Origin of the sequence: Pseudoalteromonas sp. SWYJZ12, from assembly GCF_015864395.1 — a bacterium.
Lineage (GTDB): Bacteria > Pseudomonadota > Gammaproteobacteria > Enterobacterales > Alteromonadaceae > Pseudoalteromonas > Pseudoalteromonas arctica.
Map to the genome: position 1 here is coordinate 1 of NZ_JADYXH010000024.1, position 47,842 is coordinate 47,842.

38 protein-coding genes and 4 tRNA genes are annotated in these 47,842 nt (G+C 39.5%); 20 read left to right on the forward strand and 22 right to left on the reverse strand.

What is annotated here, in order from left to right:
* Window positions 1–574: 574 nt before the first annotated feature.
* The 4 genes from I6F42_RS17905 to I6F42_RS17920 all read left to right on the forward strand — a co-directional run bounded on the left by I6F42_RS17905 (window position 575) and on the right by I6F42_RS17920 (window position 9,534).
* On the forward strand, window positions 575–3,397 hold the full coding sequence (locus I6F42_RS17905; protein WP_010553693.1) for a TonB-dependent receptor domain-containing protein: 2,823 nt from the start codon (window positions 575–577) through the stop codon (window positions 3,395–3,397).
* Between the two features lie 474 nt (window positions 3,398–3,871).
* Window positions 3,872–4,174 carry an H-NS family nucleoid-associated regulatory protein gene (locus tag I6F42_RS17910; protein WP_007586043.1) on the forward strand — a complete coding sequence of 101 codons (303 nt, stop codon included), beginning with the start codon at window positions 3,872–3,874 and terminating at the stop codon, window positions 4,172–4,174.
* A gap of 534 nt (window positions 4,175–4,708) precedes the next feature.
* Complete coding sequence (locus tag I6F42_RS17915; protein ID WP_010553692.1) at window positions 4,709–7,630, forward strand: TonB-dependent receptor domain-containing protein; 2,922 nt, start codon at window positions 4,709–4,711, stop codon at window positions 7,628–7,630.
* Window positions 7,631–7,782: 152 nt separating this feature from the next.
* Window positions 7,783–9,534 carry a DEAD/DEAH box helicase gene (locus I6F42_RS17920; RefSeq protein WP_197152962.1) on the forward strand — a complete coding sequence of 584 codons (1,752 nt, stop codon included), beginning with the start codon at window positions 7,783–7,785 and terminating at the stop codon, window positions 9,532–9,534.
* A gap of 44 nt (window positions 9,535–9,578) precedes the next feature.
* Here the strand turns inward: I6F42_RS17920 and I6F42_RS17925 are convergent, their stop codons facing one another.
* Window positions 9,579–9,914 carry a ribonuclease E inhibitor RraB gene (locus tag I6F42_RS17925; protein ID WP_007378192.1) on the reverse strand — a complete coding sequence of 112 codons (336 nt, stop codon included), beginning with the start codon at window positions 9,912–9,914 and terminating at the stop codon, window positions 9,579–9,581.
* Window positions 9,915–10,128: 214 nt separating this feature from the next.
* On the opposite strand from I6F42_RS17925, the gene I6F42_RS17930 reads away from it, so the two are divergent.
* The 3 genes from I6F42_RS17930 to I6F42_RS17940 are packed head-to-tail and all read left to right on the forward strand — an operon-like array spanning window position 10,129 to window position 16,483.
* Window positions 10,129–11,856, forward strand: coding sequence for an autotransporter assembly complex family protein (locus I6F42_RS17930; RefSeq protein ID WP_007378193.1), 1,728 nt, complete (start codon window positions 10,129–10,131; stop codon window positions 11,854–11,856).
* Complete coding sequence (locus I6F42_RS17935) at window positions 11,856–15,545, forward strand: translocation/assembly module TamB domain-containing protein (protein WP_197152964.1); 3,690 nt, start codon at window positions 11,856–11,858, stop codon at window positions 15,543–15,545. The genes I6F42_RS17930 and I6F42_RS17935 overlap by 1 nt, the downstream gene beginning before the upstream one ends.
* A 32-nt stretch (window positions 15,546–15,577) precedes the next feature.
* Window positions 15,578–16,483 (forward strand): peptidylprolyl isomerase, encoded by a 906-nt coding sequence (locus I6F42_RS17940; protein WP_197152966.1) that lies wholly within the window; start codon window positions 15,578–15,580, stop codon window positions 16,481–16,483.
* 471 nt (window positions 16,484–16,954) lie between these two features.
* Here the strand turns inward: I6F42_RS17940 and queF are convergent, their stop codons facing one another.
* Window positions 16,955–17,800 (reverse strand): NADPH-dependent 7-cyano-7-deazaguanine reductase QueF, encoded by an 846-nt coding sequence (gene queF, locus I6F42_RS17945; protein WP_197152968.1) that lies wholly within the window; start codon window positions 17,798–17,800, stop codon window positions 16,955–16,957.
* Between the two features lie 59 nt (window positions 17,801–17,859).
* Here queF and syd point away from each other — a divergent pair, with 59 nt between their 5' ends.
* Entirely contained in the window at window positions 17,860–18,399 is a 540-nt protein-coding gene (gene syd, locus I6F42_RS17950; protein WP_197152970.1) for a SecY-interacting protein, read from the forward strand.
* Window positions 18,400–18,727: 328 nt separating this feature from the next.
* Here the strand turns inward: syd and I6F42_RS17955 are convergent, their stop codons facing one another.
* The 3 genes from I6F42_RS17955 to I6F42_RS17965 form a co-directional block, all read right to left on the reverse strand.
* Entirely contained in the window at window positions 18,728–19,501 is a 774-nt protein-coding gene (locus I6F42_RS17955; protein WP_010553685.1) for a Zn-ribbon-containing protein, read from the reverse strand.
* Window positions 19,502–19,514: 13 nt separating this feature from the next.
* Window positions 19,515–19,781, reverse strand: coding sequence for a hypothetical protein (locus tag I6F42_RS17960; protein WP_007378199.1), 267 nt, complete (start codon window positions 19,779–19,781; stop codon window positions 19,515–19,517).
* A 96-nt stretch (window positions 19,782–19,877) separates the two neighbouring features.
* Complete coding sequence (locus I6F42_RS17965; RefSeq protein ID WP_002958240.1) at window positions 19,878–20,114, reverse strand: DUF2789 domain-containing protein; 237 nt, start codon at window positions 20,112–20,114, stop codon at window positions 19,878–19,880.
* 153 nt (window positions 20,115–20,267) lie between these two features.
* Between I6F42_RS17965 and I6F42_RS17970 the strand changes: the two genes are divergently transcribed.
* Entirely contained in the window at window positions 20,268–20,921 is a 654-nt protein-coding gene (locus I6F42_RS17970; protein WP_008169301.1) for a GNAT family N-acetyltransferase, read from the forward strand.
* Window positions 20,922–21,662: 741 nt separating this feature from the next.
* Here I6F42_RS17970 and I6F42_RS17975 read toward each other — a convergent pair.
* Together I6F42_RS17975 and I6F42_RS17980 are read right to left on the reverse strand one after the other, a co-directional pair.
* Window positions 21,663–21,962 carry a DUF3301 domain-containing protein gene (locus I6F42_RS17975; protein ID WP_002963032.1) on the reverse strand — a complete coding sequence of 100 codons (300 nt, stop codon included), beginning with the start codon at window positions 21,960–21,962 and terminating at the stop codon, window positions 21,663–21,665.
* Entirely contained in the window at window positions 21,963–22,991 is a 1,029-nt protein-coding gene (locus I6F42_RS17980; RefSeq protein WP_007586015.1) for a DUF3549 family protein, read from the reverse strand.
* A gap of 104 nt (window positions 22,992–23,095) precedes the next feature.
* Between I6F42_RS17980 and I6F42_RS17985 the strand changes: the two genes are divergently transcribed.
* Genes I6F42_RS17985 through I6F42_RS17995 form a run of 3 tightly spaced genes read left to right on the forward strand, consistent with a single transcriptional unit; the run spans window position 23,096 to window position 24,622 of the window.
* A complete protein-coding gene (locus I6F42_RS17985) occupies window positions 23,096–23,416 on the forward strand; it encodes a YqcC family protein (protein ID WP_197152972.1) in 321 nt (106 codons plus the stop codon).
* On the forward strand, window positions 23,409–24,173 hold the full coding sequence (gene truC / locus I6F42_RS17990) for a tRNA pseudouridine(65) synthase TruC (RefSeq protein WP_165721649.1): 765 nt from the start codon (window positions 23,409–23,411) through the stop codon (window positions 24,171–24,173). Before I6F42_RS17985 ends, truC begins: the two co-directional genes overlap by 8 nt.
* Window positions 24,173–24,622 carry a flavodoxin gene (locus tag I6F42_RS17995; RefSeq protein WP_197152974.1) on the forward strand — a complete coding sequence of 150 codons (450 nt, stop codon included), beginning with the start codon at window positions 24,173–24,175 and terminating at the stop codon, window positions 24,620–24,622. The genes truC and I6F42_RS17995 overlap by 1 nt, the downstream gene beginning before the upstream one ends.
* A gap of 537 nt (window positions 24,623–25,159) precedes the next feature.
* Here I6F42_RS17995 and I6F42_RS18000 read toward each other — a convergent pair.
* The 13 genes from I6F42_RS18000 to I6F42_RS18060 all read right to left on the reverse strand — a co-directional run bounded on the left by I6F42_RS18000 (window position 25,160) and on the right by I6F42_RS18060 (window position 37,111).
* A complete protein-coding gene (locus tag I6F42_RS18000) occupies window positions 25,160–27,070 on the reverse strand; it encodes an aminotransferase class V-fold PLP-dependent enzyme (RefSeq protein WP_010553679.1) in 1,911 nt (636 codons plus the stop codon).
* 696 nt (window positions 27,071–27,766) lie between these two features.
* A complete protein-coding gene (gene nth / locus I6F42_RS18005) occupies window positions 27,767–28,399 on the reverse strand; it encodes an endonuclease III (protein WP_165721424.1) in 633 nt (210 codons plus the stop codon).
* A gap of 49 nt (window positions 28,400–28,448) precedes the next feature.
* Complete coding sequence (locus I6F42_RS18010; protein ID WP_197152976.1) at window positions 28,449–29,147, reverse strand: electron transport complex subunit E; 699 nt, start codon at window positions 29,145–29,147, stop codon at window positions 28,449–28,451.
* Window positions 29,144–29,785 carry an electron transport complex subunit RsxG gene (rsxG, locus tag I6F42_RS18015; protein WP_002962266.1) on the reverse strand — a complete coding sequence of 214 codons (642 nt, stop codon included), beginning with the start codon at window positions 29,783–29,785 and terminating at the stop codon, window positions 29,144–29,146. The genes I6F42_RS18010 and rsxG overlap by 4 nt, the downstream gene beginning before the upstream one ends.
* Window positions 29,782–30,840, reverse strand: coding sequence for an electron transport complex subunit RsxD (gene rsxD / locus I6F42_RS18020; RefSeq protein WP_002962268.1), 1,059 nt, complete (start codon window positions 30,838–30,840; stop codon window positions 29,782–29,784). The genes rsxG and rsxD overlap by 4 nt, the downstream gene beginning before the upstream one ends.
* Window positions 30,837–33,299, reverse strand: a complete 2,463-nt coding sequence (rsxC, locus tag I6F42_RS18025) for an electron transport complex subunit RsxC (protein ID WP_197152978.1) — start codon at window positions 33,297–33,299, stop codon at window positions 30,837–30,839. The genes rsxD and rsxC overlap by 4 nt, the downstream gene beginning before the upstream one ends.
* Window positions 33,300–33,307: 8 nt before the next feature.
* A complete protein-coding gene (rsxB, locus tag I6F42_RS18030) occupies window positions 33,308–33,862 on the reverse strand; it encodes an electron transport complex subunit RsxB (RefSeq protein WP_007585357.1) in 555 nt (184 codons plus the stop codon).
* Between the two features lies 1 nt (window position 33,863).
* Window positions 33,864–34,445, reverse strand: coding sequence for an electron transport complex subunit RsxA (gene rsxA / locus I6F42_RS18035; RefSeq protein WP_008172491.1), 582 nt, complete (start codon window positions 34,443–34,445; stop codon window positions 33,864–33,866).
* Window positions 34,446–34,656: 211 nt separating this feature from the next.
* A complete protein-coding gene (locus I6F42_RS18040) occupies window positions 34,657–36,600 on the reverse strand; it encodes an EAL domain-containing protein (RefSeq protein ID WP_007585367.1) in 1,944 nt (647 codons plus the stop codon).
* 148 nt (window positions 36,601–36,748) lie between these two features.
* A tRNA-Asn gene (locus I6F42_RS18045) sits at window positions 36,749–36,825 on the reverse strand.
* A 21-nt stretch (window positions 36,826–36,846) separates the two neighbouring features.
* A tRNA-Asn gene (locus I6F42_RS18050) sits at window positions 36,847–36,923 on the reverse strand.
* A 21-nt stretch (window positions 36,924–36,944) separates the two neighbouring features.
* Window positions 36,945–37,021 (reverse strand) — tRNA-Asn (locus tag I6F42_RS18055).
* 13 nt (window positions 37,022–37,034) lie between these two features.
* A tRNA-Asn gene (locus I6F42_RS18060) sits at window positions 37,035–37,111 on the reverse strand.
* A 1,051-nt stretch (window positions 37,112–38,162) separates the two neighbouring features.
* Between I6F42_RS18060 and I6F42_RS18065 the strand changes: the two genes are divergently transcribed.
* The 5 genes from I6F42_RS18065 (at window position 38,163) to I6F42_RS18085 (ending at window position 44,279) form a co-directional block, all read left to right on the forward strand.
* Entirely contained in the window at window positions 38,163–39,542 is a 1,380-nt protein-coding gene (locus I6F42_RS18065) for an MATE family efflux transporter (RefSeq protein WP_024591018.1), read from the forward strand.
* A complete protein-coding gene (gene uvrB, locus I6F42_RS18070) occupies window positions 39,539–41,533 on the forward strand; it encodes an excinuclease ABC subunit UvrB (protein WP_007583893.1) in 1,995 nt (664 codons plus the stop codon). The genes I6F42_RS18065 and uvrB overlap by 4 nt, the downstream gene beginning before the upstream one ends.
* A gap of 2 nt (window positions 41,534–41,535) precedes the next feature.
* A complete protein-coding gene (locus I6F42_RS18075) occupies window positions 41,536–42,474 on the forward strand; it encodes a class I SAM-dependent methyltransferase (RefSeq protein ID WP_024592356.1) in 939 nt (312 codons plus the stop codon).
* Window positions 42,475–43,155: a tRNA (adenine(22)-N(1))-methyltransferase TrmK gene (locus I6F42_RS18080; protein WP_197152980.1), complete on the forward strand. Its 681-nt coding sequence runs from the start codon at window positions 42,475–42,477 to the stop codon at window positions 43,153–43,155.
* Between the two features lie 101 nt (window positions 43,156–43,256).
* Complete coding sequence (locus I6F42_RS18085; protein WP_101217392.1) at window positions 43,257–44,279, forward strand: hypothetical protein; 1,023 nt, start codon at window positions 43,257–43,259, stop codon at window positions 44,277–44,279.
* A gap of 4 nt (window positions 44,280–44,283) precedes the next feature.
* Here the strand turns inward: I6F42_RS18085 and I6F42_RS18090 are convergent, their stop codons facing one another.
* Window positions 44,284–44,526, reverse strand: coding sequence for a hypothetical protein (locus I6F42_RS18090; RefSeq protein ID WP_007583900.1), 243 nt, complete (start codon window positions 44,524–44,526; stop codon window positions 44,284–44,286).
* Window positions 44,527–44,734: 208 nt separating this feature from the next.
* Between I6F42_RS18090 and I6F42_RS18095 the strand changes: the two genes are divergently transcribed.
* Window positions 44,735–45,184 carry an isoprenylcysteine carboxylmethyltransferase family protein gene (locus tag I6F42_RS18095; RefSeq protein ID WP_197152981.1) on the forward strand — a complete coding sequence of 150 codons (450 nt, stop codon included), beginning with the start codon at window positions 44,735–44,737 and terminating at the stop codon, window positions 45,182–45,184.
* 88 nt (window positions 45,185–45,272) lie between these two features.
* On the opposite strand, the gene queC is transcribed toward I6F42_RS18095, so the two are convergent.
* On the reverse strand, window positions 45,273–45,929 hold the full coding sequence (gene queC, locus I6F42_RS18100) for a 7-cyano-7-deazaguanine synthase QueC (protein WP_007583902.1): 657 nt from the start codon (window positions 45,927–45,929) through the stop codon (window positions 45,273–45,275).
* Between the two features lie 145 nt (window positions 45,930–46,074).
* Between queC and queE the strand changes: the two genes are divergently transcribed.
* Window positions 46,075–46,740, forward strand: coding sequence for a 7-carboxy-7-deazaguanine synthase QueE (gene queE / locus I6F42_RS18105; protein ID WP_002960417.1), 666 nt, complete (start codon window positions 46,075–46,077; stop codon window positions 46,738–46,740).
* A gap of 272 nt (window positions 46,741–47,012) precedes the next feature.
* Window positions 47,013–47,756, forward strand: coding sequence for a class I SAM-dependent methyltransferase (locus tag I6F42_RS18110; RefSeq protein ID WP_197152982.1), 744 nt, complete (start codon window positions 47,013–47,015; stop codon window positions 47,754–47,756).
* The last annotated feature ends 86 nt before the right edge of the window (window positions 47,757–47,842 follow it).

Here is a 47,842-nt window from a genome sequence, read left to right on the forward strand (position 1 = left end):
AATCAATATTAATATACAATGAAATGAGGCCGCATTTGAGTTTAGGAATGAAAACACCAAACCAAGTGCACAAAAAAAGCCAGGAGCAAAAGCTACTGGCCTCCAATCAAAACCGTCAACGTATTTTAGGGCGGGACATAACGCATTGCTTTAATAGGTGTTTTTAAATCTGACACTAATATGAATTTTTATACTTCTAGTTATCGTGAATTTTAAGTGTGATGTTTACTTTTTTAAATTTAACCTCCCCCGATTCAAACTTCACCCCACTCTAAAAGATACACATTTACCTTTGTAACTCTTTTGCTGTAAGAAAATTGCAAAACTATTTTTCCAAATGTTTATTCTAAAAGCTAATAATTTACAAATTTGCATTAATGTATTGATGCGATTTTTGCATTGTGTTTATTTTTTGTTACTTTAACTTATTGTAACTAAAGGCATTTTTTTAGTTAGCCAAGTGTTGACCTTTTGGTTGGGTTGGGACTACTATTCAAATCGAAACAGGTACTGTGATTAATTACAGGCCGTTTTGAAAACAAAATAATTAAAATAGTATTCTAGGGAGAATCCAATGTTAAATAATCAAGTTTCAAAAGCTGTTCGCTTAGCGATTGCTTTTGGTGCAGCATCTACAGCTGTATTTTCTGCAAACTCGATAGCTGCTGACGAAGGCGTTGAAAAAGTAGAGCGTATTCAAGTTACCGGTTCACGAATTCGTTCAACCGACCTTGAGACTGCACAACCGATTCAGACAATTAGCCGTGAAGATATCGCAAATCAAGGTTTCACTTCAGTTATTGACCTTCTTGAAAATATGTCAGCGGCAGGTTCGCCGCCAATAAGTCGCTCAGAACCTCTTTCTTCTGGTGAGAATGTTGGTGGTAACTATGTGAATCTACGTAATTTAGGTACGGGTCGAACATTAGTACTTATCAATGGTAAGCGCCTAGGTATTACTACCTCTGGTTATCAAGATTTATCAGCTATTCCTATGGGAATGGTTGAGCGTATTGACGTATTAAAAGACGGTGCATCAGCTATGTATGGCTCTGATGCTATGGCCGGTGTTGTAAATATAATCACTCGAAAAAATTTCGAAGGGCTTGAGTTTACCGTTTACGGTGGTGAGTACGACGAAGGCGATGGTGAAAAGAAAAATATTAGTATGGTTACCGGCATAACAGGTGCTCGTGGCTCTATAACTTTAGGCGCTGAGTGGCGTGATGAGGGTGATGTTTGGGCTAAAGATCGCCCATTCTCTGAGGTTTCATACCCAGGCTACGATATCACAAATAACCGTACTTTAGTTGGTCAATATGGCCGTTTTAACTATGATGATCAATGGTTTGTTGCCAAGCGTCCTGGTGATGCTTCTTCTATTGATGATTTCGAGCCTCAGACATATGAAAACGGTTCAAGTGTTGCACAACAACAGATGCATTTAGAAACTCCTATTAGCGCGCGCTCTATTTACATTAGTTCAAACTACGCACTAACCGATGATATTAACTTTAGTAGTGATATTGGTTACAGTGAACGTGAAGCCACTAGACAAATTGCAGGTTACCCATACCAGTCAGCTGCTGATGGTATTGTACTTAGTGGAGATAGCCATTTTAACCCTGTTGGTGAAGATGTTTCATTTACTCGCCGTGGTTGGGAGGTCCCTCGTGTAACAGATAGTAACCAAGATACTTTACGTTTTACCGCTGCTCTTGAAGGTTCATTTGAAATAGCTGATCGTTATTTCGATTGGGATATAGGCGGAGTTTATAGTAAAAGTTCATCGCTTCAAGTTAGTAATGGTGATTTTTATAAGCCAGCAATTGAAGCCGCGACAGGTCCATCGTTTTTAAATTCATCAGGTCAAGTACAATGTGGCACTGAAGCGAACCCTATCTCAACTGCAGAATGTACAGCTTGGAACCCATTAGCAGGCTTTGGTGCTGGGTCGGTAGAAAATTCATTAGCGGATCCTAATGTACAAGCCTTTTTGTACCCAACACTTCACTATCGCGGTGAAACTAAAACAACAATGTATTTTGCTAACATCAGTGGTTTGATTGCTGAGTTACCTGCAGGTGGTTTAACTTTCGCTTTAGGTGCTGAGCACCGTGAAGAAACGGGGCAGTATACCCCTGATGCTCTTGCTCAATTAGGCGAAAGTACAACGCTTGCTTCAGGTCCAACAGGCGGTGAATATGATGTAACAGAAGCGTATGGTGAATTAAATATACCAATTCTATCAGATGTGGCAGGCGCAAAGTCGTTAAGCATCAATTTAGCAACTCGTTATTCTGACTACAGTACTTTTGGTGATACAACCAATAGTAAGGTGGGTATCGAGTGGCGACCAATTGATGACTTATTAGTTCGTAGTACTTGGTCAGAAGGCTTTCGTGCTCCTACAATAAATGATTTATATGGTGGTAGTTCTCAAACGTTTACCACAGGGTTTATAGATCCGTGTGATTCTGTTTATGGTACTGCTGCAGGTTCTGCACGCTGTTTACAAGATGTCCCAGCAAATTACCGTCAATTAGAACAAGGGTTTGTACCAACAACAGGTCCGGCTGCGCAAACACCTGTTCCGTTTAATAGTGGTTCAAATGAGTTCTTACAACCAGAAGAATCAGTTAGTAAAACAATTGGTTTTGTATACAACCCAAGCTACATTGAAAACTTAGATATCATTCTTGATTGGTGGAGTATTAAGATAACTGACACTGTTGTGTCTGACACTCCTAATGATATTTTAAAAGATTGTTACATTGGTGGAGACGAGTCACGTTGTGCTATGTTCTCCCGTGATGCAAACAACTCTATTGTAAATGATTTAACTTATGGTACCCGTAATGCAGGTTTTACTGAAACATCAGGTATTGACCTTGCTTTAGCTTATGCATTTGAAACTGAATTTGGTGATTTTAGAACTACAATGGATAGTACTTATTTACTTAAGTATGATTCAAAATCATCAAATGAGGCAAGTGCGAAAGTAGAGTCAGCTGTTGGGCATGAAGATGTCTTCAGAATTCGTTCTAGTGTAGGACTGAATTGGTCATATGGTGACTTTAGTGCTAACTGGGGTATACGTTACTTCTCATCAATGCGTGAAGATTGTTACTTTGACGACAGATGTAGTAATCCAGATTTCCAACGTGAGTGGACTAATGGCGCTGTTACACCGAAGAACAAGGTTGGTTCAACTACGTTTAATGACCTACAAGTGAGTTATAATACACCGTGGGAATCAACATTATCAGTTGGTGCAAACAATGTATTTGATAAGCAGGGTCCTATAATGTATTCAGGCCCTAGTTCGGCTTATTCTTATTATGGTGGTTTTGATATTGGCCGCTTATTGTACTTCCGTTATACTCAGAGTTTTTAACTCTAAGTACTAAATTTGAGGCTTAAAAAGCCCGTTAGTACTTTAATAATGCCACTTGTATAAAATCAAGTGGCATTTTTTATGTCTGTTACTGAATCATATTCTTTAGGCCGTATTGTGCTATACCTAGGACTCTTTAGGATCTCTTCTAAAGCCGTTAGTGGTATTTTAACTTAGAAGCCTACACTTCAATGATACAGCTAATTATAGCCTGTAAAGGAAATTACTTTTCGGAAATAAAGCTGGGGAAATAAATTTACAGTACTTACTTGGATGAAGCATGTTGTAATTAAATGAAGCTAGATAGAAGCTATTTCATTTATGGGCTTATAAAAAGTTTAATTAGCTAGATTTTATACAAAGATAGGTTTCTTTTACTCTTTATTTTTAGGTGAATAGTTTTCTTCGTAAAATACCCTTATACTTAAAATGAATATTTAAATAAATCCAATCATATAATTTAGCGAGATATAGATGAAAGAAGTCCGATCTTTTATTAAAACAGCATCATTAACGGATCTTGAAAAAGCTCAACAGCTTATCAATGATGCAATTTCAAAATATACCCAGCAGCAAAAAGCGAAACAGGAAGTTTTGGATCTTTTAAAAGAAAAAGGACTTACGCTAGAAGATTTACAAGATGGAGCATCTGACAAACGTACTAAAGTTAAGCCTAAGTACCGTATGGAACTTAATGGTGAGACTATTGAGTGGACTGGCCGTGGCCGTCGTCCTAAAGCATTTGAAGGTGTTGAGCTTGAAAAGTTTTTAGCTTAAAGCTAAATATAAGAGAAGCCTCGGCTTCTCTTTTTTATTTACCCCTCAATAAAATATAATTAAGTCTAAATGTCATAGCAGTAATTTGCTCAAATCCCTTTATTAAAATCTATTTTTCCCCATTAGCTATAAACTTAGACCTTACCAGCAAAAAGCCGTAGAACGCATTGCTTTACAATTCAGAACGACAAGTAAAACGGCTGTTAGAATCACCTCCCTCCTGGCGCAAATAAAAGTACTGTAATGAGTGGCCAACTAAATTTGGCTAGACTTTTATAGTCTGTGTATAGCTCTAACTCAAAATAAATTTAAGGCAATGAATGAAATGCTTATTATTTACTTTTTGAGTATTAAAAACATAGAAAACAAACGGAATGTAAACATTTGTAAATAGAAGTTGTTTTATATGTTTAAGATTTGTTGACCTAATGGTCGAAATAGGATTATTATTCAAAAAGAAGCGGGTGCTACATAGAAAAAGTAGCTCTCGTTGTAAAAAACAAAACAATAAAATAGTGTTCTAGGGAGAATCAAATGTTAAACAATAAAATCTCAAAGGCGGTTCGCTTAGCGATTGCTTTTGGTGCAGCATCAACAGCTGTTTTTTCTGTAAACGCAATGGCTGCTGATGAAGAAGCTGAAAAAGTAGAACGTATTCAAGTAACTGGTTCACGCATAAGTAAAGCCAGTCTTTCTCAACCTGCTCCGATTGTTACTATTTCAGCAGAAGATATTGCAAAAGCAGGTACTCCTGATTTAGGAAGCATCTTAGCGGAATTACCTGCAATTGGTTCTACCGACACATTAGTTGGAAATAATGATAGTAACGAAGCTGCTGGCGTAAGCTCTGCAGATTTAAGGCGTTTAGGAGCAGCAAGAACATTGGTTCTTGTTAATGGTAAACGCCATGTAGCTGGAGCACCTGGTTCGTCACAAGTAGATTTAAATGCAATTCCTACAGCCTTGATTGAGAGAATTGAAATCATTACAGGTGGTGCTTCTGCTATCTATGGTTCAGACGCTGTTTCAGGTGTTGTGAATGTTATTTTAAAAGAGAGTTTTGATGGTCTTCAATTCAATGCATCTATTGGTAATTCAACAGAAGGTGTAGGAACGCAAAACCATAGCTTTAGTATTGTTGCCGGTACTGAAATTGCTGGTGGGAAAGGTAATATTACATTCTTTGCTGGTAAAGATAGAGTTAGACAGGTTCTAGGTACTGATTTACGTCAAGCTAATGCCTATGGCACAGTTGATAATCCATTAGATACAGGTGAAAATGACGGTATTCCAGACCGTATAACAGTTCCAAATGTATTGTCAGAGAGAATTAGTGATAATGGTGTTATCAATCCATTTGGAGCGGATGGAAGTATCTATACATTTAATGATATGGGTATTGCTGAGCTTATGCCTGCTAGAGAGGCTAGTGGTAGTTTTGCTTTTGGTAATTTTCCTGATGGTTGTGAATTCTGTGCGAATACCCAAGAATATGAGAATTTATTACCTGAACTAGAAAAAATTACAATTGGTTCTACCCTAAACTTTAATATTACAGATGATCACGCATTTTATAGCGATTTTAAGTTTATTCGTTCTGACATTGAACAGCAATTTCAACCTTCTTTCCGATTTGGCAACATTAATATAAATGTTGAAGATAATCCTTATTTAGACAGAGACCTACGCCAGCAATTACTAGATGAAGGCACTAGCAATATCTCTATGGCTAAATTCTTTGGCGAGCTTGGAAATCGAAGCGCAGATAACAAACGTGAATTATTCCGAATTGTTACAGGGTTTAAAGGGTTGTTTACTTTAAGCGAAACTGATTTTGACTATGATTTTTATTATGTTTATGGTCAAACCGATAACCGCCGTAAAACACTTAACGATCTTATTCCTAGTAACTTAACAGCTGCACTTGACGCTGTAATAGACCCTGCTACCGGTGAAGTTGCATGTAGAAGTCAGGTTGAAAGTTTGCAAGGAGAGGGCTATACAGACCCTGCAGGTGTAAACCCTAGTGCTTGTACGCCATACAATGCATTTGGTTTCGGTCAAGCATCCGATGCGGCAAAAGATTATGTCTCAGCGGACGTTACTCGTACAGATAAAATCACACAAGAATTTATTGGTGGTAGTGTAACTTTTGATACAGGTGAATTTTTTGAGCTACAAGGTGGTGCAGTTGGTTTTGCAGCAGGTTTTGAGTACAGAGAAGAAACTTCTGAAAGTATAACAGATGAGTTTACTAAGGCAGGCTTTTTAACAAGTGCCGCCACTCCGGATGCATATGGTGAGTTTGATGTAACAGAAGGGTTTATTGAAGTAAACTTACCTTTGTTAACCGATGTCGACTTTGCAAAAGAGCTTAGTCTTGACGCTGCTTATAGAACAGCCGATTACTCTCATGCCGGCAATGCTGATGCTTGGAAAGTAGGTCTTTTATATCGCCCTATCGATGACGTTCGTATACGTGGTACATATGGTCAAGCAGTGAGAGCACCAAATATTACAGAAGCCTTTGATCCACAATCACCTGGCTTTGGTCGTGTTGCTGATCCTTGTGATGCAGACAATATTGATGATAACCCAAATCGTGCTTCTAACTGTGCTGCACTAGGTATTCCAGCTGATTTCCAAGCAAATGATAACGTTAGCGTAGACGTTATTAGTGGTGGTAATCCAGACTTAGAGTCAGAAACATCAACTTCACTTACGGCGGGTGTTGTATGGACTCCTAGTTTCTTTGAAAATTTCTCTGTTACAGTTGATTATTATGATATTGAAATAGAAGATGCGATTTCATTCATTGCAACACAAAGTATTGCAGATAACTGTGTTGATGCTGCAGGTGGACCAGACCAGTCATTTTGTTCTCAGATAGACCGTGATCCTACAACAAACGATGTCACTTTGGTTCGCTCTGGTTACTTAAACGCCGCAGCGACAACTACTCGTGGTATTGAAGCTGATTTTGATTACAACATGAATTTGGCTGATTATTCTTTAGAGGGTGACTTAAAACTTAATCTTTTCGTAAATCATCTTATTGAGCTTGAAGATTTCGAATTTCAAAATCGCCCAGATAAAGTTAATGTAGAAAATGGTGAAGTGGGTGATCCAGAGTGGCAAGCTAGGTTCTCTGCAGTTTACAAGTACAATGATTTAGTTGTTAACTGGACTTCACGTTATATAGACCGTTCTGCTAGGTTTGATTTATCACCAGAAGGCGATATTGAAGAAGATCTTAAACCAGGTTATGTAGGTTCAATCATAACGCATGATATTTCTGCAAATTATCATATATTTGATAACACACGTGTAGGTTTTGGTATTCGTAACCTTATGGATAAATTACCGCCAGCTTATATTTCAGCTAGCGGTGGAGATGAAGCGATTTATGATGCTGTAGGTAGACGCTTCTTCGCTAACCTAAGCGTTGAATTTTAATTAATGAGTTAACTTAATTCTTAAAAAATAAACCCTATAAATAATTTTTATAGGGTTTTTTTCCATCAAACGCCTATTTAAATAAAATTAAAGTTTAAAACTTCTATCCATTGTTTGCTAAAATCCCCTTATTAAAATCTATTTGTTTTCCCATGAGCTATAAACTAAGACCTTACCAGCAAGAAGCCGTAGAACGCACTGTTTTACACTTTAGAAAGAGTAATGATCCTGCCGTTATTGTACTACCAACCGGCGCAGGTAAAAGCCTTGTTATTGCTGAACTTGCCCGTATTGCTAAGCAAAAAATATTAGTACTTGCTCATGTCAAAGAGTTGGTAGAGCAAAATTCGCAAAAATATAAAAGTTTTGGTTTAGAGGCGAGTATATTTTCAGCAGGTTTAAAAGAAAAGTCATTAAACCATCAAGTAACCTTTGCCAGTGTGCAATCACTTTCTCGTAATTTAAATAAATTAAATGAGCATTATTCGTTACTTATTATTGATGAATGCCACAGGGTAAATGGGGATAAAAAAAGTCAGTACGGTAAAGTAATAAACAGTTTAAAAGAGTATAACCCTCAGTTAAAAGTATTGGGTTTAACAGCAACACCTTATCGGTTAGGAATGGGGTGGATATACCACCACCATTATCATGGTTTTGTTAAGGGTACTCAAGAAAGCCCGTTTAAAAGTTGTATTTTTGAATTACCACTCAGGTATATGATCAAACATAATTATTTAACGCCGCCAAACGAAGTTGATGCAGCGATTAGCCATTATGATTTTTCGTCTTTAGATAGCAATGCATTTGGGCAATATACGACTGATGATATGAATGCGCTTTTAAAAAACAGTGAGCGCGCAACGAAAGCGATATTACAGCAAGTAATTCAATACAGTGAAGAGCGTGAAGGTGTTATGGTTTTTGCAGCCACGGTAATGCATGCTCAGGAAATATTAAGCTACCTACCAGCTCATCAAAGTGCACTTATAACAGGTGATACGCCAAACACTGAGCGCGATAAAATCATTAAGCAATTTAAAGCTAAGCAATTAAAGTATCTAGTTAATATATCGGTACTAACAACCGGCTTTGATGCGCCACACGTCGACTTTATAGCTATTTTAAGACCTACAGAATCAGTTAGTTTATATCAACAAATTGTGGGGCGAGGTCTCAGGTTATCTGAATCAAAAACGGATTGCTTAGTAATAGATTATGCTGGCAATGGTTTTAATTTATTTCACCCAGAAGTAGGCGATAAAAAAGGCGATAGTGATAATGAACCTGTGCAGGTACTTTGTCCTGGCTGTGGTTTTGCGAATATATTTTGGGGTAAAACTGATTCTGCAGGAAAAGTAATAGAGCACTTTGGCAGGCGCTGTAAAGGGCTGTTAGAAGACGATGATGGGCATAAAGAGCAGTGCGATTATCGTTTTAGGTTTAAAGAGTGTGAGCAGTGCGGTGCCCAAAATGATATTGCTGCACGTAAATGCCATGATTGCGGCGCGGTAATGGCCGACCCTGATGATAAGTTACGTAATGCATTAAACTTGAAAGACGCACTTGTGCTTCGATGTAGTGGGTTATCGGTAACTCAAATTAAAGATGAACTTATTAAAATAACGTATTTTGATGAAGATGGTGCAAGTTGCGATGAAGTATATAACCTCGCAAATAAAGGCGGGCAATTTATATTTAATAAGCAATTTGGTCAACGTGTGGGGCTTGGGCAAACACCTATTAATTTTAAAACTGCAGAGCAAGTAGTAAAAGCACAATTTGAATTAGTACCACCGGATTTTGTTATTGCACGAAAAAGCAAAAAATATGGTTGGAAAGTAGCTGATAAGCTATTTGATTATAAAGGCAATTTTAGGAAGGCAAATCAGTTAAGCCGCTAAGCTTAACTGATAGAGTACATTGAACTAATACAATTAAAAGGCGATTAAGCCTCGTCACCGTCCATTAATCCCCAGCCGTCACCGTATCCATTAAAGCTATTAGCAATGCTTTCAATGTATTGCTCTGCTTGTCCTAGAAGGGTGTGCTCTGGCACCATTTGTACTTGAGTGATAACTTCCCAAACGCCAGTGTCTTTACATTTTTCAAGCTCAGCATTTTGAACTAATGCATCAGAGACTATTTCTTTAGCAAATTTTTCAGCATCGGCTTCTTGTTCAAATAAAATAAAAAAATCGACTTGGTGCATTTTATTTAAATCAATGCCAGCAGCGGCTATTTCGGCTAAAAGTTGGCCGTTATCATCATCAGGGAATTGCATTAAAAACTCATTTAAAATTAATTTTTTATTCGTAGGCACTATTGTAACTAAAATATTGTCTTAACGCGTACTAATTTTAATTATGCTGATATTTATTCAAAGTTAAATTTACGCGTTAGATTGTTATTAAGTTAATGTGTTGCTCATTATGGCTATGCTAATATGCGGGTAATTAACCAGTTTTTTGTAAGATATTAAAAGTAAGGATATTTACTTGTTTATTAAGTTTTTACGTTGCATGTGTGTTGTGAGCGCTTTAATTGCGACAAATAGCTATGCGGCAGAAAAAGTCATAGAAGATTACGAAATTGAAGGGTTAAGTGGCGATTTAGAAAATAACGTAGCTCTTTACCTCAAGCAGTTAATTGGCGAGAAGCCAACCCGTACACTTCGCCGTTATGCTCAAAAACAAGTACAAAATAGCATCAAAGCACTTGGCTATTATAGCCCGACCGTCGAGGTTATTTATGATAAAGACGACAGCGAGCTAATTGTTAAAGTTGAACGGGGGCCTGCAACTCGCATAGAAGCAATTAATATTACGCTAAACGGTGATGGTCAAAGTGATACTCAATTACAGGCATTGATTAAAAGCAATCACTTAAAGCAAGGTGATGTTTTAAATCATGGTAAATATGACTCTGCTCATAAAAAAATAGAATCTATGCTACTAGAGCTAGGTTATTTTGATGCTAAGTGGCCAGCGCGCAAATTAGAAGTATCGCTTAAAAAAAATAGTGCTGTTATTACTTTCATAATTGATACCGGAGTTAGGTATCAGTTTGGCGATATACAAATTGCCAGTAGTACACCCGCTGAAAAATACATACGCTCTATAGCGCCTTTCTCGCAGGGCCAACCTTATAAATCAACGCATATTGCTGACTATAACTTGGATTTATCAAGTACCCCTTATTTTGCCAGTGTACGTGTTTATGCTGACATTGCAGCGCGCAAAAACAGCCAAGTACCGATTAAAGTTGAAGTATTACCCAAGCCAGCTAACAGCTATGAAATTGGCGGTGGTTTTAGTACTGACTTAGGGCCCAAGGTGCGTTTTAAATGGAGTAAACCGTGGATCACAGAAGACGGCCATTACCTCGAAACTAATTTAAATGTGGCACAAAAGCAGCAAGATATTTCCATGGCTTATACAATTCCGGTTGATGATCCTAATGATGATTTATGGCGATTCTCTGTCGGTTATAAATTAGAAGATGAGCTCACAAACGACACTTACAGTGAAATATTAACAGGGCAAGTTCAGCGCCAATGGTTGACCGAAAATAAGTGGGTGCGTACTGCATTTTTACGCCGCGACCAAGAAACCTACCGTATTGGTGATGAAGACGAAGAAAGTACCGAAATGTTAATGCCGGGCATTAGCTACGCGCGCAAAAAATCAAAAGGCGGCACGACTCCTTATTGGGGAGAGCAGTGGCTTATATCTGCTGAGTTTGGCTTAGATGATGTGCTTTCGAGTACTAATCTGATTAGGGTGCAAATGCAACATGCATGGCTACGCACTTATTTTGACCGCCACTTGGTGTTTTTAAAAGCGAATGTGGGAGCAATGCTTGTTGATGATATTAACAACGTGCCATTTTCACTTCGGTTTTACGCAGGTGGCGATCAAAGTGTACGTGGTTTTGCGTACCAATCAATTTCGCCCGAGAACGATGACGGCGAGCTAATAGGTGGTAAGTATTTACTATCGGGCACGATGGAATATAACTACCAGTTTGCTAAAAATTGGCGAGCAGCTTTATTTGTTGATGGTGGTACTGCGACTAATGATTTTTCTGATGATTTTGAAGTAGGTGCTGGTTTTGGTTTTCGCTATTTAACACCCGTTGGCCCAGTGCGTATAGACCACGCTTGGGGATTAACAAAAGAAAGTAAAAGCACACGTTTAAGTATTACCATAGGGCCAGAAATTTAATGTCAGTATTAAAAAAGATAACAGCCGCTGTAAGTGCTATTTTTGTCATGTTAGTTGTTGCACTATTTTGTTTGTTATTTACCGCACCCGGTAATCAATTTATTGCTTATAGTGCAAACAAAGCGGTAGATGGACTACATATTGAAATTAAAGATGGTCGTTTTATTTATAATGATGCCTTTAATGTACGCTTTGCTAGCAACGGATTGGACTTTAATGCACAACAATTGAAAATTGATTTGTTTTGGTGGCAGTGCGATGGAATTTGTATAGATAACTTAAGTGCTAAATCTATAAATTTAACATTACCAAAAACTGCAGAGTCACAAGAAGCAGCCGCGGCAGAGCCGCTTGAAAAAATCAGCTTACCTTTTAATATTGCTGTAAAAAACATTGCGATCAATAAATTTACTCTAGAGCATCCAAGTGCAAACGTAAGCGTTAATAACTTTAAACTCTCAGCAAAAGCAGAGGGTTCAAAGCTGACGGTTAAAAGCCTGAATATTCCCACCATACTTGTTGCCTTAAAAGAGCAAGAACAAGATGCGAAAACACAAACGGCGCAAAATACTCAAGCGCCTTTAACGCACCTACCCGCATTGCCTAATATAGAATTTACTTCGCCACTTGATTTAGTTGTTGAAGACTTTGAAATTGCTAACATTACGATTGAGCAAAACGAAGCCCAGCATGTTATTGAAAACATCTCGCTGCAATTAAGTGTGGAAGATGCGGTTATTAATTTAGAGTCATTCTCAGCAAAGTATGAACAGTGGCAGCTTAATACGCATCTTAACGCTGAGCTTGCAGGGAATTTGCCCGTGAAAGGGGATGTTGTTTTACAAAGTGATGAGCACCAAGCCAATTTGCAGTTGAATGGCGACTTATCAAATCTAAACTTAAATTTAGAAACACAGGGACAATATCCACTTAGTTTAACGGCAACAGCAAATTTAAAGCAAAAAAACTATCCGTTTGAGTTAAATGGCAAAATTAAACAGTGGCTTATTGATGCACAAAGTAATGAGCTTAAAGTGCGAAATGTAAGCCTTAACGCACAAGGTAATGCTGACGACTATCAGCTTAGCCTACAGGGGAATAGCCAATTAGGTGCGTACCCAGCTGTTGACTTAAATACCCAATTAAAAGGCAGTCTCACCAAAGCAACTTTACAAGCGCTAAGCATTAAAGCGAACGAAAGCAGTGCAACTATAAAAGCCAATGTTGATTGGCAAAAGGGCATACAGGCTAACTTTAATGGCACGCTTGCTAACTTAAAAGCGCAGTATTTAACTGATGCCGCTACCAGTGATATTTCAGGACAGTTTAAAGGCTCATTTAATGCAGCTGACGACAAGTGGCAGCTACAAATGAATAATACAAAGTTAAACGGATTACTTAACGACGTGCCACTAGAATTTGCCTCAAACTTTAAGCTAGACAACACGTTAAAAGCTAATATTGATAGCTTTTATTTAAGTAGCGGCACCAATAAATTAGCACTAAGCGGGCAAGTTGACGATACTTGGCAGGTTGATGGCAAAGTAACGCTAAAAAGTGATGAAAAAGCTAATATTCCATTTACTGCTGACGGCAACGCAAATTTAAAAGTGAGAGGGGAAAGGTTAACGCCCTCTGTTGATTTAGCACTAATACTAGATCGCTTTATTTTTGATGAAATAAACATTAATAAATTATCAGTAAAAGGGCAGTTAGATACCGCAGCCGATTGGCAAACCGATGTTTCGGTAAGTGTTGGTTCGGCGCTGGTGGCCGAACAGCAAATTAATAGCGTTAAAATTGATATTAGCGGCGACAAAACAGATCACCAACTTACGGCATCTGTAGATGCCGAGCAAGGCAGTGTAGAGCTTGAAGTTAATGGCAAAGTTAATAATACCACTTGGAATGGCGAGCTTAGTAATGTAACGCTCAGCGATAAAAAGCTTAGTTTTAGTAATACTAAAAATATTGCCATTATGGTTAATACGCAAAGTGGCGACTTTGATGTAAGTGCACATTGTTGGGCATCTGAGCAAAGTAAATTATGCATAGACACCTTAGCGCAGTCAAAAAATCTCGGTCAGTTAAATGCTAAACTAAGCAACTTAGCACTTGAGGAGCTTAAGCATTTTTTACCTAATAGCATTCGTACTCGCGGTAATATAGCTGGCGATATAGCACTTAATTGGCAAAGCGGCGTGCTTAAAACATTACGCGCAAATATCGATTCTAGCGACTTAGAAGCAGTGCTAACCTCGGAAGAAGATCGTTTTAAATTACCAATCGAAACATTAAGTATTAGTGCGTTTTCGGATTCTCAAATTGGCAAGCTTGAAGCTAATTTAGAATCAAGTGTATTAGGCAAAATTAATACACAAATTAATATCGACGATATACAAAATACGCAAGCGCTTAATGGCACCATTAATATTGATAAAATACTCCTTTCAGACTTACAACCTTTTCTTGAAACCCTTGAGCAGTTAAAAGGTGATATTAGCGGGAAAGTGGCGTTAGCTGGTACGTTAAAAGATCCTTTATTAAATGGCGAGCTTAATGTGAGCGATATTAGTTTAGAGGGCGAGCAATTACCTATAGCGCTGCAAAAATCAAATATAAACGTATTGTTTGATAAAACAACAGCCACAATAAAAGGCAACTTAAACGACAATCAAGGCGGTAAAATAAATCTCACCGGTGACGTTGATTGGCAAGGTGCGCAACCTGCTGTAAATGTTGCGGTAGTTGGCGAGCAGTTTTATGTACGCGCGCAGCAAGGGGTTACTTTTAAAGTATCGCCGGATTTAAAAATAGGCTTGGCTAATAATGCACTCAAGCTTGCTGGTGAGGTAATTGTGCCTTACGGTCGTATAATGATTGAAGAGCTTCCTGAGGGGGCGGTGCAAGTTAGCGATGATGAAATTATTGTTGATCAAAAAACTGAGGCCACCGAAACAGTCCCGTTTGATTACGACATAGATTTAAAAGTGATTGTTAAAAATGATGTAAAAGTAGAGTCGTTTGGCTTGGAATCAAAAGTTGCGGGTGATTTAGCGATAAAAATGAGTCAAGGTGCGCCAATTATAGCCACAGGTGAGCTTAACTTGATTGAAGGTACTTACTTAGCCTTTGGGCAAGATTTAATAATCAGCACCGGGCAAGTAGGTTTTAGCGGTTCAATTGAACAACCATTTTTAAATATTAAAGCAATACGTAACCCCGATACGACTGCAAATGGTGTGATTGCAGGGGTTACGCTTACGGGGAATGTTGAACAACCAACGCTCAAAATATTTTCTGAGCCTGCGATGGATCAAGCACAAGCACTTGCATATTTACTTAATGGCCAACCTTTAGGCGATGGAGAAAGTTCGTCAAGCGATGCGATGCTTACGCAGTTATTGCTTTCTCAAGGGGTTAGCCGCAGCGAAGGGGTTGTTTCTAAGGTAGGTGAAACCTTTGGGCTGTCAGATGTAAGTTTAAGCTCATCAGGTAGTGGTGATAGCACCAAAGTAGAAATATCAGGTTACGTAGCACCTAGCTTACAAGTTAAATATAGCGTGGGTGTATTTGATTCGCTCAGTGAAGTGGCTGTGCGTTATCAGTTACTTTCACAGTTATACATAGAAATAACGAGCGGCCTATACCAAAATGTTGATGTGCTATATAAGTTTGATTGGGAATAACCAAAACTATAATAATTATAAGGATATAAGCGATGAAAAAAATTATATTGCCAGCTCTGCTTAGTGTTTTGTTGAGCGGTTGTGCTCAACAACTCGGTGATGATGTTGCTAATCAAGAGCTACCTTTATTGAGCGCGAGTGAAGTAATTGCGAGTGCAACAGATAATGACTGGCGAGTAGTGAACGCTCAAAATATTTTAAAGATAACGCTGCCAACGGGCGATGCGTACATTGAGCTCAATGAACTGCTTGCCCCAAAGCACGTTCAAAACATTAAAAAGTTAGCGCGAGAACGGTTTTATAAAAATACTAGCGTTTATCGGTTTGTTGAAGGTTTTGTAGCGCAAGGCGGGGACAGCTCGGGTAAAAAGTTAATTAAAACTGCAAATAAAACAGTCCCTGCTGAGTTTTATTTAACAACAAACAAACCACTTTTAATTACAGAGCTAAATGGCGACGGATATGCACCAGTTACCGGCTTTTTAAACGGCTTTGCAGTAGCTCAAAACTCAGCACATACGCAAACATGGCAAGTGCATTGTAGTGGCGTGTTTGCCATGGCGCGCGACAACGATATAAATAGTGCGAGTACGGAATTTTTTGTAACGATAGGGCAAGGCCCGCGCTACCTGGATAAAAACATTACGGTGTTTGGTCGAGTGCTAGAGGGTATAGAGCATTTTAATCGTTTAGCGCGTACACCAACTGAAGGAAAAGCATTTAACCCAATTACCAATATACAAGTCCTTGGCGATGTACAAAGCGATAAAAGTATATTTAAAGTGATGAAAACAAACTCACCTGTGTTTAAAAACTTAATCAATGCTCGTAAAAACCGTGTTGAGCCATGGTTTGTTAAAGCACATAATTACGTTGATGTGTGTGGTATGCCCATACCCACTAAGCGCGAAGTTATACCAATTCCAATAAATAGCTGATCTATTTTACTTGCTAAAACAACCCATTTCTTTGTTGTAAATTTCGCAAAGGGAACAACCATTTACATCAATTTACGCCTAGAACTGAATTATTTTTTCGGCGTAAAATTTAGATCACATACTTAATGGAATTGGTATTAATTAAAGAATGTAAAAAAGGAGCCTAGGCTCCTTTTTTAATACTAGGGTCTGTTGATCTTTGCGGATTAAAATTTGTTCAATCTAGGGGCTATTTAATCGCGGCGCGAGGTTTGTAACCTAGTGGGCTAAGTAAAAACCGAGCAACAAAGAGTGAATAGCCCCTAGGCAGAACCCTTTGGGCAACTCCTTTTTGGCATTAATGCTACGTTATCGCCTATTTATGGGGAACAACCACACTACTTAGGCTCTGCCTTGCCTAAATACCAAACAGACTGCTGCAAATTTAACCTTGAAAGGTAAACAGACCCTAATATTCCAGTGTAAAATAACCTACTGACGATTAATTTTAACTGCAAATGGCGTGTCGTTATAATGCGTAGAGCGATACGGGTTTATATCAAGCCCGCCGCGACGAGTATAACGCGCGTAAACCTCTAACTCTTTAATATTAAGTTGTGTTGTTAAATCGCTATAAATACGCTCAACACACTGCTCATGAAATTCGTTATGTGTTCTGAATGAAATTAAGTAACGCAATAACGACTCACGACATATTTGCTCGCCTGTGTATCTTATGATCACACTTGCCCAGTCAGGCTGAGAGGTAATTAAACAGTTCGACTTAAGTAAATGGCTATAGAGCGTTTCTGTTACTACGTTATCACTTTTTGCTTTAAGTGAATTAGCATCAATATCGTAATTATTAATTTCAATATCTAAGTCATCAATACATTCACCTGGCAGCGCCGTACACGGTAAGCAATTGTAATCATCAGGATTGTATAAAGTCACTTTGACAGAGCTGTTAACCGCGTTTGATAAATCATCAATTAAGTGCTGTTTTACTACATCAATGCTTTCAAATCGGGTTTGGTTAAAGCTATTCAAATAAAGTTTAAACGACTTTGACTCAATAATATGGCTGCTTTGGCATTCAAAGGTAAATAAGGCTACGGCAACTTGCGGTTTACCTTTATTGTTTAACCATGAAAGCTCGTAACCTGTCCAAATGTCCTGGCCTTTAAATGGAAGCTCTGCTTCGTCAATATTTAAAGCATCACGATTTAGTTTGCGCGCAATAGGGAAAAGCAAGCTTGGCGTGTACACATCTACATACTCAGTAGATTGGCCTAATACGCTACCTTTAAGGTCTGGAGAATTGCTGTAATCTGTCATGTTTGCTCTTAAATAGTTACAATAGGGACATTATATCTAATTTAAATGAGTTTCACAGTATGTCTGTTGCATTGCTTATAGAACAACTTCATCAAACATTTAGCGAAAATATCCTGAAAAACACTACAAAGTACCCACTTATTGCGCATGACGAGCAATGGCCAAGCCCATGTGAAGTTGGTGAGGTTGACGAGCAAGGAAACATTCAATGGCAGGGCGTGCGTCAACAACCTGCAGGTTCGCTTAATGATTTAGCCAGCGCACTTGAGCTTGATTTCCCAAAAGAGCTTAGCGAGCTATATGGGCATATGTACGGTGGAAGCATTTCAGCAGTTATTGATGGGCATCAGGTTGAATTACTACAAGCATGGAACGAAGAAGACTTTAATTTGTTACAGCAAAATATAACGGGTCACGTTTTAATGAAACGCAAGCTCAAGCAGCCAGAAACGGTATTTATTGGTTTAACAGATCAAGATGATTTACTAGTGAGTGTATTGGTGCACACTGGTGAAGTATGTTTAGAGCACGTAGGCAAAAAAACACACCATGTACTTGCACCTAACATTAATGCTTTTTTAAAGGCATTAGAGGTTTAAAACGTGTTTAATAAATCAGCTTAGCGTCATCACTAAGCTGATTTTTAGAGCCATTACTAGGGCGTGTTGACCTTTCGTGGTTGATTTTGCAGCTGTATGTTTGGTTTTTAGGCAAGGCAGAGCCTATGTAGTGTGGTTACTCCCCATAAATAGGCGATAACGAAGCATAAATGCCAAACATGCGCTGCCCTTTGGGTTCTTTCTAGGGACGATTAACTCTTTGTTGCTCGGTTTTTACTTAGCCCACTAGGTTAAAACCTCGCGCCGCGATTAAATCGTCCCTAGATTGAACAAATTTCAATCCACAAAGGTCAACACGCCCTAATGGTTACTGAAAATCCCACGATATATTAGACACTAAGCCACACGGCTCACATCTAAAATCGAATAACCCAAACCACGACTCAGGTAATTTCCAGTCGCCATGACAGCTAGGGCATTTCCGTTCAAGTTCAGACGCTTTATCTACGCCGCCTACACGGTATAAATAATAATAGGTTGGCTTTTTAGTTAAAAAACTAATTCGCTTTGTTATGTCTTTTCCGCGTCTGTATAAGTCGCTTTGGATACTCGATATTTCTTCAAGTGCCGGAAACTCACAACGGGTTGCGCCATTAATTTGAATTTGATCGCAGGCTTGCCAATCTTCTTGCCATTTTATAAGCGTTTTATAGTCACCATTAGCAATTGCCGGAATACGAAATAACGGCACAGGCAAAAAGTCATCACCACAATAAAGCGGGCTACACGTATGCACATAGGTTGTGTATAAAATATAACTTGATGGTTCTTTACAGCAGTCAGCGCCGTTGGAGTGAATATCTTGCCCAATCACTTTTACTTTTGGCGCAAGTAGCCCTGCACTATGTAACTTTTCGATACTGTGCTTAACAAACGGGCTGTTATTTAGCGGGTGCATTGCATCTTCAGTAGGGCACATTACACGGGTAATAAAAAATCCATCTTTTAAAACGGTTGGAAATTCTTCGCCCATTATTTGACCATTAAAACGCAGTGCATTTACTAAGCGATTTATTGCTTGTTCGGCTTGTTCTAGGGTGGTGTCTTGGTAGCAATCAAAAGTTAAATCAACAACGAACATTTATAGTCTCAAATTATTTTTGTTCTAGCAGTGCAAGAAGTTTATCGAGTTTTTGCTCAATTCTATCTAATTGACTTGTTTTAAGCTCAGTATTATCTGACTGCTGTGGGTTTCTCATGAAGTTATTTATTGAATCAGGATTGTTTTTATATTGGCTTACTGCTGCAATAATCATCGGCATTGGAACCGGTTGTGCCAAACGGCTTTTAGTTAGTGCTACAGTAGGGGTTTTGCCTTCATCGAGAAGGGCTTTAATTGCATCAAATACAACTGAATTCATTAGATATATAACTCTTTAATAAAATAAATACGCAGCATATAAATGCTGCGCAGATGCTATGTTAGCAATAAATAAGGGAGGGTACATTAAATAAAATTACTTACTTTGACGAATGCGTACATCTAACTCGTCAATTACTTCACTCCAATCACCGTCTTGTGCAAGCGATTCAGCTAAAAAGTGCTGTTGTGCCTCATCCCAAAAAGAAGCTTCTTGGAGTAGTGTTGTGTCTTCTAATTCATGTGAGGCAATAAATGCATCTATTTGTTCATCAGAATTAGGTAATCCAAGCTGTGCAAATAGTGTATTGATGTCGTGTTTAGTCGTATCCATGATATTGCTCCTTTAAACGAATGAAAACTTATTCTAAGGATTAACTCTACTCCTAGCTAGTTAAACTCTCGCTGAATTTACGGTTAATAATTTTAGGTATATAGTTAGGTATAAAGTTAAACAGCCTATAGCTAAAATAATAAAGGAAATACAATGAGTGTAACCACGCCAGCTGATACGTTCAGCGTACAGTATTTAGCCGCAGAAGATATTAGCACCGCAGCAAGCCTAATTTATCAGGCTTATCATGACGATCCTGTATTACAAAACATGCTTAGCTACAATGACGAAAATAAATCAGTATACGAAAAAAAATTACGATCATTAATTCGCGAAGAGCTCAGTAGTTTTTGGCAAGAAAAGCAGCCATTAATTGGTTTATACCGCAACGATAAATTAAAAGCAGTAGCGTGTGTATTTGAATCTAATAGCCAATTACAAGCGCAGCGTTATTGGCACTGGCGTTTAAAATTAATGCTGAGTGCGGGCTACTTACAAACAAATCAATTAATAGATAAAGAACAAACAATTAGAGATGCCCTTAAAGAGAAAGGCAATTACTACTTTTTAGCTTTTATTGCCGTAGATCCACATTTTCATGGGCAAGGGTTTGGTCGTTACTTACTACGCGGGCTTGATGATTTAGTTAAATGTAACGCTGAGTCAACGGGGATGGCTGTATTTGTAACGCGTAAAGAACACACTGAATTTTTTAAAACCGAAAAGTTTGAAGCATTTAAACACCTTACTTTTAACCAAGTAGAGGGCGAGTTACTATTTAAATCAATAATTGAGCCAACTATTTAAAATTATGATGTAAGCCAATGCGCCCAAACGGACATAAGGCCGTGAGATATATCTCACATTATCGTGAGCATTGTCAGTTAAAGGCTATTGATAAGTCGCCTTTTTTCATTCAAGCTATTGTTATTTAAAGTTTATTTTTATTTTTCATTTTTGTGACGTTTATTTATTTAATGTTAAGTCCTATTTCTCCCCCCTGATTGCTTTAAACTTCTCTTCGTCAAGACGACATAGCTCAATGATTGAGTTACTGCCAAGGATACGGAATAGGCAACATAGCGGATGCTAGCAGGAAGCATAAAGGACAAGCTAAAACGGATACAAGGAAGAATAAGGAAGTGCATGAAGCACTTAGTAGCTAGGAGTTACTTTAGGATAATCACGGATGACGCTACAGGAAGTAGCAGGAGCGTTAGTTTACGCAGGACGGCCAAGATGGCTATGGATATTGCAGGATGCAAAAAGTGGCAGGAGCTACTTAAAAGGATTACCAGGGATGATGCTACAGTATGTAGCCAAACGATAGATTTCGTGGGTTTGCCAAGGTGGCTATGGATATTGCAGGATGCAATGTGAGGGTAAACAAGGTTGTTTACTCGTTCAGGGGATGATAATACGGATTTAAGATAATGGATATCTAGCAGGATGCAGTCCAATTGGGGCGTAACTTTAGTTACGCCTTAGTTTTTTGTGTTGAATTAAGTTTATCAACTTAAGACAAATACTCTTAAAGTATATTCAGTTTTATATTTTATGCGGTGGAACAACCACACTTTTCAAAAACTCATTTTCCATAATTAACACACCTTGATAAGCATTTTCACCATCGCTTGAAAATTCAAATATAAATTCACTTTTGATGCCTGGCTTGCCGTTCTTTAAAAAACCAAAGCGGCGTTTTGTGCATGCAACACTCATCAACTGCACCTGCAATTGCTCACTTTGACGTTTAGCATGAACGTTCGCCGCTTCAGCAACCTTTCGGTTAAGCCAAAATAAGTAAATTACACTACCAATAAGTATGAACGTCCATAAACTTGCCATTTAAGAGAATAACCTTCCAATTGCACGCGCGAGGGTTTCGCTACGATTTTCTTTACGTAATAAGCCTAATAAATGCGGGCGAATAGTCGGTATTGCAACTAAGTCAGCAAAAATACTAGGAAACAACTCATCAATTTTTTGATGATGTGCGCAATTATCCATAAATACATGTAAGCGTTCAGGGTTTTCTAATTGCTTAAAACACCGCCCAGCTATTGTTAGTAACACGTCAGAGTCGTGTCTTACCGGTGAGCTTAGTACAGTATCAACTAATTGAGCGCATAACCCTTGAGCTTGACCTTTTGAAACCGATCTAAGTGCTGCGGTTATAGCTAATGTATCGTTATTACTAATTGCGGCCTGTGTGTAATCAACAAGTAACTCACTCATTGATGTTGGTATTTCAACGTGTTCAAGCATGGCACTGAGTGGTTGCAGTACTTCAATGGGTAAATGCGCCCATGCTTTTTGCAGATTACTTAAGTTTGTATCGCTGTCTAAGCGTAGTGCAAAATCGGCAATACCCTGCAGTGCAACACTTTGCCAATTATCAAAACCAATTTTACCGCTAAAGTATAACTGTGCATGCTCGTAATACTGTGACGCAGGCTGTTTTAATAGTACTTTTACTTGGGCGTTAAATGCCGCTAATTTATTTGCGTTTGGTGTAAAAACATAAGGGTTATTATCAAGTTTTCCATCGGCTTGCTCACCTGTAATTTCAGTGCCTAGCGCTTGAATAACCATATCAGCAAAGTGATCGCGACTAGCACTTACAAGCATACTTTGCTCATCAAGTGGAAACTTTAAAAACCATACATAAGGTTCTTTACTGGCTTTAGTATCCCAAAATTGAATAGCGAGCCAAGCATGACCAGCAAGAGGATAAGGGTAAGGCACTTGAGCTTGTTCAATAGCTAAAAATTGTTTTTTATCAAGCTTAGTAATGTGCCTGCCAATATCAAAAGCACGCCACTGAGTACCCGCACCATCTAAAAGCTGACCTAATGTAGCTATTTGATCACTCATTGTTTTCTCAACTGTTTTTACTGCAAAATTACGTTAATTATACGTCATAGCCGCCTATGAGGGAACAGGGTATAATTGCATTACATATATAAAAGAGGGTGGTTATGTACCAGCAAACCCAAACTTATTTAGTGCAGCTAACGGCACTTTTACAAAAACACGCGCTTTGGCAAAGTGAGCAAATAGACGCTGATGCACTGCTTTCAAATACTCCTTTTTGTCACGATACAATGGCGTTTGAGCAGTGGTTACAATTTGTATTTATTGATAAAATACAGCAATTAATAACGCACAAGCAACCACTGCCACGTAACTTTGCTATTGCCCCTATGGCGCAAATGACACTTGTGAATAAAGCAGGGAGCGATGAAATAATTGAGTTACTAACAGCCCTTGATACCTTTTTAGGAGAACCAAATGAGTGAGCGTCCAGCGCCTGTTGAATATGGCGAGCTGACTATTTTGTATCAAGATGAAAACTATGTGGCTATAAATAAGCCTTCAGGCTTATTAGTGCATCGCTCGTTTTTAGATAAACACGAAACCCAGTTTGCTATGCAAATGTTGCGCGACCAGCTAGGGCAACATGTATTTCCAGTACATAGGCTCGATAGACCTACGTCGGGCGTATTGCTGTTTGCACTGAGCTCTGAAGCCGCTCGCGATATGAACCAGCTATTTATTGAAGGTACTATTGCTAAGCGCTATTTGGCCTTAGTGCGTGGTTTTGCACCAGAGTCAGTATTTTTAGATAAACCGCTTAAAGAAGAACTTGATAAAATAGCCGATAAGTTTGCCGATCAAGATAAAGCACCGCAAGAAGCGCAAACCCAGTTTAATTGCTTGCACCAAGTTGCACTGCCTATTCCTATTGGTAAGTACCCAACAGTGCGTTACTCGTTAGTGGAGTGCTTTCCAAAAACGGGGCGCAAGCATCAAATTCGCAGACACTTAAAGCACTTATCACTGCCTATTATTGGTGATGTAAATCACGGTGATAATCAGCATAATCAATTTTTTAGGGAGCATTTTGAGCTAAGACGCCTAATGTTATTTGCAACAGAGCTTAGTTTTGTGCACCCTTATAGTAATGAATCAATAACAATTAAAGCGCCACTAGGTGAAGACATGCTTGAAATATGTAAGCAGCTAGGTTGGCCAGAGCAAGAAAAGGATTATTAATGGCACATATTAGTATTTTTGTAGGCAGCGTTAATGGCGGTGCAGAGCGTTTAAGCGATGAAGTTGCAGCCACAATAGAGCAAGCGGGTCATACTGCAACAGTAATTACTGAAGCATCACTTGATGATATAAAAAATGCATCGCATATTTTAATTGTTACCTCCACAACAGGCCAAGGTGATGTACCGAGTAATTTGGCAGGATTGTACTTTGCAATGAATAGCACTTTCCCAATGCTTACCGATAAACCGTTTGGTGTAATTGCAATGGGTGACAGATGTTACGGCGATACATTTTGTGGCGCAGGGCGTAGCTTTGACGAGTTACTACGCGATTTACAAGCAAAGCCTGTGGGCAACCGCCTAGAAATAGATGCATGTGAAGATTTTGAACCATGGCCAGTAACCGAGCCTTGGTTAAAAGCATGGCTAGAAAAACTACCTGCTTAATTTCTATTACCCTGTCTGAGTATAGGGGAAATAATTGAATAAAAACGTCTGAAATAATTTATTAGGCGTTTTTATTTTAGGAGCAAGTCTTCTTTTTGCATAGAAAAACCACTGACTCCAAACAATTTTTCACTCCATCTCTATTTTTATTTAAAACACACTTATGTGAAGTAGCATATTATCGAGTTTTCAAATAACGCTTAATCAGTTCTATCTTTAAGCTTACTAAATCTTCGATTATACAATTTCCAGACTTCGGTTTACGTGTCACTCAGATATAGGCCAATGTAGTATTAGCTAATGATGGATATTTATTAAATGCTTTTGGTATCAAGCTTTTGCTCAACGACCTCTATACATTTATACATGACCAAATTTAGTTGACCACCACACAAGGCAATTAGGGAGATTAAAATGAAAGTGAATATTTAATTGGGGATTACTTGATTAGTCGATTTAATGAAGCAGCAATACAGCGGCAATGTCTTGTGATACTGCCGCCAGTAATCATTATTGAGATAGTATTAAGCGAATACTTTACTTATTAACCTTACCCTTAAGAACATAAATTTCACCATCGAAACTGCCTTGAATCGTCAGTCCCTGGCTCGCCAACTCTTGCAAGTATTCGATATGGTCATCAGTGATATGCTGGCCCGGTACTAAAAGTGGGATACCTGGTGGATATGGAGTAACTAAACCTGCACAAATGCGGTTGTTGCTTTTACTGATAGGCACAGATTCGCGGTCGCCATAAAAGGCATCACTTGGAATACACGCCAAGTCTATGGCTGGTAAATTTTCAGGTAAGCGGGCTCTACGTGTCGATTTCGACAGTTTTACCTTACCGCTGTCTAGCTTTTTCAACGCATTGTACAAACGAATGATCTTTGAACGCGTGCCGCCAAGCGTGAGTAAAACCAAGATGGTGCTGTGTGTGTATTTTTCTATCTCTAGTCCAATCTCATCCAGTAGATATTTATGAATATCTTTTAATGAGTAAGGTAGCTCACTAATATCAATAAGGATTTTTAATGGGTCGTGACCCATGTTATCACCACTAAAGTGCGGGAATATTTCCATAAAGTCTTGCTTAGCTAACACTTTAATTTGCTTAAGCGAGGCCATCTGTTGTTTAAACTCTTCAACATGATTGAGCAGCGCATTGAGCAGCTTATAGCCTTCCATCTCTAATTGCTTTTGGCACACGTCAAGCGATGCAATAAGCTGATATTTGGGGGATGTACTCGCGTAGATACTATAAATCTCTCGAAAGAAATCGGCATCAAAATCGGGGTCGTTAATATGAATATAAGACGCTTGAGAAAACGCCGATACTACTTTATGCGCCGAATGCGTAATGTAGTCAGCCCCAGCATGTATTGCAGAATAATGACGAAAGCTAGGATGAAACAAAGAGTATGCGAACCAGGCTTCATCTATAAATACCTTGATACCATATTGATGAGCATAATCTACGACTTGTTTCAGGTCGCTAAGTAGGCCATCGTAAGTACACCCGGTAAGCACTAGTAATTTAGCATCAGTATTGTTTTCAATTGCTAATTTGATGTCGGCCAACGACGGTGGCGCGAAAATGCCATATTTTGGATTTAAGATACTCGCCAAATAAATGGGGTAACTAGCTGATTGCAAGATGCCATAGTGTACTGACTTATGGCAATTACGGTCGACAATTACTTTATCTCCCTTGCGCAGGAGTGTCTGCAAGATGATTTTATTTGAGGTCGATGAACCATTTGTAACAAAGTAGGTGTGTTTAACCTCAAACGTCGCCGCTGCTGATTCTTGAGCGCGACCAATGGTATTGGTGCTGTCTGACAATGAACCTAGCGAGTCTACCGAAACCGACAGGTCGCCAACAAATACATTGCGGCCGTAAAACTGATAAAAATCTTTGATGTAAGGTGAGTTTCTAAAGCTAGAACCCCCACTATGACCCGGTGTATGCCAAGAGTCGTTTGCTTCACCAACGTAACGACGATACGCCGTCCAAAATGGCGTTTCAGAGCGGTCGTCAAAATCGTTGATCATATAACCTAAAATCGCTTCTGGGTCAGAAATCACTTCATCTTTAAAAAAGAAAGATTCGATTTCTTCTGATTCGTTCACGATCTCCAGCCCTTTAGTGTCGTCGCCAATAACATAAACCGGTAACTCAAGACGAATTGCCTTTAAATCCTCGATAAAGCGGCTATACATCCGCTCACCCACTTTGTTGTGCATATCCCAGCTTAGAACTACGGCTTGAATATCACCATCTTCCTCTACACATTCCAGCGCGTGTTTAAGCTCGAGGCATTCAATAATATCGATATGAATATCGTCTCGCTCAAAGTTAGGAATGGTCTTTGACAGATTAGTTGAAAGCCCTTGTAAGGTGGCTGGGTCTTGCTCAATTATCAAGATACGAAGTAGAGGTAGCATAGAGGGTTTCGCAATAAAATTTTATAATGCTTACTAGCATAACTAAAGGACTGAGACTTGTGAAATTAATACTTTGATAATGTTCTATTAATTGTTCTATTTCACTAACATGCCCTCACGTATAAAATGTTTTATCTAGATGGATTGATAGGCGCGGCTTTATGTCGCACTTTTGGGGTTTTGGGGCTTGTGCTTTATTGCGCGAGGTAAACTCGCGACTACAGGGTTGGCGTTGTATTTGTAGGCGTGGCTTTGTGCCGCGCTTTTGGGATTTTGGGGCTTGTGCTTTATTGCGCGAGGTAAACTCGCGACTACAGGGTTGGCGTTGTATTTGTAGGCGTGGATTTATGCCGCGCTCTTAGGATTTTGGGGCTTGTGCTTTATTGCGCGAGGTAAGCTCGCGACTACTGGGTTGGCGTTGTATTTGTAGGCGCGGCTTTATGCCGCGCTCTTAGGATTTTGGGGCTTGTGCTTTATTGCGCGAGGTAAGCTCGCGACTACAGGGTTGGCGTTGTATTTGTAGGCGCGGCTTTATGCCGCGCTTTTGTGGTTTATGCTTTATTGCGCGAGGTAAACTCGCATCTACAGGGGGGTATTATATTTGTAGGCGGGGCTTTATGCCGCGCTTTTTGGGGTTTTGAGGCTTGTGCTTCATTGCGCGAGGTAAACTCGCGACTACTTACCGCGCTTTTGGGGCTATTCCGTTTTTTCTTTAAACTCACACAAGTCTTCAATAATACAGCTGCCACACTTTGGTTTACGTGCTACGCAGGTGTAACGTCCGTGAAGAATCAACCAGTGATGCACGTCTACTTTAAATTCTTTTGGTACAACCTTTTCAAGCTTTTGTTCTACAGCTACAACATCTTTACCCATGGCAAGCTTTGTACGGTTAGATACACGAAATATGTGTGTATCTACGGCTATTACAGGCCAGCCAAAGGCGGTATTGAGTACAACATTAGCTGTTTTACGGCCAACGCCTGGTAGAGCCTCTAACGCTTCACGATTTTCTGGCACGATGCTGTTATGTTCATCCACCAAAATTTGGCACATTTTGTACACGTTGGCAGCTTTAGAATTAAATAAGCCGATGGTTTTTATATAATCACGCAGTGTATCGTGACCTAAGTCTAGAATGGCTTGTGGCGTATTAGCAACAGGGAACAACTTTCGAGTGGCTTTATTAACGCCTACATCGGTTGCTTGCGCTGAGAGTGTTACTGCTACTAGTAACTCAAACGGGCTTGAATATTCAAGCTCTGTAACTGGGTGCGGGTTATCGTCGCGCAGGCGCGACAGTATTTGGTGACGTTTTTCTTTATTCATGCAACTTAAAACGTATTAGTGCTAATTGTTGCTCTAATACGTTTTCCCCTTAAGTTAAGCTAGTAACACGTGCTCGAGGGCCTTTTTCAGCCTCTGGCGGTGCAATTTGCTTTGATTTTATTTGTGTGTCAATTACGTTTTTAGCAGCAATAAGTAGTCCAAGACCTAAAAAGGCACCCGGTGGTAAAATTGCGAGTAAAAATTGGTTATCAAAATTAAATACTTCTATGCGCAAGCTCTGTGCCCATGGGCCAAGTAATAAGTCGGCACCGTCAAACAGCGTACCTTGGCCGATTAGTTCGCGCATAGTACCTAATACTAATAGTACAGCCATAAAGCCTAAGCCCATCATTAAGCCGTCAAATGCTGATAAATGAACAGGGTTCTTAGAGGCATATGCTTCGGCGCGGCCAATAATGGCGCAGTTAGTTACAATCAACGGAATAAAAATCCCTAATGATTGATATAAACCAAAGGTATAAGCGTTCATGAGTAATTGAACTATTGTTACAAAGCCCGCGATGATCATTACAAATACAGGTATACGAATATCTTTTGGCACCCAGTTACGCACAATTGATACGGTAACATTTGAGCCTATTAGTACGAGTAAAGTTGCTAAGCCTAAACCTAAGGCATTTGTTACAGTTGAGGTAACGGCAAGCAGTGGACATAAACCTAAAAGCTGCACAAGGGCAGGATTATTTACCCATACACCTTCTTTATATAATGTTTTTAACTCACTCATTTAGCTACCTCCATACATTCGGCATTAGGTGCTGCAAAAATATCATCAAAATTAGTTTGTGCGAACAATACGGCATTTTTAACAGAGCCCACAACAGCACGTGGCGTTATGGTCGCGCCTGTAAATTGATCAAACTGGCCGCCATCTTTTTTTACAGCCCAGCGAGCGTCTTCTTCGCCTTCAACCGTTAAGCTTTTAAATGTTGTGATCCAAAGTGATTTTTTAACTTCTACTTTGTCGCCTAAACCAGGAGTTTCTTCGTGTTTAGTCGTACGCACGCCAGCAATAGTGCCATCGCTCAATACAGCTGTTAATAAGTTAATATCGCCACTGTAGCCGTTTGGCGTAACATGCCTAATAACAACAGCGACTGGTTTATTGTTTTTACGAGCACGGTAAATTACTTGGTTTGCGTGTGGGCCTAGTTTTTCGTCAGTAATAATTACGCAATCTTGTGATAATTGATTGTCGTACGATTTTGGGTCGAGCACTTCTTGTAGCTGCGCAGTAAGTTGCAGTTGTTCTTGCTCTGCAATTTTATCGGCAGTAAGCGCGTTGATAGAGGCAACTAAGCCTGTTGTTGCTAATGCAAACGCAGTTAAAATAGCACCATTTTTAGCCATTGACGAAATGATCATTTTACTGCTCCATGGCCATAAGTACGTGGCTGTGTGTAGTAGTCTATTAGTGGCACTGCAATATTAATCAGTAATACGCTAAATGCGATGGCATCAGGAAAACCACCAAAGGTACGAATTAAATAAATTAGTAAGCCAATTAGCGCGCCATAAATTAAGCGCCCTTTGTTAGTTGTTGCTGCAGATACCGGATCGGTTGCTATAAAAAAGGCCCCCATCATAGTGGCACCACTTAATAAGTGAAATAGGGTGCCCGGCTCTGTACCTGGTGATGCGATATAACCAATAGCACTACATACAGCTAAACTTGCGATAAAACTGACAGGAATATGCCAGTTAATTATTTTTGCTTTTAATAAGTATAAACCACCTACTAAAAAGCCTAAGTTAACCCACACCCAACCAAGGCCAGCCCATTCGTTAAATAATGGCTTTTGCATGCTTTCGGTAACGGTTAAACCGTGTGCTATGTCTGTTTTAACAGTATCCAGCGGTGTTGCCATTGTTAGGCCATCAACCCCTGCACGGACTTGATCTAGGCTAAACCCAGAGGCCGTAAAATCGGTGAATATTAGCCTTAGTTGATCAGCAAAGCCTATTGGCGTATTTATTAAATCGGTAACAGGCAACCATGCGGTCATTTGTACCGGAAACGAAACTAAAAGCAGTACATAAGCTGCCATTGCTGGATTGAATAAGTTAAACCCAAGGCCGCCATAAAGCTGTTTAACTATAACAATAGAAAATAAACAGCCAATCACGATTATCCACCAAGGCGCAAGTGGCGGAATACTCAATGCCAATAACACGGCAGTAAGCCACGCACTGCCATCACTTAATGCAGGCCAAACAGGGCGCTTTCGAATTAGCATTATTGCAGCTTCAAATACGCTTACAGCAACAAGCGCTAGTACCAGTTGAATAAGTACACCTGTTCCAAAAAAGAAAACTTGAGCAATTAGCCCAGGAATACACGCAGCAATAACGCTAAGCATTAATCGCGTTAACGATTTATGGCTGTGATTATGCGGCGAACTGGCCATGGTTAATTTCATGACTGATTATTTCCTTCTTTTTGTAACTTTTTAGCTTTTGCTCTCGCAATTGCAGCAGCCACGGCGGCTTTTTTCTTATCGTCGGCTGATTTAGGTTTATCTGCGTTAATAAGAACTGATGAGTCATCGGTGTTACTTTCTGCACTCTTAGGTGCTGCGCTATCAACTTGTAGCTCTTGGGGCTGAGTTTGTTCGGTATCTTCTAGTGCTTTAGCCGCTTTTTTAGCTTTAGCACGAGCTATGGCCGCAGCTACCGCTGCCTTTTTATCATCAACGGGTGCCGCGCTTTGTGGCTCTTCACTCACGGACTGCTCAGCGTCTTCTAATGCTTTAGCCGCTTTTTTGGCTTTTGCGCGAGCAATGGCCGCCGCTACGGCTGCTTTTTTGTCATCAACAGGGGCATCAGTTTGTGGCTCTTCACTCACTGTTTGCTCTGCGCCATCTAATGCTTTAGCCGCTTTTTTAGCTTTAGCGCGTGCAATAGCTGCCGCTACAGCTGCTTTTTTATCATCAACAGGGGCATCGCTTTGTGGCTCTTCATTTGTTGATTGTTCAGCGTCATCTAATGTTTGTGCTGCCTTTTTGGCTTTAGCACGAGCAATGGCCGCCGCTACCGCTGCTTTTTTGTCATCAACAGGGGCATCGCTTTGTGGCTCTTCACTTGCTGCTTGTTCAGCGTTATCTAATGCTTGTGCTGCTTTTTTAGCTTTAGCACGAGCAATGGCTGCAGCGACTGCTGATTTTTTATCATCAACGGGTGTAGTATCGGCCGATTCATCTGTTTGAGATTTTTGCTCTTTATATTTACGCGCTTGTTCTTTACGTAGTGCGCGCTCTTTTGCTACTTCGCTGTTGTCAGGTTCTAATTCAGCAGATTGATCGCCTAGCTTTTTAGCTTTAGCGCGTGCAATAGCAGCTGCAACAGCTGATTTTTCATCGCCGTTATCTGATTTATTTTTAACGCGGGCTAGTGCCTCTGCTACTTTTTGCTTTTCGTCAGCAGATTTAGCGGCAGGTTTACGTTTATGGCGGTTTTGACGTTCTTCTTGCTCGCGATCTAAACGCTCTTTTCGTGCATCAAAACGCTCTTTTGCTCTGTCGGCTTTAATTTTGTCAGCTTGTTGTTCTTTAATTTCAACTTTGGCTATACGGTAGTACTGTACAAGAGGGATTTCGCTTGGGCACACATATGCACAAGCACCACACTCAATACAGTCAAATAAATTATGCTCTTGTAGTTTGTCGTACTCTTTTGATTTAGCAAACCACTGTAATTGCTGTGGCAATAAAGAGGCAGGGCAGGCATCAGCACAGGCGCTACAACGTATACAGGCTTTTTCAGGGCCGGGCTCCGCTAGCTCTTTATGATCAGGCGCTAAAATACAGTTAGTTGTTTTAACTATGCCAATACGCACTGTGGGTAGCGTAAAGCCCATCATTGGGCCGCCCATCACAACACTTTGCTGCGGTACAGGCGAGAAACCTTGGCAATCAAGTAAATGCTTTATTTCAGTGCCAAGTAGTGCCCATACATTCCCAGGCTTATGAATAGTGTTACCTGTTACCGTAACTATACGTTCAATGAGTGGTTTACCTTCATAAACGGCTTGTTGTACGGCAAACAAAGTCCCGGTGTTATGCACTAAAATACCAATATCGGCAGGAATACCAATGCTAGGAACTTCACGGTTAGTAAGTAATTTAATTAATTGCTTTTCACCGCCAGATGGGTAAATAGTTGGCACCGTTTGAATAATAATTTTTGAGTTATGCTCAGCTGCTTGCTTCATTGCTGCAATAGCTTCAGGCTTGTTATCTTCTATACCCACAATGCACAGTGTTGGGTTTAAAAGTTGCTGCATTATTTCAATGCCTTGGATAACTTCTTTAGCGTGTTCGCGCATTAAAACGTCATCGGCAGTAATATAAGGTTCGCACTCAACAGCATTTACAATCAAAAATTCGATAGGTTGCTTGGTATCTGCTTTTACATAAGTAGGAAAACCAGCACCACCCATACCGCTAATACCGGCTTGGTGAATAATATTTATCAGCTCATCATGACTAAGCTCAGCAGGATTTTTATTTTTATTTAGAGCTACCCATTCGTCTTTGCCGTCTGGTTCAATAATAACACTTAGTTCAGGTAGGGCCGATGGATGTGCTGATGGCATAGGTGCAATATCAGTAATCACACCAGAGCTCGGTGCATGCACAGGTACCGACCAGTTAGCAGCAGGCGCTGTAAGTGGTTGGCCTTTTAAGACGTGTTGGCCTTTTTCTACAAGTAACTTACCATTTGCGCCTATGTGCTGCTTAAGCGCAACAATGAGTTTGTCGGGCAAAGGTAGGCGAGTGATACTCGCACTATTAGAGAGTGATTTTTGTTGTGGTGGGTGTATGCCGCCAGGAAATGCCCACACGGTGCCTTTTTTTATTTGTTCAAGTAACTTGTCCACTCAAACCTCTAATCTATTTGTGTAACAGGAATAGCATCTAGCTGCCATTTCCAGTTTTGTTTAGTTTCGGCTACAGGTAGCATATCAATGCAATCTACAGGGCAAGGCTCAACACATAAATCACAGCCAGTACATTCATCAATTAATACAGTGTGCATTTGACGAGTTGCGCCCAAAATAGCGTCAACCGGGCAGGCTTGAATACATTTGGTACAGCCAATACATTCATCTTCGCGAATATAAGCCACTGTTTTTATAGGTTCTGCTTGCTCGCCACCGGCAAGTGGTTTTTCATCAACACCCATTAAGCCGGCAAGCTTTTTCATGGTTGATTCGCCGCCCGGTGGGCATTTATTTATTTCATCGCCATTGGCTATGGCTTCGGCGTAAGGGCGACAACCCGGGTAGCCACATTGTCCGCATTGAGTTTGCGGCAAAATAGTATCAATTTGCTCAACAATAGGGTTACCTTCAACGCGAAAGCGAATTGCTGCAAACCCTAAAATAAGTCCAAAAATGAGTGCTAGCGAACCAATCGCTATCAAGGCATAAAACAAGGTCATATTAAAACTTCACTAATCCAGTAAAACCCATAAACGCCATCGACATTAAGCCTGCAGTGATCATTGCAATAGAGGCGCCTTTAAAAGGCGTAGGAACGTCAGCAGCGGCTAAACGCTCTCGTAGTGCTGCAAACAATACAAGCACTAAAGAAAAACCAACCGCAGCACCAAAACCATACACTGCAGATTGTAAAAACGAATGATCTTCTTTGATATTTAATAAAGCCACACCTAATACCGCACAGTTAGTGGTGATCAGCGGTAAAAATATGCCTAATAAACGATATAGAGTAGGGCTTGTTTTACGCACAACCATTTCGGTAAATTGCACTACAACGGCAATCACTAAAATAAAGCTCATGGTGCGTAAAAAGGCGATATCCAGAGGGATTAAAATATATTGATTAACTAAATAGCTAGTTACAGAGGCAAGGGTAAGCACAAACGTGGTTGCCAAAGACATACCAATCGCCGTATCAAGCTTACCTGATACGCCCATAAACGGACATAAGCCTAAAAATTGTACTAATACAAAGTTATTAACCAGAACGGTTCCAATCAATAACAAGACATATTCTGTCATGTGTGCCTCACGCTATTAAAGTCCTACGTATTATCCTTTTTTCTGCCCCGATAAACAACATTTGCGAGTCGTTATCAGTTAAATAAACGCAAGGAAGATTATATTGATCATAAGGCTGTAAAATTAATGTGATCTTGATGTAAGGAATTAATCAAATAACAGAAACAAAAAAGAGCAACGAATGCTCTTTTTTGTATTAATTGAAAACTAATTAAATGTCTTTAGGTTTTTCTATGTAATAACCTTGAACGCCATCTAAGCATAAAGTTTCTATAATATGTTTTTCTTCTTGGCTCTCAACACCTTCAGCAAATACGCTAACACCAATGCGGTGGGCTAAATCGACCATTAAGCGCATAAAGTACTGATTGTTTTTATCGTCTTCGAGGCCGCGAGTATAACTTGCGTCCATTTTAATAAAGTCAGGTTTTAAATCTCGGAAAAACTTAAATGAAGTTAAGCCAACACCAAAACGTTCAACTGTAACGCGTGCGCCAACACGGTGAACCATGTCGATAAAGCGCTTACTAGCCTTGATGTTTTGCTGTAAACCAAACTCACTTACTTCAAATACTAGTTTAGATGCAATATGCGTATCTTTCAATAATCGGCGCTCTAGCCAAATTACAAACTGATCGTTGTGTGCACTAGAGGCTGTCACGTTTAAACCAAAAAACTTTTCAGATAAATTACGGCTTTTAACCTTTTCAAGAGAAGAGTCTATTATCAGGCGATCAATTTCTATTGCCATATCAAGCTTTTCGGCCATCGCTAAAAAAGAAGCGGTAGGCAGTACTTGATTGTCTTCTGTTTTAAATCGAACTTGTACTTCAGCGTAGGCTTTTATGCTTTTACCAAGCGGCATAATGTTTTGCATTACCAAATGCACACGCTTAGATTCAATAACTTCTTTAATAACCTTACGCCAGTTTTGATTACCAAACCCCGCACTTACGTTATTAACTAAATCGGTTTCGCGTTGTACGTGCCATGCGTTTACTTGTTTTGATTGCGCCATGCTCATTGCGTTATCAACAACAGAAAGCAATTCGCCTAACGGCTTACCTTTTTCGTAACCTACAATACCCGTATTAGCTACCGAGCTTAACTCTTGATTTTGTTGGTACTGCGTGAAGCGCGATTGCAGGTTTTCACCAAAGCGCTCAGCTTCTTTTAAAGGAATGTGGGGTAGTACTACAGCAAAGTCAGAGCTGTTTAATCTAAATACTTGGCTGCCGGTGTAAGTGCCGCTTATGTGCTTAATAATATCGGCAACGCCTTTAACGTACTCGTCACCTTTTTGATAACCACGGCTTTGGTTTATAGCTTGTAGTTCGCTACAACGAACCATAGCTAAAGAACCAAATGTACTTTGCTCAGTATTTTCAATATTTTTTTCGTAGTACTCAACAAACATATTACGATTACCAAGCGAGGTAATTACATCTTTGTACGCTTCATGCTTAATAGTCATAGCAGCGCTTTGTATGTCTTCGTTTTTGTTTTTTAAGAAATGTGATAATCGATTAAAGCTAGGTACTAAATCTTTTCCCATTTTTTTCAATCGAGTGCCATCTAGTGCTGTTTCTAAATCATTATCAACTTGGTTTTGATTGATATAAATATCGATAATGTCAGCAACTGTTGTACTTATGTTTTTATTTAAATGGTAAAAAATAGATTTCATTAGAATTATTGGAATAATAACTAAAATGGCAGAAATCAAAATAACAATAAAAAGGGACGTTTGTAGCTGCGACGCTAAATGCTCAATGTTAAGTACAAATTCAACTTTTATATCTGAGGCGTCATTTACAGCAAATTGAGGGCGCACTGAGTTAAAGTTAGAGAGTACAAAATCAGCAAACATTGGTAATTGAGTAGGGGGGTTTATGCTAAATATTTCAGCCCCTTGGTAATCTCTTAGGGTGAAGCTTGAAAACGTTTTACCATCTGCAATTGATTGTTTTAAATTTTGAGCAGAAATATCGTCTAAAGAAAGGTCATTAATATACTTAGTAACAGTAGTTTGCGCACTTTTTTGTGCATCACTTACCGCAGTATCAAAGCTTATAGATATGAAGTAGCTTCCTGCTGCAACACACAATAACCAAGAGATAATTTGTATAAAAATAAGTTTTTTAAATCCAGCCATGTTTTCAGTCTTTTAATAATTCAAAAGGGAAGGAATCAAGTCCTTGATTAATAAACTAAGTACAGCGCATTAAGGAATAAACTAATGCTTTAGTTATATAAGGAAGAGTAGTGGAATTAGCTTGAGATGTCTATGAAATTCTTAGAATTGGCTCCCCCTCCCCGACTCGAACGGGGGACCTGCGGATTAACAGTCCGTCGCTCTAACCAACTGAGCTAAGGGGGAACTAAATGATAATTATGAATTTGGCTCCCCCTCCCCGACTCGAACGGGGGACCTGCGGATTAACAGTCCGTCGCTCTAACCAACTGAGCTAAGGGGGAACTACATCATAAACATAAACTTGGCTCCCCCTCCCCGACTCGAACGGGGGACCTGCGGATTAACAGTCCGTCGCTCTAACCAACTGAGCTAAGGGGGAAATCGTAAAAACTTGGCTCCCCCTCCCCGACTCGAACGGGGGACCTGCGGATTAACAGTCCGTCGCTCTAACCAACTGAGCTAAGGGGGAAGCGTCTTGCCTTTCAACGGGGCGAAATATTAATGACCGCGCCGCAAAGTGTCAACATATAAAAGTCATAAATTGAAAAAAGAGGTTTATTCGTTGTTTTTGTGTTCGATCTGCGTGTTTTATAGCTCTATTAAAGTTACTTTTTTAAAAATTTAAGAATAACAATGTGACTTTTATTATTGCTGAGTCTTCAAATTGGTTAAATTAAACACGGTATTAAAGTGGCTTGTTATTAAAAAACAACTCAAAAACATAAAAACTCATTTTTTACTTAGCGATATTTTTCGTATTTAATTCGTTTTTTGTTTTAATTTTCTAAAAATATACCTATGCGTATATTCGCAGAAATATTTTTTGATCTAAATTGTGATCTAATCACTATGTATAAATGAGTATTTGTTTTATCCGTTCAAAAATAGAGCAATCAATAACTTAACTTTGTATTAAACGTTTTTTTATACCTAACGTACAACTATGTTAAGAAGAAAAATTGGTGAGCTACAGTTTTTAGCGTGAGTTTATAAAAATGCCACAATTAACAAATGGTCAATTGGTTGGATATCACCGAAAATGGAGGCTCTCTCAAAGCCTTTATAAATGCGGGTTTGAATGAGTTATCCACGGTTTCTGTGGATAACTCTGTTTATGAAACTTTAAGAACATCATCGGCACCAATGGTTTAGGGTGCTACAACGATTTCAAGCTTTTAAATCACTATTTTTAATTCAATATAAAACAATGGGTTATGATTTGATGCTGAATGTATGCAACTCGATGAGGGAATTTTTTCGTAACGATAAACCAAGCAGTACCTTTGTGTAAAAAAGCATCATATATCACTGGGTGTTTGTAATAAAAGTTATAAAAATGTGTTTTAATTGGTTTTTGGTGTGTTTAGGCTCTATTTTAACAAAAAGAAGCAAAAACTAAGTTTTACTATTTTTTCGAATCTTTACTTCTTTAATTACTTCAATTGTAGTGATAAATCCGTGGCTTGAACTGCCTTGATGCTTTAAAATGATTCGTTCAGTAAAAGAGGCCTATTTATTTCATGCGCGCAATTTCAAAATCCCAGACTCGCCCAGATTTACTAAACGATCCCATCTTGCCCACATTAAAGACGATGACCATCCCGATGATATTCGGCATGATCACGCTAATGATGTTCAATATTGTCGATACATTCTTTATAAGCTTACTAGGCACTGAGCCGCTTGCAGCGGTGAGCTTTACATTTCCGGTTACCTTTACCGTTATTAGCTTAGCAATAGGGCTGGGGATCGGTACATCGGCGGTAATAGCAAAAGCGCTCGGTAGTAATAAAATAGATGAAGCGCGTTTTGACGCTAGTATTTCTTTAATGGTTGGTGTGGTTCTGGTTATTGTGTTGTCATCTGTTGGGTATTTACTGATTGACCCCATATTTACTTTGCTAGGAGCGGGCGCACAAGTATTGCCGTTAATACACGAATACATGAATATATGGTTTATTGGTAGTGTATTTTTAATAACCCCAATGATTGGTAACTCGGTACTGCGCGCCAGTGGCGATACAAAAACGCCAAGTATAGTAATGGGTGGAGCAGGGCTGATAAACGCTGTACTCGACCCTATACTGATATTTGGTTTTGGGCCAGTACCAGCGTTAGGTATTCAAGGCGCGGCCATAGCAAGCGTTATTGCATGGTCTGTTGCTGTGGTTATTATTTTATATATATTAGCGGTTAAAAAACGCTTGTTGAGCCTAAAAGCAGGCAAGCAAACAGTGACGGGCGCTATTCGTAAAATATTAAAAATTGGTTTGCCTGCTGCCGGCGCAAACATGCTTACACCCGTTGCAATGGCCGTAATGACCGCTATGGTTGCGCATCACGGGCCAGAGGCCGTAGCTGCATTTGGAGTGGGAAGTCGAATAGAATCTATTGCAAGTATATTAGTGCTTGCACTATCGATGACATTACCGCCATTTGTTAGCCAAAACTTTGGCGCTGGCAAATTATGCCGCGTTAAAGAAGCGTATACCGGCACACTAAAATTTGTAATGGTATGGCAATTTGCCATTTACGTATTACTCATTGCATTTTCAGGTGTTATAAGCCAATTATTTGGTAAAGAACAAGCCGTAATAGATGTAATTAAACTCTTTATTTATACCATCCCGCTAAGCTATGGCTTACAAGGGGTGATCATATTATCAAATTCATCGTTTAATGCTTTACACAAACCAATGTACGCATTGGTATTAAGTGTCATTCGGTTATTCATATTTTATGTACCATTTGCTTATGTAGGCAACGAAATAGCCGGATTATTAGGGCTATTTATTGGCGCTGCTTTAGGTAACTTATTTACAGCAATAGTGGCATACAAATGGTTTATGAAAAAACTAGAAGCGCTGAGCGGCGAATCGTTACAGGAGTGCAATAATTGAGCGATCATTTTCAGTTAAAATCACATTTTAAACCAGCAGGCGATCAGCCCACAGCGATTAAGCAGCTATGCGAAGGATTAGAAGCAGGCCTTGCACACCAAACTTTATTAGGTGCCACCGGTACAGGTAAAACCTTTACCATGGCTAATATTATTAACGATTTAAACCGTCCAACAATAATAATGGCGCACAATAAAACGCTTGCCGCGCAGCTATACGGGGAAATGAAAGAGTTTTTCCCTAAAAATGCGGTTGAGTATTTTGTATCGTATTACGATTACTACCAGCCAGAAGCCTATGTTGTATCTAGCGACACATTTATTGAAAAAGATGCCTCGATAAACGAGCATATAGAACAAATGCGTTTAAGTGCGACCAAAGCACTGCTTGAGCGTCGCGACACTATTATTGTGGCGTCGGTATCGGCTATTTATGGTTTGGGCGACCCTAAATCATACATGAAAATGATGCTACTTTTAAAAGTGGGCGAAAAAGTAGACCAACGCGACATGCTGCGTCGCCTAGCTGAAATACAATACACCCGCAACGATATAGATTTTAGCCGTGGTACATATCGTGTACGTGGTGAAGTGGTTGATATATTTCCTGCAGAATCTAGCACCTTCGCAATTCGCGTAGAAATGTTTGATGACGAAATAGAGCGCTTGAGTATTTTTGACCCGCTTACAGGCGCCGTCGAAAAGCATATAATACGCACCACTATCTACCCAAAAACACACTATGTTACCCCGCGTGAAAAAATACTCGGTGCTATCGATAAAATACAAGAAGAACTAAAAGATCGAAGAGCCCAGTTACTCAGTGCTAATAAATTAGTAGAAGAGCAACGCGTAACGCAGCGTACGCAATACGATATAGAAATGATGCGGGAGCTAGGTTATTGCTCTGGTATAGAAAACTACAGCCGCTATTTATCGGGCCGTACGCCGGGCGATCCGCCACCCACATTACTTGATTACCTCCCAGACGACGCATTGATGATTATTGATGAATCGCACGTAACCGTATCGCAAATTGGCGCAATGTATAAAGGCGACAGAAGCCGAAAAGAAAACTTAGTTGAATATGGCTTCAGAATGCCCTCAGCAATGGACAACAGGCCGCTGCGCTTTGAAGAATTTGAAGCTATTTCACCACAAACAATTTATGTATCGGCAACGCCAGGCGACTTTGAGTTAGACCGTTGTGTGGGCGCAATCGCAGAGCAAGTAATTCGTCCAACAGGCTTGCTCGATCCACTTATTGAAGTGCGCCCAGTAGGCGATCAGGTTGATGATTTACTTTCAGAAATTTATAAAAGTGTAGAGAAGGGCGAACGCGTACTTGTAACCACTTTGACCAAGCGTATGTCTGAGGATTTAACCGATTACTTAAGTGAGCACGACGTAAAAGTGCGTTACTTACATTCAGACATAGACACGGTTGAACGGGTTGAAATTATTCGTGATTTACGTGCAGGTGTGTTTGATGTGTTAGTGGGCATTAACTTACTTCGAGAAGGCCTGGATATGCCAGAAGTGGCGCTAGTAGCCATACTTGATGCAGATAAAGAAGGCTTTTTACGCTCAGCGCGTTCAATTATTCAAACCATTGGTCGTGCTGCACGTCACTTAGATGGCCGCGCTATTTTGTACGGTGATAAAATTACAAAATCGATGGCTAAGGCCATGGACGAAACAGCGCGCCGACGCGAAATTCAGCATGCTTATAATATTGAACACGGTATTGAACCGCATTCACTAGCCAAAAAGATTCTTGATGCGATGGATGTAGGCGAAGAAGCCGGCCCTAAAGATAACCTTAGACTTGTTCGTAAAGATTCTAAAAAGGTACTTAGTGCTAAAGAAATTACAGTGCAAATTAAGCAGCTTGAAACCAAAATGCATGCATACGCAAGCGACCTAGAATTTGAAAAAGCGGGCTCTGTTCGCGATGAAATACATGAACTACAACAACAGTTGATTAATTAAAAATGACAGCAAACTTTACTCCTCTTATTACTGCGCTTGAAGATGCGCCAATTTTAAAAAATGAACTGTGCCGTGTTTTTCATGGCCGTGGCCATAGTGTTGAGGCGTTAAGTCATATTAATTTAGACTTTTATCCGCCAAGTTTGTTTTTGGTTTCGTACGACGAAATTGACGAGCAAACACTAAGCGAGCTTACCGATGTTGTGTGGCAGTGGGCACAAAAAAACCAGCCAGAGCTTATTAGCTCACTTGTGTATCAGCAACGCGCTGGCGTACAAAGCCAAAACACCGTGGTTTACGGGCAATTACCTAACCCGCATGTTGTAACCGAAAACGGCATTCGTTTTTTGGTTGATTTACAGAGTCGTCAAAATACCGGAATATTTCCCGATATGCGCAGCGGCCGTGAGTTTGTAATGGCTAATAGTAAGCATGGTAAAGTGCTTAATTTATTTTCGTACACGTGTGGGTTTTCGCTTGCAGCTATGCAAGGCGGAGCAGATCATGTAATGAATATGGATATGAGCAAAGGTGTACTTAAAGTCGGTAAGCAAAACCATCAATTAAATGGTTTTGAGCGCGGCGTAAGTTTTTTACCTCACGATATTTTAAAGTCGTTTGGAAAACTAAAAAAAGCAGCCCCGTTTGATTTAATAATAGTTGATCCGCCAAGCTTTCAAAAAGGCAGCTTTATATTAACTAAAGACTATCAAAAAGTGCTGCGCAGGTTGCCAGAGCTACTTTGTGATACCACACAATTGTTATTGTGCGCTAATAGCCCAGAGCTTAGCGAAGAGGCGTTTAAAGCGTTAATAAACGAGCACACCCAAGGCGCAATTGAATTTGTTGAGCGCCTAGCCCCTACCGAGCGTTTTATTGAAGTAGACAGCGACAGAAGCTTAAAAGCACTTATCTACAAAACGTCACAATCTGCTGATTAAATGAAGCTCAGCAAACGCCTAACTGCCATTGATACATTAATCTCGCAGCATCACGATATTATTTGGGATTGCTGCTGCGACCATGGTTATTTAGGCATGGCGCTATTAAAACGCGCAGCTGCAAACCAGGTTATTTTTGTAGATATAGTCGCCACTTTAATGAACGACCTAGAAACGCAATTATCATCTATTAATAAATTACAAAAAACCTGTAATAAAAATCCGCAGTGGCAGGTCTTATGTCAGGATGTAGGCAAAATTGAAATTGCTCAAAGTAAAAGCCAAGTAGTTGTAATCGCAGGTGTTGGCGGTGAGCTGTTGTTAAGTTTAATACAACATATTATTGCTAATAATGCAGTGGAGCATTTAAATAATATTCGTTTTATTTTGTGCCCAGTGCATCACACTTATAAGTTGCGAGTCGGTTTAAAGCAATTAGGTTTAGGGCTTGTAAGTGAGCAAATAGTTTACGACAACAAACGTTTTTATGAAGTGATTGAAGTGAGCTTTAGTAGCAATAATGAGATTAGGCACACCGGTAATAAAATGTGGGACTTTGCTAGTGCAGAACACGCTATGTACCAGCGCCAACTCATAAATCATTATAATAAAATGCTCAATAAAGATAAGCCATACTATCAAAAAGTTATAACAGACTATCAAGAACTCACCGATAGTTAAAAAAGCCCGAAAGTAGGGCGTACATGTGATCTAATTACGACATTGACGACGTAATGTGTTCATAGTTTATATCGCACAACGCGAGTTTATTTGGTTTATTTATGTCAGATAACAAGAGTCACATTAATCATTTGCTTAGCAATGAGCAAAAATGGCAACACAGTTACGAGCAACCTATTTCTTATGCACCCCTTGTGCAATTGGCTAATAGTAGCTGGGTAGTGCCACAACATTTTTTACGTTACAAGCACACGCTTGAAAGCGTAAACGAAGTACTTGAGAGTATTGAGTTTTCGGCTCACTTTAGGGTGCTTGCTGCACAAAAAGGTGAAGAAATTTACCTGCAAGTAGCAGTGCTGAGCCCAGATAACTATCAAAAAAGTGCATCTGCAAATGAAGGCAAAGCCAAAAAGCTATTATTTGGCAGACGCTGGATAGTAGAGGAAAACTTACCTACTTCAGAACTTATCCAAACTGCATTTTTAGCGTTAAAAGTAGCGCGTGAACATGAAGTAAGAGAGCTTTTTCAGTTAATGCAAAGCGGCGCAACAAGTACGCCATTTAATAACCATCACGACTTACCGGTAATGGCTCAAAACCCTGAGCTTGTTAAAAGTGAAAGTGCTGAAAGCCGTGTTGATGAAGTGCTTAAACGTATTGTATTTGCAGGAAAAAGTATTGAGCTTAAGAGCCAGCAGCAAATAGCCGAGCAACATTTATATACTGTTGAGCTGTTGTGTGAAGATTGCCAACTTAGCGAGTTTAATAAAAAAACAATCGCGTTTTTAACAGCAGATCCATCCGCTAATAGCTTTTTACACGCCTTAATTACAGCATTAGTAGCCACAAGCAATGATTACGTAAACGAGCAATTTAAGTACAAAGGTTTTGCCCGCTTTAGTAAACACGTTGTGGTTGAACAAATAGGTAACTTAAGTATCGCTATGCGCTCGCCAAGTACCGTAGGGCTTTGCTCTATGGGTAAGCAACATGCTAATCAGTTAAATTTTGAGATAGACAGCGGGCGAGCACCACAGGGCTGCGGGCAAGCTATTGGTGGGTTTTTAGCTGCTCATGGCATTGAGCAGCCAGAAAATGCACATTTATATCCAAATTACTTATAACAATTTAAAGTTTATTAATTTCATCTTTAACGCTAAAGCTTGAATCGGTAACAATAGCCTCAAGTGTTTGTACACGTTCTTTTAATGCAAGCACTTGTGCATTTGTTTCAGCTAATTGTTTATGGGCATCGCTGTTGTTGTTTTGCATTTTATGCTTAAACTCAAGATGCTTTTTATACATATCGTAAACCACTCCTGAGCCAACCGAAATTAGCACAATAAGTACAATCATCGTAGTTCCAGACATAACCTCATTCCTTATCATTTTATTATTCGTTTATGGTTAAAGTATAACCTTTAAGCGCTTTTGATAAAGCTGACAATTGTAACTTAATTTGTATACTTTACTTAAGCTCAGGTTTGAGCGTGTTCATCATTTATACACTTTAGATATTGTTTAATGGCTGCATAGCCACCATATAATAAACATACTTTAGCCAATACAGTGAGTTGCCATGTTAAATAATAAAATACCTCCCGTTATTGTTGTGCTGTTTTTTGCAGGCATAATGGCGCTTATTGCGCATTATAGTGTTATTGATTTCACCGCATTTATTACCTACTTAGCAGCAAGTTTGGTCATTATAGGGTGTGTTTTTTGTATTGCAGGGGTGGTGAGTTTTAAAATAGCAAACACCACTGTAAACCCTAATAAACCTGAGCAAGCGTCAAAACTTATTACTAGCGGTATTTATAAAATTTCGCGTAACCCAATGTACGTAGGTTTTGCATTTATTTTAGCAGGGTGGGGTATTTGGTTAAGTTCCTTGTGGGCACTTTTATGTATTATAGGGTTTATTGCGTATTTAACGTTTTTTCAAATAATACCCGAGGAGCGTGCGCTCACTAAATTATTTGGCGAAGAGTTTACCGCCTATAAAGCGCGCGTAAAACGCTGGCTGTAATCTCTACGTTAAAATTAGACAAACAAAAAAGGCTATCGATGATAGCCTTTTTTTGTTTACAGCAATTGTATTACCAATTAATTGCTGCTTATTCGTATTCTAACGGGTCTGTAATGTTATTTAGTGCAAATGCTTCAAGGCGTTCTTGGCACGCGCCACATTTACCACAGGCCTTTTCACGGCCGTTATAACAAGTCCACGTTTGGCTGTAATCTAATCCCATTTCAATACCGTCGGTTAAAATACCAATTTTAGTATTGTTTAAGTATGGGCTAAAAATTTCTACAGCGTCGTAATTAGCAATACGACACACATCATCCATTTTTTGCACAAATTCAGGACGGCAGTCAGGGTAAATAGCATGATCCCCAGAGTGAGCGCCGTAATAAACTTGGCCAGCTTTAAGTGATACCGCGTAACCAACAGCAAGCGAGAGCAAAATCATATTACGATTAGGTACAATCGTACTTTTCATGCTTTCTTCTTCGTAATGGCCTTCAGGCACATCAATGTCATCAGTAAGTGATGAGCCACCAATAAGTTGGTTAATCGCCGAAATATCAACAATTTTGTGTGGAACGTTTAATTTTTCACACACACTTGCCGCCACTTTAAGCTCTTTTACATGACGCTGACCATAGTCAAATGATAGGGCATATACATCATGGCCTTGTTGCAGGGCTTTATTTAATACGGTAAATGAGTCCATACCGCCGGAATAAATAACAACTACTTTTTGCGTCATATCTGTTTTGCTCTTAGTTTTAATAGAGGTTTATATCAGGGCGCGATATACTACACGGCCGCAGCTTAAATAACAATTTTTGCACAGCGCTTTTTGGTTTTTTAATAGTAGCAATTTGGCTGCTAGGTAGTAAGTGAGATCTCTTTTGTACAAAATTAATGAAGTGTTTGAAACCATTCAAGGTGAAGCTAGCTTTACTGGCACACCCTCAATATTTTTACGTCTGCAAGGCTGCCCAGTAGGCTGCTCTTGGTGCGACACTAAGCAAACGTGGGATGTTGATAATGTATATAAAGTATCGCTGGACGAAACCGTAGAAAAAAAAGCCGACTCAGATCATTGGGCTAACGCCAGTGCAGAGCAAATTTTAGCGTTGTTTCAATCACGAGGTTATACCGCAAAGCACGTAGTTATTACTGGCGGCGAGCCATGCATGTTTGATTTAAATCCAGTATGTAACTTATTACACGAACACGGCTTTAGTACACAAATAGAAACCAGCGGCACGTTTGAAATACTCGCCCCAGAGCAAACATGGGTAACGGTATCGCCAAAAATTAATATGCGCGGTGGTTATGAAGTACTTACCAGCACCATGAAGCGTGCAAACGAGATAAAACACCCCGTTGCTATGCAAAAGCACGTAGAAGAGCTTGAAGAGTTATTTGCTAAAACAGGCGTTAATCCAAAGCTTGTTTACTTGCAGCCAATTAGCCAAAAAGTATCAGCAACTAAATTAGCAATCGACACCTGCATTGCCAAAAACTGGCGCCTATCAATACAAGTACATAAGTATTTAGGAATTAGTTAAAGAGTAGCTTAAAGTTATAGTACGTAGGTTGGGTAGAGCGTAGCGAAACCCAACGAATCTCCAATTCCACACCGTTTTATAACAACGCTCTATAATATTTAAATACACAGGCCGTATAAGCAAAGCGCCATCCGACAACCCTGTACTTTATAGACTGAACTTTATAACCTAAGATTACATCTACCCTAAAGCTCATATCTTCTTCGTTAATTGTGCTAATTAGTTTACTATGCGCGACTTAAAAATATTCTACTACTTACCACTAGGCTTATATGTCCGCAAATGCACTCTACACCGACCTTTCTGATTACTACGACTTAATGTGCGCAGATATAGATTATCAAGCCCAAAGCAATTCTATTCACAGGCTGCACCAAATTTTTGGTAATGGCGCAAATACCCATCTCGATTTAGCATGTGGCACCGGCCCGCATGTACGCCACTTTATTGATTACGGCTATAAAAGTAGTGGGCTTGATTTAAACCAGCCAATGCTCGATAAAGCAAAAGTTCGTTGTCCAGAAGCGCAATTTTCGTTGCAAAACATGAGTGAATTTAAAGTAACCGAGCAATTGGATTTAATTACCTGCTTTTTGTATTCAATCCATTACTGCGACGGCATTAATAAGCTAAAAGAATGCCTTGCCAGCGTATACAATGCATTAAATGTAGGTGGAATATTTTGCTTTAACACGGTTGATAAAAACAAAATCGACAGCGATTCATTTGTAGAGCACACAGCAACAAGCGAAAATAGCTTCTTCACATTTCGCTCTGGTTGGCACTACAGTGGCAGTGGCAGTAAACAGTTATTAAAACTCAATATAGAAAAAACCACCGCAGACAAAACACTCGTATGGCACGACGAGCACCCAATGGTGGCTTTTAGTTATACCGAGCTCAAAGAAGCCTTAAAGCCGTACTTCGAAATCCACATATTTGAACATGACTACGACAAAATAACCCCATGGGTAGAGCGCTCAGGCAACGCCATTTTTGTCTGCGTAAAAATTTAAGACAAACGCGTAGATACCATCTCTTCTAACCAGCCTCAAGCTTTCTTTAAATAGCTTGGGGCTGATATTCAGTTTGATTCTTCACA

Excerpts from the sequence above, each read along its gene's own strand:
- I6F42_RS18075 (WP_024592356.1), top strand. The coding sequence starts at position 41,536 with ATGACAGCAAACTTTACTCCTCTTATTACTGCGCTTGAAGATGCGCCA.
- rsxA (WP_008172491.1), bottom strand. The coding sequence starts at position 34,445 with ATGACAGAATATGTCTTGTTATTGATTGGAACCGTTCTGGTTAATAAC.
- queF (WP_197152968.1), bottom strand. The coding sequence starts at position 17,800 with ATGACAGATTACAGCAATTCTCCAGACCTTAAAGGTAGCGTATTAGGC.
- rsxB (WP_007585357.1), bottom strand. The coding sequence starts at position 33,862 with ATGACCTTGTTTTATGCCTTGATAGCGATTGGTTCGCTAGCACTCATT.
- queC (WP_007583902.1), bottom strand. The coding sequence starts at position 45,929 with ATGACGCAAAAAGTAGTTGTTATTTATTCCGGCGGTATGGACTCATTT.
- I6F42_RS18110 (WP_197152982.1), top strand. The coding sequence starts at position 47,013 with ATGTCCGCAAATGCACTCTACACCGACCTTTCTGATTACTACGACTTA.
- I6F42_RS18040 (WP_007585367.1), bottom strand. The coding sequence starts at position 36,600 with ATGGCTGGATTTAAAAAACTTATTTTTATACAAATTATCTCTTGGTTA.
- I6F42_RS18085 (WP_101217392.1), top strand. The coding sequence starts at position 43,257 with ATGTCAGATAACAAGAGTCACATTAATCATTTGCTTAGCAATGAGCAA.
- I6F42_RS17925 (WP_007378192.1), bottom strand. The coding sequence starts at position 9,914 with ATGCAATTCCCTGATGATGATAACGGCCAACTTTTAGCCGAAATAGCC.
- I6F42_RS18090 (WP_007583900.1), bottom strand. The coding sequence starts at position 44,526 with ATGTCTGGAACTACGATGATTGTACTTATTGTGCTAATTTCGGTTGGC.
- truC (WP_165721649.1), top strand. The coding sequence starts at position 23,409 with ATGAGTGAGCGTCCAGCGCCTGTTGAATATGGCGAGCTGACTATTTTG.
- rsxD (WP_002962268.1), bottom strand. The coding sequence starts at position 30,840 with ATGAAATTAACCATGGCCAGTTCGCCGCATAATCACAGCCATAAATCG.
- I6F42_RS17960 (WP_007378199.1), bottom strand. The coding sequence starts at position 19,781 with ATGAATTCAGTTGTATTTGATGCAATTAAAGCCCTTCTCGATGAAGGC.
- I6F42_RS17920 (WP_197152962.1), top strand. The coding sequence starts at position 7,783 with ATGAGCTATAAACTAAGACCTTACCAGCAAGAAGCCGTAGAACGCACT.
- I6F42_RS17905 (WP_010553693.1), top strand. The coding sequence starts at position 575 with ATGTTAAATAATCAAGTTTCAAAAGCTGTTCGCTTAGCGATTGCTTTT.
- rsxG (WP_002962266.1), bottom strand. The coding sequence starts at position 29,785 with ATGATCATTTCGTCAATGGCTAAAAATGGTGCTATTTTAACTGCGTTT.
- I6F42_RS17970 (WP_008169301.1), top strand. The coding sequence starts at position 20,268 with ATGAGTGTAACCACGCCAGCTGATACGTTCAGCGTACAGTATTTAGCC.
- I6F42_RS17975 (WP_002963032.1), bottom strand. The coding sequence starts at position 21,962 with ATGGCAAGTTTATGGACGTTCATACTTATTGGTAGTGTAATTTACTTA.
- I6F42_RS17980 (WP_007586015.1), bottom strand. The coding sequence starts at position 22,991 with ATGAGTGATCAAATAGCTACATTAGGTCAGCTTTTAGATGGTGCGGGT.
- I6F42_RS17915 (WP_010553692.1), top strand. The coding sequence starts at position 4,709 with ATGTTAAACAATAAAATCTCAAAGGCGGTTCGCTTAGCGATTGCTTTT.
- I6F42_RS17955 (WP_010553685.1), bottom strand. The coding sequence starts at position 19,501 with ATGTTCGTTGTTGATTTAACTTTTGATTGCTACCAAGACACCACCCTA.
- I6F42_RS17935 (WP_197152964.1), top strand. The coding sequence starts at position 11,856 with ATGTCAGTATTAAAAAAGATAACAGCCGCTGTAAGTGCTATTTTTGTC.
- I6F42_RS18080 (WP_197152980.1), top strand. The coding sequence starts at position 42,475 with ATGAAGCTCAGCAAACGCCTAACTGCCATTGATACATTAATCTCGCAG.
- syd (WP_197152970.1), top strand. The coding sequence starts at position 17,860 with ATGTCTGTTGCATTGCTTATAGAACAACTTCATCAAACATTTAGCGAA.
- nth (WP_165721424.1), bottom strand. The coding sequence starts at position 28,399 with ATGAATAAAGAAAAACGTCACCAAATACTGTCGCGCCTGCGCGACGAT.
- I6F42_RS18010 (WP_197152976.1), bottom strand. The coding sequence starts at position 29,147 with ATGAGTGAGTTAAAAACATTATATAAAGAAGGTGTATGGGTAAATAAT.
- I6F42_RS18095 (WP_197152981.1), top strand. The coding sequence starts at position 44,735 with ATGTTAAATAATAAAATACCTCCCGTTATTGTTGTGCTGTTTTTTGCA.
- I6F42_RS18000 (WP_010553679.1), bottom strand. The coding sequence starts at position 27,070 with ATGCTACCTCTACTTCGTATCTTGATAATTGAGCAAGACCCAGCCACC.
- I6F42_RS18065 (WP_024591018.1), top strand. The coding sequence starts at position 38,163 with ATGCGCGCAATTTCAAAATCCCAGACTCGCCCAGATTTACTAAACGAT.
- I6F42_RS17965 (WP_002958240.1), bottom strand. The coding sequence starts at position 20,114 with ATGGATACGACTAAACACGACATCAATACACTATTTGCACAGCTTGGA.
- I6F42_RS17910 (WP_007586043.1), top strand. The coding sequence starts at position 3,872 with ATGAAAGAAGTCCGATCTTTTATTAAAACAGCATCATTAACGGATCTT.
- I6F42_RS17985 (WP_197152972.1), top strand. The coding sequence starts at position 23,096 with ATGTACCAGCAAACCCAAACTTATTTAGTGCAGCTAACGGCACTTTTA.
- I6F42_RS17995 (WP_197152974.1), top strand. The coding sequence starts at position 24,173 with ATGGCACATATTAGTATTTTTGTAGGCAGCGTTAATGGCGGTGCAGAG.
- I6F42_RS17940 (WP_197152966.1), top strand. The coding sequence starts at position 15,578 with ATGAAAAAAATTATATTGCCAGCTCTGCTTAGTGTTTTGTTGAGCGGT.